Source organism: Streptomyces marinisediminis (assembly GCF_026262575.1).
GTDB lineage: Bacteria > Actinomycetota > Actinomycetes > Streptomycetales > Streptomycetaceae > Streptomyces > Streptomyces marinisediminis.
Window position 1 is genome coordinate 115,344 of the sequence record NZ_JAPKFL010000003.1, and the last position, 57,671, is coordinate 173,014.

A 57,671-nucleotide genomic window follows, 5' to 3' on the forward strand; every position below is an offset into this window, starting at 1 on the left:
AGACGTCTGACGACTTGCCTTCTATCCAGTCTTCTGCACGTGAGTGGTCCCGGCATCAAGGGGAGTGCCGTCGGCGCTGGTCGGCACGATCTCTGGCACAGGGGTGCCGTGCTCGTCGACCAAGGTGGAGTGCGCCTCGTCCGGAGCGAAGGCGTGGCGTTCCCCCCACTGCCGCAGGGTGAGGATGACGGAGAAGAGATCGCGGCCGGCGTCGGTGAGCACGTATTCCTGACGGCGGCCTGACCGCGCGGTGCGCTGGGCGAGGAGCCCGTACGCAGTGAGCTTGCGCAGGCGCTCGGTGAGGATGTTGCGAGCGATGCCGGTGCGTCGCTGGAACTCGGTGAACGAGCGCGCCCCGTCCATCGCGTCGCGGATGACGAGAAGACTCCATCTGTCGCCGACGAGGTCGAGCGTGCGGGCGACGGGGCAGTCGGGGTCGGTCCAGTCGGGCTTCGGGGCGCGGGTGGTAGGGCGCGGCATGACACCTCTCAATGAGTTGCGGATTGAAACCAGTATGCCCTACCGTCAAAACGCTTGCAAATTGCTACTGATTGGGGTTGGGGTGCGATGGACGTGTGGCGGCGGCTGCTCCTCGCGGCGGTGTGTGGCGTCGCTGTGGCCAGCATCTACGCTGCGCAGCCGGTTCTGGAGCCGATGGGCCGGGATCTCGGTGTGCCGGCAGCACACACGGGGTGGATCGTGGCGACCGGCCAGTTCGGTTACTTGGCAGGGCTGGTGCTGCTGGTGCCGTTCGGCGATGTGGTCGTCAGCAGGCGCCGGCTCATCGTCGTGCACCTGGCGATCACCGCGACAGGCATGGTCCTCACGGCCTTGGCGCCAGCCGCATGGATGGCGTTCGTGGGGCTCGCGGTGGCAGGGCTGTTCGCAGTCGTCGTACAAACCACGGTGGCCTACGCCGCATCGGCCTCGCCGCCTGCCGAGCGAGGCCGGAACATTGGTGTCGTGACCTCGGGCGTTGTGGTCGGCATCCTGGGCGCGCGGGTCGTCACCGGCACGCTCGCCGATGTGTGGGGTTGGCGCAGCATCTATGCCCTGCTGGCGTTGCTGTTGCTCGGGCTCGCCGGTCTCGTTCTCGTCGCCCTTCCGTCAGAGGAGCGTCCGAGCCGACCCGCGGGATACAGGCAGGCCGTCGTTGCACTCGGCGGCCTGTTCGGTGAGCGTCTCCTGCTGACGCGCGGGCTCATCGCATTCTTCTTGTTCGCCTCGTTCGGAACGCTGTGGAGCGGGCTGTCCCTGCCGCTTGCGGACGCGCCGTGGCATCTGAGCGAGAGCCAGATCGGATTGTTCGGCATCGCGGGACTCGCTGGTGCCCTCGGCGCTGCTCGCGCGGGACGGTGGGCAGATGCGGGGCGGACGGCTCAGGTCGCTGGCTTCGCGCTCACCCTGCTCGTCCTCTCGTGGGTAGCGATCGCACAGCTTCCGTGGATACTGGGGCTCCTCATCGTCGGAGTCGTGGCCCTTGACTTCGCGGTCCAGGCTGTACATGTGAGCAACCAGCACCTGCTCACCACCGCGCACCCGGAGCGCACCAGCAGCGTCATCGGCGGCTACATGGTCTTCTACTCCCTCGGCTCCGCTCTCGGAGCAGCCGCAACCACCGCTATCTTCACCGCTCACGGCTGGGCGGGCTCCAGTCTCCTCGGGGCCGGATTCGCGGTCTGCGCGCTGGCCGTCTGGGCGACGAGTTGGCGAGTTTCCCGCGATAGCGCAAACATCCATCGCCCTCGGGACCCAGCGAGCGCGTGCGAGCCGTGGGGTGAGAAGCAGGAGGCGGAGCCAGCCGGCCGGTGACGAATAGCTGCGAAGTTTCGTGGGCGTTCTGTGGCTTCTACAGTTCGAGGCTTGGGCTCAGGGCCTGGATGTCGGTCGGCTTGGGGCCGGAGCCGCCCGGGCCGACCGAAGTACAGGCGGTGGTGGCCGCAGTCCGAGGAAATGACACGCTCATGAGACTGCGGACGACCGACGCAACGTGAGACAGCGAGAGGAACCGCAGGTCACAGCACTGCCGCCTGACAGCGAGGCTGAGAACCTACAGCGCGTGGAGGGTCTCAGGTGCCGTGCCTCTTTCTCGTCGGTGGTCTCGGCCGCGTGACCGAGAGGACACGAAGGTGAGGAACGTACGCCTTGGTACGCCTCCTCGGCGCGCGCCGCTACCGTAAGTGAATGGCCCCGATCAGACAGTTCCAGGTCACCTTCGACTGTGCCGAACCCGAGCGCCTCGCTCTTTTCTGGTGCGAGGTGTTGGGGTATGTCGTCCCGCCGCCACCGCCGGGGTTCGCCACGTGGGGCGAGGTGGATCGCGCGCTGCCCCCTGAGGAGCGGGGTGCGCGCTTCGCGTGCGTCGACCCCACAGGGGCGGGACCGCGGCTGTTCTTCCAGCGCGTCCCCGAGGGCAAGGTCGTCAAGAACCGGCTGCACCTTGACGTGCGGGTCGGCACCGGGCTCGTGGGGGAAGAGCGCCTCGCCGCGCTCGAGGCAGAGTGCGCGCGCCTGGTACCGCTCGGGGCCGTACGCGTGCGACTTCTGCATGACGACAACCACTCGTGCATCGTCATGCAGGACATCGAGGGCAACGAGTTCTGCCTCGACTGAGTAACACCGACGTGGCCCCGGCCCGCCCGCACGGGGCCGGAACGCGGGAAGCGGCCCCGCCCTGGCAGGGCGCCGTGGCGCGGATCGCCGGGTCAGCCGCTCCGGGGTCGGCTCAGGCTGATCGGGGGACGGCGTCGTCGGTGGTCTCCGGTGTGGCGGCGGTCGCCAGGTCGTCCAGGGAGAGGCCGAGTGCCCCGGCGAGAGCGGCCACGGTGAAGAAGGCCGGCGTCGGGGCCCGGCCCGTCTCGATCTTGCGCAGGGTCTCCGGCGACACCCCGGCCGTCAGGGCGACCTCCACCATGCTGCGCTCGCCGCGCGCGTGCCGCAGCAGCACCCCGAGCCGTTCCCCGCGCTGGCGTTCCCATGGAGTCAACGGAGTTCTCACCATGCTCGTGATACTAATACCGGTATAAGTATTGGTCGAGGTAGACGGGGCCGAAACGCCCGAGGAGTGGCAGACCATGGTGGAGCTCAAGAACGCAGCCGCGCTGGACGCGATGCGCGAGGCGGGACGGGTCGTCGCCCAGGCCCTCGCCGCGGCCCGGGAGGCGGCCGACGTGGGCGTGTCCCTGCGGGAACTGGACGAGGCCGCCCGCACCGTGCTGGAGGAGAACCGGGCCCGCTCACCCTTCCTCGGCTACCGGCCCTCCTTCGCACCGTCGCCCTTTCCGGGCGTCATCTGCGCCTCGGTCAACGACGCCGTCGTGCACGGCATCCCCACCGGCTACCGCCTCCGCGACGGCGACCTGGTGAGCGTCGACTGCGGTGCCGAGCTCGACGGCTGGACGGGCGACGCCGCCATCACCTTCGCCGTCGGCACGCCCCGCCCCGCCGACCGGGCGCTGATGGACGCCGCCCAGCGGGCGCTCGACGCGGGGATCGCCGCCGCCCGGCCGGGGCAGCGCATCGGCGACATCTCCCATGCCGTCGGCACGGTCGCCCGGGAGGCGCGCTGCGGGATGCCCGCCGACTTCGGGGGCCACGGCATCGGTCGGCGCATGCACGAGGACCCGCACGTGCCCAACCGGGGCCGCCCCGGCCGGGGCCTCCTCCTGCGGCCCGGTCTGGTGCTCGCCATCGAACCCATGCTCATGGCCGGCGGCCGTGACGCCTACCGGGCCGACGCCGACGGCTGGACGCTGCGGACCGCTGACGGCAGCCGAGCGGCGCACGCCGAGCACACCGTGGCCGTGACGGAAGCCGGGCCGCGCGTCCTGACGCTGCCCTAAGACGCGGCCCGGAGCACGGCCCGGAGCACGGCCCGGGCACGGCCCGGAGCACGGCCCGGGCACGGCCCGGAGCACGGCCCGGGCACGGCCCGGGCACGGCCCGGGCACGGCCCGGGCACGCGGCCCCGGGGAGTGAGCGCCGAACCGGCTCGGCGTTCCGGGTAGGGCAGGATGAGGGTCATGAGGAGCGTGCGGGGTGAGCGGGTGGTGCGGCCTACCGAGGAGGACGAGGTCGCCGCGGCCGGAAGCGAGCTGATCGGCGGGCCGGTGGGGCGGCGCGCGCTCGTGGGCGGGCACCCCATGACCCCGGTGCGGATCGTCGTCCTCTGCGCGCTCGGGCTCTTCGCGCTCGGCATGGTGCAGAAGCTGCCCTGCTACGACGGCGGCTGGTTCTTCGGCGCCGGCGCCCAGTACACCCACGCCTGCTACTCCGACATCCCGCACCTCTACACCGGGCGAGGGTTCGCCGCGGGTCTGACGCCGTACTTCGACCGGATCTCCGAGGTGTCCGGTGGTATGGAGTTCCTGGAGTACCCCGTGCTCACCGGCCTGTTCATGCAGGTCGCCGCGTGGCTCACGCCCGGGTTCGCGGAGACGGTGGCCGAGCAGCAGGCGTACTGGCTGGTCAACGCCGGCATGCTGATGGCCTGCGCCGCGATCATGGTGGTGTGCGTGGCGCGCACGCACCGCCACCGGCCCTGGGACGCGCTGTTGGTCGCGCTCGCCCCGGCGTTCGCGCTGACCGCCACCATCAACTGGGACCTGCTCGCGGTAGCCCTCACCGCCGCCGCCGTCCTGGCGTGGTCGCGCGGCCGCCCGGTGGCGTTCGGCGTGCTGCTGGGGCTTGCCACGGCCGCCAAGCTGTACCCGGTGCTGCTGCTCATGCCCCTGTTCGTGCTGTGCCTGCGGGCAGGGCGCTGGCGCGCCTACCTGACCGCGGTGGCCGGTGCGGTGGGCGCCTGGCTGGCGGTGAACCTGCCGGTCATGCTCTTCGCCTTCGACGGGTGGTCGAAGTTTTACACCTTCTCGCAGGAGCGCGGGGTCGACTTCGGCTCGTTCTGGCTGATCATCTCGCAGCGCACCGACGGCCAGGTGGAAGCCAACCTCTTCGCCATCCTGCTGGTCCTGCTGGGCTGCACCGCCATCGGCGCCCTGGTGCTCTGCGCTCCGCGCCGCCCGCGCTTCGCGCAGGTGGCCTTCTTGATGGTCGCCCTGTTCATCCTGACCAACAAGGTCTACTCGCCGCAGTACGTGCTGTGGCTGATCCCCCTCGCCGCACTGGCGCGGCCCCGCTGGCGTGACGTCCTCATCTGGCAGGCCTGCGAGGTCGTCTACTTCTTCGGTATCTGGCTCTACCTCGCCTACACCACGGGTGACGAGCAGCAGGGCCTGCCCACCGAGGGCTACCAGGTGGCGATCGCGGTGCACCTGCTCGGCACGCTCTACCTCTGTGCCGTCGTGGTCCGCGACGCCCTGTACCCGGAGCGCGATCCGGTGCGCCGCGACGGTTCGGACGATCCTTCCGGCGGGGTGCTCGACGGTGCCCCGGACCGCCTCGTCCTCGGACGCCCACCGGCCGCTCCCTCCGAGCCGCCCGCGGGAGAGACCCGGCACGCCGTACGCTGGGGCACCACTTCTCGGTGAGAGGCGTCGCTTCCCGGTGGGAGACAACGCTTCCCCGCTGCATGGTGAAGCCGTGCATGTTTCACGTGAAACGGAGCGGGCCGAAGGAAAGGGAGAGGCCGGGAGCATGGCCGGGACCCAGGGGAGCCTGACTCACGACGGCCGCGTCCTGCTGCGTTTCGCCGGCTTCCGCAGGCTGCTCGCCGTGCGCCTGCTCTCGCAACTGGCCGACGGCGTGTACCAGGTCGCGCTCGCGGCCTATGTGGTCTTCTCCCCCGAAAGCGAGGCCTCGGCCGGCGCCATCGCCGCCGCCATGGCGGTGCTGCTCCTGCCGTACTCACTGCTCGGCCCCTTCGCCGGCGTCCTGCTGGACCGGTGGCGCCGCCGTCAGGTGCTGCTCTACGGCAATCTCCTGCGCGCCACGATGGCCCTCGGCACCGCTGCCCTGCTGCTGGCGACCGCGCCGACGTGGCTGTTCTACCTCTCCGCCCTGTCGGTCACCGCCGTCAACCGGTTCATCCTCGCCGGGCTCTCCGCCGCACTGCCGCGCGTGGTGGACGGTGAGCGGCTGGTCATGGGCAACTCGGTCTCCCCGACGGCAGGCACGCTGGCGGCCACCCTCGGCGGGGCGACCGCGCTCGGCCTGCGCCTGGTGGTGCCTGACGGTGCCTCCGCGGACGCCTGGGTCGTGACCTGGGCGGCGGCCCTGTACCTCGCGGCCGGCCTGTCGGCCCTGCGCCTGCGACGGGACGCCCTGGGCCCGGACGCCTCCCAGGTGCAGCCGCGGCTGCTGGCAGCCGTGATCAGCACGGCCCGGGGCCTCCTCGCGGGCCTGCGGCACCTGGAGGAACGCCGCGTCGCCGGCTCCGCGCTCCTCGCGATGGGTCTGCTGCGCTTCTGCTACGGCGCACTGTTCGTCATGGTGTTGATGTTGTGCCGGTACGCGTGGAGTGAGGACATCGACGAGGGCATGGCCCTGCTGGGGGTTGCCGTCGGCGTCTCGGGAGCCGGTTTCTTCCTGGCGGCGGTGCTCACCCCCTGGTGCGCGCGGCGGCTGGGACGGCTGGGCTGGATGGCCTGGTGTGCTGCTGCCGCCGGCGTACTGGTGCTGCCCCTGGGCCTGTCGTTCCGGCCGACCCCCATGCTGGCCGCGGCGTTCCTGGTGGGGCTGGCGTCCCAGGGAGCGAAGATCTCCACGGACACGGTCGTGCAGTCCGCGGTCGACGACCGCTTCCGGGGCCGCGTCTTCGCGCTCTACGACATGCTCTACAACGTTGCCTTCGTGGGTGCCGCGGGAGTGGCCGCCCTGATGCTGCCGCCCGATGGGCGTTCCGTCGCCCTCGTGCTCGTCGCCTCGGCGCTGTACGTGGCCACGTCCCTCGGAGTCTTCCGGCTCCGACGGCGCGTGGAGGCCGACGCGTAGGCGACGCCGGGCGCACCGCCGCGTGTGCCCTTCCGCCGGTACCGCGGCGCCCCCGCGCGCACCGGCACCGCGGTTCCCTGGCGCGGAGAGTGCTCTGGCGCGGAGAAGTGCGCCACCCCTGTCACAGCAGTGTCGTTCCTTATCGATAACTTACACAGGTCACTCGGCCCTTCAGGCAAGCGAAGGCCGTATCCGCACTTCAGGGGGAACCCACATGACGACTCCGCAGCAGCCAGGCACGCCCGAGGGGCAGCAGCCACCGGCGACACCGCCACACCCCCACGCCCAGCCGGTTCCCCCGCAGCCGAAGAAGAGCCCGCTGAAGAAGATCGCCGGCATCGTGGTTCCCGTGATCGCCCTGGGCACCCTCGGCTACAACCTCCTCCTCGGCGGTGACGACACCACCAAGCTGGAGGTCGGCGACTGCCTGCGGAACACCGGCTCGGAGTCCTCACCGGACGTCGAGAAGCTGGACTGCGGCGACCCGGAGGCCAAGTTCAAGGTCCTCGACAAGAAGGAGGACACGGTGGCGACCGGGTTTTCCTGCAGTGACGTGGAGGGGGCGACCACGATCCTCTCCCTCCAGGAGAGCAAGGGCTCCGCGAACTCCCTGGTGCTCTGCCTCGGCGACAACTGACTCCGGACCCTCACCTCGGTGAGAGTGTGGCGCGGGGCGGGTGTGTTTCACGTGAAACACACCCGCCCCGCGCCCCCTCCACCGTCGTTTACGGCTGTTCGGCCCGGGTGGCCCACCACTCCTTCAGCCGGGCCACCGCCGCCTCCCGCCCCAGGGGGCCGTTCTCCAGCCGCTGATCGAGAAGGAAGCGGTAGGCCTCACCGATCTCGGGGCCGGGCCGGAGCCCGAGGATCTCCATGATCTCGTTGCCGTTGAGGTCCGGCCGGATCGCATCGAGCTCCTCCTGCTCCTGCAGCCGCGCGATCCGCTCCTCCAGCCCGTCGTACGCGCGGGACAAGGCGTTCGCCTTGCGCTTGTTGCGCGTGGTGCAGTCGGAGCGGGTCAACTTGTGCAGGCGGTCGAGCAACGGTCCGGCATCGCGCACGTAGCGCCGCACGGCCGCGTCGGTCCACTCCCCGGTGCCGTACCCGTGGAAGCGCAGGTGCAGCTCGACGAGCCGGGAGACGTCCTTGACCATCTCCTTGGAGTACTTCAGCGCCGTCATCCGCTTGCGGGTCATCTTCGCGCCCACCACCTCGTGGTGGTGGAACGAGACCCGCCCGTCCTTCTCGAACCGACGTGTCCGGGGCTTGCCGATGTCGTGCAGCAGCGCGGCCAGCCGCAACGTCAGGTCCGGGCCCGTGTCCTCCAGGGCGATCGCCTGTTCCAGCACGGTGAGCGAGTGCTCGTAGACGTCCTTGTGCCGGTGGTGTTCGTCCCGCTCCAACCGCAGCGCCGGGAGCTCCGGCAGGAAGTGCTCGGCGAGCCCCGTCTCCACCAGGATCTCCAGCCCCCGTCGCGGGTGCTCGGAGAGCACCAGCTTGTTCAGTTCGTCGCGGACCCGCTCGGCGGAGACGATGTCGATGCGGTCGGCCATGTCGCGCATCGCCGCGAGGACGCCCGCGTCGACGGTGAAGCCGAGCTGCGCGGCGAACCGGGCCGCGCGCAGCATCCGCAGGGGATCGTCGGAGAAGCTGTCCTGGGGCGCTCCCGGGGTGCGCAGCACCTGGCGCGCCAGGTCCTCCAGCCCTCCGTGCGGGTCGATGAACTCCTTCTGCGGCAGGGCCACGGCCATGGCGTTGACCGCGAAGTCGCGCCGCACGAGGTCTTCCTCGATCGAGTCGCCGTAGGAGACCTCCGGCTTGCGGGAGGTGCGGTCGTAGATCTCGGAACGGTAGGTCGTGACCTCGATCTGGTACTCCTGACCGCCCTCGGCCGCGGCCGCGGACTTCAGGCAGCCGACCGTGCCGAAGGCGATCCCCACGTCCCAGACCGCGTCCGCCCACGGGCGCACGATTCTCAGCACGTCCTGCGGCCGCGCGTCCGTCGTGAAGTCCAGGTCGTTCCCGAGGCGGCCGAGCAGCGCATCCCGCACCGAACCGCCGACCAGGGCCAGGGAGAAACCGGCCTCCTGGAAGCGACGGGCCAGGTCGTCGGCTACGGGCGAGACCCGCAGCAGCTCACTCACCGCACGACGCTGCACCGTGCTGAGCTCGGGCGTCGGCGGCTGGGCAGGGCTGTCAGTCTTGGGATTCGGCACAACAGCACAGCGTACGTGTCCCCCGCCCGGCGCCGCTCACCCCTTCCCGCGCGCGGCCCTGCCCGGAGCTGACGGCGATGGCGCCGGTGCCGGGCGGGGCGGCCCCGGGCGCCGGTGTGTGCACGGTGTGTGTGCGACCCCGACCGCGGCACCCGTGGCCTGCGAAGCTCGTTAGCATCGGAGTGCGCAGACCACCCACCGGCGGCGGAAGACAGGACGGACAGCGCGTGGCCGAAGTGGCGAACGACCAGGGGACTCGTGGCGGCCCGGTGCCCAGACGGTGGCGCCATCGCGCGGCCGTCGCCCTGGTGCTGTCCCCCCTGCTCGCCGCAGCCCTGCCCGTCGGCACCGCGACCGCGGCCCACGGCACGGCCCCCGAGTCGGCGCCCGGCGCCGAACCCACCGGCTCCCGCTCCGCCGAGATCGCCCTGACCGGGGTGGGCCCGCTGGCGCCGGGCGAGGACGACACGCTCACGGTCAGCGGCACCGTCACCAACCGGTCCGGCTCCGCCATCACCGACGCCGAGGTCGGGCTGCGCACCGGGCCACGGCTGACCACCCGCAGCGCCATCAACGGCGTCACCGCCGACCAGCCGTACGCCGCGGGCTCCGACGGTGTTCCGGTCACCGGCGACGACGCCACGACACCCCTGGCCGACCTCGCTCCCGGCGCCACCCGCTCCTTCACGCTGGACGTGCCGGTGGCGGACCTGCGCCTGGGGGACAGCGGCGTCTACCAACTCGGCGTCACGCTCGCCGGCCGGCCGGCGGGCACGTCCTCCGAGCAGATTCTCGGCATCGAGCGGACCCCGGTGCCCTGGCAGAAGTCTCCGGCGGAGACCCGCACCAAGATCACCGCCTTGTGGCCACTGATCTCCTCACCGCACCTGACGGCCCGCACGGACTCCGACGAGCAGCAGACGCCCGTCTTCCGCAACGAGGACCTGGTCGACGAGATCTCACCCGGCGGCCGGCTCCACCAGCTCGTGGCCGCCGGGGCCGAGCTCCCGGTCACCTGGCTCGTCGACCCGGACCTGCTGGCCTCGGTACACGCCATGACGCAGCCGTACCAGGTGGAGACACCGGACGGGCCGGTCGCCGGCACCGGGCAGCAGGTCGCCAACCAGTGGCTGCACGACCTGCAGGACGCCGTCGAGGACGAGGAAGTCGTCGCGCTGCCCTTCGCCGACCCGGACGTCGCCTCGCTCGCCCACCAGGGCCGGGACGTGTCGGGGGCGCTCGGCCACCTCCAGCCCGCCACCGAGGTGTCCGCCTACACCGTCAAGTCCATCCTCCACACCACCCCGAGCACGGACTACGCCTGGCCGGTCGAGGGCGCCATCGACCCGGCCGTCGTCTCCGTCGCCACCTCCGCCGGAGCCCGGCACGTCATCACCCGCAGCGACAGCCTCCGCGAGACCCGCGGACTCACCTACACGCCCAACGCCGCCCGCCCCATCGGCGGCGGCATCACCGCCGTCTCCGCCGACGCCACGCTGTCCACGCTCTTCACCGGGGACATGACGCGGGCCGACACCGCCACCCGCGCCGTGCGGCAGTTCCTGGCCCACACCCTGTCCATCACGGAGCAGAACCCGACCGAGCAGCGCCACGTGCTGCTCGCCCCGCAGCGCATGCCGACCACCAGCCAGGCGCGGGCCATGGCCGAAGCGCTCACGGTGCTCACCGAGGGCGGCGGCTGGGCCGAGCTGAGCCCGCTGTCGGAGACGGCGAAGGCCGAGCCCGACCCCCGGGCGAACCGCCAGGTGCCCGGCGCCGACGCCTACCCGGACACGTTGCGGTCCCAGGAGCTGCCCACCGCCGCCTTCGAGGCGATGCGCTCGACACAGACGACGCTCAAGGACTTCGCCGTCATCCTCAGCCAGGAGGACCGCGTCGTGACGCCGTTCGGCAACGCGATCCGGCGCGAGATGTCCACCTCGTGGCGCGGGCGGACGGTGGAGGCCGCCGCCTACCGGGCGGCCGTGCAGCAGTACCTGGTGAGCCTCACCGACGAGGTTCGGCTCGTCGACAAGTCTCCGATGACGCTCTCCGGACGCAGCGCCACGATCCCCGTGACGGTCAAGAACGACCTGGTGCAGCAGGTCGACGGACTGGAGCTGCGGCTGACCTCCGGGCGCCGCATCGGCCTGGACATCGACGACGACACCAAGCGCGTGGTGGTCGAGGGCGGCCACAGCCAGTCGATCACCTTCGACACGACGGCGAAGGCCAATGGCCGCACCTACCTGACCGCGCAGCTCTACACCGAGGACGACAAGCCCTACGGTGAGCCGATGACGTTCCAGGTGGACGTCACCGAGATCACTTCCACCGTGCTCCTGGTCATCGCGGGCGGCGTCCTGCTGGTCGTGCTGGCCGGGGTGCGCATGTACACCCAGCGCAAGCGGCGCGGCCCGCAGCCCGACCCCGAGGCCCCCCTCGCCGCGCCGGACGCGCCCGGGGCGGGGGAGGCGCCGGAAGCGGAGGGGACCGCGGACGAGCGGGACGCCGGAGCAGCCCGGGAGGCGGACGCAGCCGGTGAGGCGGGTGAGTGCAGTGCCGCCGACGAGACCGGTCGGGCCGGAGAGGCCGACCAGGCCGGCCAGGCCGACGGGGACCGCGGCAAGCAGCCGCGCACAGGCGACGGCACCGGGAGCCGGCACGCCACCGCGGACGAGAGCGGCCCCGGCGCGGGCAGCACCCGTGCCGACGGCCCCCAGGCGGACGGCGCGGACGGCGCGGCCGACGGCCCGGAGGCCACACCGGGCGGACGGGCGGCCCCCGCGGAGGGCGGCGACGCCCGTGACACCCGGCCCGAAAGCAGGGAGAGCCCGGGACCGGGTGAGAAAGTGGACCGTTGAGCGAGGTGTCGGGCCGACCGCCGGCCGCGGACGATGAGGTGGGGTACCCAGTGAACGAGCCGTACGACCCCGAGCGCGGCGCGCCCGCGCCGGATGGCCCGGCCCAGCGTGCGCCCGGCCCGGAGGGCCGCCCCCAGGCCCCCCACGCCCGGGACGCGTACCACCAGGACGCGTACACGCAGGACACGTACACCCACGACGCGTACGCGGGCGACCCCTACCGGCGTCGGGACGTCACCGCCCAGGACCCGGTGCACGAGGTCCTGTACGACCAGGCCGAGCACCCGCCCCCGCCCCCGCCACCCGGGCCGGAGACGCTGTACCAGCAGCCGCCGGCCCGGCGGCACGCCCCCGACCCGCGCCGCTGGGCGTCGCCGCCCGCTCCGGAGCCCGACGGCCCCTCGCGCCGCCTGCCCTACGGGGACGAGCCCGCCCGGGTGCAGTACACCGGCGTGGACGAGCTCATCACCCGGGCGCCGGACGACGACGAGCGGCACGGCACCGTCCCCCGGCAGGAACCCGAGGACGCCTTCGCGCACCTCTTCCGCGACCAGCAGGTTCCGGCCCAGCCCCAGCCGCAGCCGCAGCCGCAGCCCCAGCCTCAGCACCCGCACGCCGCCTCCGCCCAGCCGCAGCCCGCGTACGGGGCGCCCCCGCACGGAGCCCCGGCACAGGCGGCCACGCCCCCGCACGCGCACCGACCCCCGCAGTCCCGGGCCCAGCAGTCGCAGCAGCCCCAGCAGCCCCAGCGACAGCAGCCGGCGGCGCACCAGCACGCGGCGCGGCGTCAGGAACCGACGCACCCGCCGGCGAACCAGCCGGAGCACTCATCGGGCGGTTCGCACCCGCCCGCGGGGCCGGGACAGCAGGTCCCCTACGCGGGCGAGGCGCCGCTGCCCCCGCCGCCCCCCGGCACCCAGCCCACCGAGGCATCCGCACCGCCGCAGGAGGCGCCAGCGGCACCGGACAAGCCGTCCGGGCGCGGTGGCGGGCTGCTGAAGTCCAGCGCGATCATGGCGGCCGGCACCCTGGTCTCCCGACTCACCGGTTTCCTGCGCACGCTGGTCATCACCGCCGCCCTGGGCGCCGTGACGCTCGGTGACAGCTACACGGTGGCCTACACCCTGCCGACGATGGTCTACATGCTGTCCATCGGCGGCGGCCTCAACTCCGTCTTCGTGCCCCAGCTCGTGCGGGCGATGAAGGACGACGAGGACGGCGGCGAGGCCTATGCCAACCGCCTCCTCACCCTCGTGATGGTCGTGCTCGCCGGGCTGGTCGCCGTGACCGTCCTGGCGGCGCCGCTCCTGGTGCGCATGCTGTCCCCGACGATCGCGGACAACCCGGACGCCAACAGCGTCGCCGTCACCTTCGCCCGCTACTGCCTGCCCACGATCTTCTTCATGGGCGTGCACGTGGTGATGGGGCAGATCCTCAACGCGCGCGGCCGGTTCGGCGCGATGATGTGGACCCCGGTCCTGAACAACCTCGTCATCATCTTCGCGTTCGGCTCGTTCATCTGGGTCTACGGCACCTTCAGCAGCTCCGACATGGCCGTCACCACGATCTCCGACGAGGGGGTCAGGCTGCTGGGCATGGGCACCCTGCTCGGCCTGGTGGTGCAGGCGCTGGCCATGCTGCCGTTCCTCAAGGCCGCGGGCTTCCGCTTCCGCCCGCGGTTCGACTGGAAGGGCCAGGGGCTCGGCAAGGCCATCCGGCTCGCCAAGTGGACGTTCTTCTTCGTGCTCGCCAACCAGGCCGGCCTCGTCGTCGTCACCCAGCTCGCCACGGCGGCCGGGTACGCGGCGGCCGCGCAGGACAACGAGGGCGCGGGCATCCTGGGCTACCAGAACGCACTGCTCATCTGGCAGATGCCGCAGGCCATCATCACCGTCTCGGTCATGGCCGCGCTGCTGCCCCGGCTGTCCCGCTCCGCGCGCGACGGCGACGTGAGCGCCGTCCGCGACGACCTCTCGCACGGGTTGCGCACCTCGGCGGTGGCCATCGTGCCGATCGCGTTCGCCTTCCTCGCGCTCGGCGTCCCGATGTGCCTGATGCTCTACGCCTCCGCCGGGACCGACGCGGCCACCTCCATGGGGCTGATCCTCATGGCCTTCGGGCTCGGCCTGATCCCGTTCTCGGTGCAGTACGTCGTCCTGCGCGCCTTCTACGCCTACGAGGACACCCGCACGCCCTTCTACAACACGGTGATCGTCGCCATCGGCAACGCGGCGGGCGCGGTGCTGTGCTACCTGCTGCTGCCGAGCCGCTACGCCGTGGCGGGCATGGCCGCCACCTACGGCCTGGCCTACGTGCTCGGCGTCGTCGTGGCCTGGCGCCGGCTGCGCCGCACGCTCGACGGCGACCTGGACGGCAGTCGCATCGCCCGGGCCTACGCGCGCCTGTGCATCGCCAGCATCCCGGCCGCCCTGCTGGCCGGGGGTACCGCGTACGGCGTCATCCAGTACCTGGGCAACGGGTTCACCGGCGGCCTGGCGGCCCTGGTGGCCGGCTCGCTGGTCATGGGCGTGGTGTTCCTGGTGGCGGCCAAGCGCATGCGCATCCAGGAGCTCACGGCCATGATCGGCATGGTGCGCGCCAAGCTCGGGCGCTGAGACGACCCCCGACTGCCACCGCGTGTCGTGCACGACGGCAGTCTGCGGGCACAATTGTCTGGGGCCGGTCCGGTGAGCCCGGCCCCGGGAGCCGGGCTCACCGGGCCTGCTCACGGACGCGATGGATGGGGAGGCAGGAGCGACGGTGGCAGATCGGAGCACGGCCGCCGTCGACGTGGCGTACTCGGACGGTGACGGCGACGGTGAGGACACCCCGCAGCCGACCGCGTCCGACGGGGCCGCGGCCGACGGTGCGAGGCGCGAGGACAGCACTCAGAACACCGTCGACGAGGCCGTGGACGATACCGGCGAGGACGCCGCCGCGGTCCCGGCCACCGATCCCGCGTCCCCCGGGAAGCCGGCGCCCGCCGCCGGAACGGGCGAGGACTCCGACTCCGCGGCCCCCTCCGCCGGGCCGGCCGGGGCCTCCGAGACCCCCGACACCCCTGACGCCCCCGAGGCCCCCGACACCTCCGAGGCCGAGCGCACCGCCGCGGCCGCCGACGACGAGACGGCCACCTCCCGGCCCCGGTCCGCCGCCCGGCCGTCCGCTCCCGCCCCCGAGGTCCCGGAGCCGCACAGCGGCGACAAGCTGGCCCGTCGGTACCGGCTGGAGGAGTGCGTCACCCGGCTGGACGGCTTCAGCAGTTGGCGCGCCGTCGACGAGAAGCTGCGCCGGGCGGTGGGCGTGCACCTGCTGCCCGCCCACCACGGCCAGGTGCGCTCCGTCCTGGCCGCCGCCCGCTCCGCCGCGCTGCTCGGTGACCCGCGCTTCGTGCAGGTCCTCGACGCGGTCGAGGACGGCCGGCTCGTCTACGTCGTGCACGAGTGGCTGCCCGACGCCACCCCGTTGACCGCCCTGCTCGCCGCCGGGCCCCTGCCGGCCCATGAGTGCTACGAGCTGGTCAGCCAGCTCGCGCAGGCCATGGCGGTGGCGCACCGGGAGGGCCTGGCCCACCTGCGCCTCACCCCCGGCGCCGTGCTGCGGACCGGCACGGGTCAGTACCGGGTACGCGGCCTCGCGGTCAACGCCGCGCTGCGCGGGATCGAGTCCGACGCCCCGCAGCGCACCGACACCGAGGCGATCGGCGCGCTCCTGTACGCCGCCCTCACGCAGCGCTGGCCCTACGAGGAGGGCGCGTACGGGCTCACCGGCGTCACGCAGCTCTCCGGCGGCACGCTCATCCCGCCCGACCAGGTGCGCGCGGGCGTACACCGGGGCCTGTCCGAGCTGGCGATGCGGGCCCTGGTCAACGACGGCGCCACGGCCTCCAGCGAGAACCCGCCGTGCACCACGCCGGAGGAGCTCGCCGCCGCCGTCGCCGAGCTCCCGCGCATCCGCCCGGAGGAGCCCGCCTTCCTCCAGCCCACACCGTATGAGCGCACCACCTACCAGCAGGGCGTCCTCGCTCCGGACCCGGTCCCCGTGCCGGGCGTACGCGTCGTCGGACCGGTGCCCGTCGCCGATGCGCCGCCCACGCTCCCCGGCCGCACCGGCAAGCTCCTGAAGTGGGGCGTGTCCGCCCTCCTCATCGCAGCGCTGGGGCTCGGTAGCTGGCAGGTCGCGGACGCGCTGCTGAAGGGTGACGCCGGTGCCAAGGCGGCCCCGCAGGAGTCGGACCCGCAGGAGGCGGGCGGCCAGCAGCCGTCCGGCCAGGGCGAGGGGACCACCGGGCGCCCGGTGAACATCGCCTCGGCCCGCATCCTCGACCCGGAGGGCACCGGGCGCGAGAGCGCGGAGAAGGCGGCCCTGGCCTTCGACGGCGACCCCGAGACGCACTGGCAGACCCTCTACTACCGCAGCGCGGCGTTCGGGAACCTCAAGCCGGGCGTCGGCCTGATCCTGGACCTCGGCAGCGTCAAGCAGATCAGCACGATGAAAGTGCGCTTCCTCGGTGAGACGTCGGTGGACTTCCTCGCCGCGCCCGCCGACGCTTCTTCCGAGCCCACCTCGCTGGGTGACTTCAGCAAGGTCGAGAGCGCCACGGGCACTGATGTGACGCTCAGCGCGGAGCAGCCGATCCGTACCCAGTACGTCTTGGTGTGGCTCACGCAACTACCGCTCACCGAGGACGACGAATACCGTGGCCGCATCACGGAGATCGGCATCACCGGCTGATCCGGACCACGGCGGAGGGAGGGCCGGGCGGTGGGCGACGACCCCCTGGGGCGCCCCGCGCGTTCCGCGGACGCGGCACGTCTGGACGACCACGCGCTGCTGGCCGCCCACGTGGCGGGCGATCCGGAGGCCTTCGGCGAGCTGGTCCGCCGCCACCGGGACCGGTTGTGGGCCGTGGCGTTGCGGACCCTCGGCGACCGCGAGGAGGCCGCCGACGCCGTCCAGGACGCCCTCGTCTCCGCCTACCGCCGGGCGCACACCTTCCGCGGCCGGTCGGCCGTCACGACCTGGCTGCACCGCATCACCGTCAACGCCTGCCTGGACCGGGCCCGCAAGGCGGCCACGCGCCGGACCGCGCTCACCGACGACACCGAGCGGCTCGACCGGCTGCTGGAGCCGGTGGAGTCCGCGGCCGCGCCCGCCGAGCGCGCCGACGTCCACCGGGAGCTGGTGGCCGCCCTCGCCGAGCTGCCTCCGGAGCAGCGGGCCGCCCTCGTCCTCGTCGACATGCAGGGGTACCCGGTCGCCGAGGCGGCCGAGGTCCTCCAGGTCGCCGTCGGCACGGTCAAGAGCCGCTGCGCCCGTGGCAGGGCGCGGTTGCTCCCGTTGCTCGGACACCTGCGGCCGACGTATGAGTCACCGCAGGCAGGGGGAAGGAACCGGACACGGGGGACGACCGTCCCACCGACGCGAGGAAACGACGGCACCGGAGCAGTGAGGGGCGGAGGTGGAGCAGCATGACCGCGCCTTTCGCGGGGTCCGGCCCCGACGGACACCCGGAGGTCGATGAGCTGTCCGCGCTGAGTGAGGGGCTGCTGCCCCCGCAGGACACGGTTGCGATCCGTCGGCACCTGGCGCTCTGCCCGCTGTGCGCGGACGTGCTCTCCTCGCTGGAGGAGATCCGCAGCGCCCTTGGCACGCTTCCCGGCCCGGTCCGCATGCCGGAGGACGTCGCGGGCCGCATCGATGCGGCTCTGGCCGCCGAGGCCTTCCTGGACGCTTCTCCGGTCCGGGAGGACGCCGCCGCACCGATCGGCGGGACGGACCGGCACACGCACGGCAGCCGCCGCGAGGAGGCGTCCGTGCTCGCCGCCCCCGCTCCTCACGTTTCACGTGAAACGACACGGCGCACCCCGGGCGGACCCTCCAGCACGTCGGGCCCGGGCCACGCCGGACCGGGCGCTACCGGGCCTGGCCGCGCCGCGCCCGGACGCCGCCGCAGCCGCTCCGGTCGGCGCCGCGCCGCCCTGTGGGGGGTCGCCGGAGCCCTGGCCGCCGCCGTGGCCGGTGGCGTCGTCGTACCGACGCTGTTCTCCTCCTCCGACCCGAACGGGCCGACGGAAGCCGCACGGCCGCACGCCTCGGGCACCGCCGAGCTGGAGAGCCGCGTGCACGAGTTGCTCGCCGACTCCCCGGCCGCGGCCCCGGGTCGGCCGGGCGGCGATCGGACGGCGTCGGGGGAGGCAGAGGGGCAGCAGGCGCCGAACGCTCCCTTCACCGCCGAGACGGCGCCCACCGAGAACGCCACGGTGCCGCCCTGTGTGCAGCAGGGCACCGGGCGCACCGAGTCCCCGCTCGCCGCCACGAAGGACACGTACGAGGGAACCGTGTCGTACCTGGTGCTCCTGCCCCACCCCGGCGACGAGACGAGAGTCGATGCCTACATGGTCGATGCCGCCTGCGCCACCGGGGCGTCGGAGGGCCCGGGGGAGCGGTTGGCCTTCCTGACCGTCGAACGCCGCTGACAGCCCGGCGCGGAACTTCGCGCCCCCTCACCCGACCGTGGCAGGCACAAGATCGGGAATGCGTGCCCCTTAGTATCCGTTGGGTGGGGTGAAAGCCTCGCCAGAGGAATCCGGTACGCCGTCGGCAGACAAGGAAGACACCCGTGAGTGACCTCCGCAACGTGATCATCATCGGCTCCGGGCCTGCGGGCTACACCGCCGCCCTCTACACCGCACGCGCGTCGCTCAAGCCTCTGGTCTTCGAGGGGTCGGTCACGGCCGGCGGAGCCTTGATGAACACCACCGAGGTGGAGAACTTCCCCGGCTTCCGTGACGGCATCATGGGTCCGGAGCTGATGGACCAGATGCGCGCACAGTCCGAGCGCTTCGGGGCCGAACTCATCCCCGACGACGTGACCGCCGTCGACCTCACCGGTGACATCAAGACGGTCACCGACTCCGTCGGCACCGTCCACCGCGCCCGCGCCGTGATCATCGCCACCGGCTCCCAGCACCGCAAGCTGGGGCTGCCGCGAGAGGACGAGCTCTCCGGCCGCGGCGTCTCCTACTGCGCCACCTGCGACGGGTTCTTCTTCCGGGACAAGGACATCGCCGTCGTCGGCGGCGGCGACACCGCCATGGAGGAGGCCACCTTCCTCTCCCGGTTCGCCAAGTCCGTCACCATCGTCCACCGCCGGGACACCCTGCGCGCCTCGAAGGCGATGCAGGAGCGCGCGTTCGCCGACCCGAAGATCACCTTCGCCTGGAACAGCGAGATCGCCGAGATCCACGAGAAGGACAGCAAGCTCGCCTACCTGACCCTGCGCGACACCGTCACCGGAGCCCGGCGCGAGCTTCCGGCGACCGGACTGTTCATCTCCATCGGCCACGACCCGCGCACCGAGCTGTTCAGCGACGTGCTCGAACTGGACGACGAGGGCTACCTGACGGTGGAGGCGCCCTCCACCCGCACCAACCTCCCCGGCGTCTTCGCCGCCGGTGACGTCGTGGACCACACCTACCGCCAGGCGATCACCGCCGCCGGCACCGGCTGCTCCGCCGCGCTGGACGCCGAGCGCTACCTCGCCGCCCTCAGCGACGGTGAGGCGGCCGAACCGGAGAAGGCCGAGGAAGCCGCCCAGGCCGCCGAGGCAGAGGCAGCGGCTGAGCAGGCCACCGCCTCCGTATGAGCAGACCCGACCGCCGGGCCAGCCATACCCGGCACCGCACCACCTATGATCAAGGAGATCTCCATGGCCACCGTGACCGCCACTGATGCCGACTTCGAGACGGTCGTACTCAAGAGCGACAAGCCCGTGCTCGTCGAATTCTGGGCGGCCTGGTGCGGCCCCTGCCGGCAGATCGCCCCGTCGCTGGAGGCCATCGCCAAGGAGCAGGCCGACAAGATCACCATCGTCAAGCTCAACATCGACGAGAACCCGGAGACGGCCGCGAAGTACGGGATCATGTCGATCCCGACGATGAACGTCTACCAGGGTGGCGAGGTCGTGAAGACCATCGTGGGCGCGAAGCCCAAGGGTGCCCTGGAGCGCGACCTGGCCGACTTCATCGCCTGAGCCTCGCCCTGTTTCACGTGAAACGGCCCGCCCCGAGGGGCGGGCCGTTTCACGTCTCCCGGCGAACGGCGCCCGCCGGCCGTACCCTCTCCCGCCACGACCGCGCTCCGGAGCTCACAGCGGGCGGAGCACCGGGTGGTCCTTCTGCACCGCTCCCAGAAGCTGATCAAGCGCCCGCTCCACGTCCGCCTTCCACGACAGCGTGCTCCGCAGCTCCAGCCGGAGCCTCGGGTAGCGGTGGTGTGACCGGACCGTCTTGAACCCCACCGCCTTCAGGTGCTCGGCGGGCAGCAGGCACCCCGGCCCAGCCCACCGTGCGTCCGCGATGGCCTCGATCGCCTTGACATTGCGCCGCAGCACGTCCTTGGCCACCGTCTGCACCATGACGCGCCCCAGGCCCTGGCCCTGGTACGCGGGCAGCAGGGAAGCCGTCATCAACTGGACCGCGTCGGGCGAGACCGGCCCGGTGGGGAACGCCGTGGAACGGGCCACGTACGCCGGAGGTGCGTAGAGCACGAAGCCCACCGGCCGGCCGTCGACGAAGACCACCCGCCCGCACGACCCCCAGTCCAGGAGGACAGCGGAGATCCAGGCCTCCTTCTCGGCCTCCGCCCGGCCACCGCGTTCGGCCCGCCCTCCGCTGACGGGGTCCAGTTCCCAGAACACGCAGCGCCGACAGGTCGGTGGCAGGCTCGACAGGTTGTCCAACGTGAGCGGAACAAGCTGACGCCCCATGGACCCATCGTATCCATGGGGCGTCCGCTCTCGGCGGGACCAGCGGCTAGTCGGCCTGCTGGCCCTCCTCGGCTGCCTCTGCGGACAGCCGCTGTTCGAGCACCCGACCCTCGCCGGGTGCCAACTGCGACAGGATGCGCTCCAGATCCTCTATCGAGGCGAACTCGACGACGATCTTGCCCTTCTTCTGTCCCAGGTCGACCTTCACCCGGGTCTCGAACCGATCGGACAGGCGGCCGGCCAAGTGGTCGAGAGCGGGGGAGACCCGCTTGCCCGCCCGGGGCCCCTTGCCCTTCGACGCTCGACCGGAGGCGTCGCCCATGAGCGTGACGATCTCCTCGACCGCCCGCACCGACAGGCCCTCGGCAACGATGCGGTGCGCCAGCCGGTCCTGCTCCTCCGCGTCCTCCACGGAGAGCAGCGCCCGGGCATGACCCGCGGAGAGCACCCCGGCGGCCACCCGACGCTGAACCGAGGGGGAGAGCCGCAGGAGGCGCAGCGTGTTGGACACCTGCGGTCGCGACCGTCCGATCCGGTCCGCGAGCTGGTCGTGCGTGCAGTCGAAGTCCTTCAGGAGCTGGTCGTAGGCCGCGGCCTCCTCCAGCGGGTTGAGTTGGGCCCGGTGGAGGTTCTCCAGCAGGGCGTCCAGCAGGAGCTTGTCGTCCTCGGTCGCCCGGACAATCGCCGGGATGCGGTCGAGGCCCGCATCGCGGCAGGCGCGCCAGCGCCGCTCGCCCATGATGAGCTCGTACCGCTCCGCGCCCACCTGCCGCACCACGACCGGCTGGAGCAGCCCCACCTCCTTGATGGAGGTGACCAGCTCCGCCAGCGCGTCCTCGTCGAAGACCTCACGCGGCTGCCGGGGATTGGGCGTGATGGCCTCCACCGGCACTTCCGCGAAGTGCGCCCCGGCCACCTCCTCCGCGGCGACCTCGGCCTCCTCCTGCCCGGCGCCCTGCCCGGCGTCCTGCGGCGGCACCGCATCGGCCCGCCCCGTCCGCCGCGCGCTGTCGGGCAGCGCCGTGACGGCCGCCGCGGCCACCCCGCGCTCGGAGGAGAAGACCGTCGGGACGGCGCTCGGTGACGTGGCACCGTTGCTGCCGATCGTGGGCGTGGGGCCGTCGTGCTCCTGTCCGGTGGGCGCTGCCGGGATCAGTGCACCGAGCCCGCGGCCCAGTCCTCTACGTCGTTCGCTCACTGATTCCCCTCCGACGTGCTGTGCTGGTGTACCCGCTGCGCATCGGTGTTGCGCAGCGCGATCTCCCGCGCGGCCTCCAGGTAGGAGAGCGCCCCGCTGGAGCCGGGATCGTAGGTGAGGACCGTCTGGCCGTAGCTCGGCGCCTCGGAGATGCGGACGGACCGCGGGATGTTGGTGCGCAGTACCTCGTTTCTGAAGTGGCCGCGCACCTCGTCGGCGACCTGGGAGGCCAGCCGGGTCCGCCCGTCGTACATCGTCAGCAGGATGGTGGAGACGTGCAGCGTCGGGTTCAGGTGGCCCTTCACCAACTCCACGTTCCGCAGGAGTTGCCCCAGCCCCTCCAGGGCGTAGTACTCGCACTGGATCGGGATCACGACCTCCGCGCCTGCCACGAGCGCGTTGACGGTCAGCAGTCCGAGCGAAGGCGGGCAGTCGATGAAGATGTAGTCCAACGGCTGCTCGTAGGCGCTCAGCGCCCGCTGCAGCCGGCTTTCCCGCGCCACCAGGGAGACGAGTTCGATCTCCGCTCCGGCCAGGTCGATCGTGGCCGGAGCGCAGAAAAGCCCCTCCACGTCATGCACCGGCTGCACCACTTCGGCGAGCGGTCTGCTGTCGACCAGAACATCGTAGATGGACGGCACTTCGGCATGGTGGTCGATGCCCAATGCGGTGGAGGCGTTGCCCTGCGGGTCGAGGTCGATGACGAGCACCCGGGCACCGTGCAGGGCGAGAGAGGCGGCGAGGTTCACCGTCGTCGTGGTCTTGCCCACGCCCCCCTTCTGGTTGGCGACCACCATGACGCGGGTCTGCTCGGGCCTGGGCAGCCCTTCGCCCGCGCGGCTCATCGTCTCGACGGCCTGCTGAGCGGCTCGACCGATGGGGGTGTCATCCATGGGAGGCAGCGTCTCACGCGTTTCACGTGAAACGTCCCCCAGTTCAGCGCGGGGGCCCGGGACCGGGTCGGCCATCGGTCCCGCCGGGTCAGCGTCGGACTGCAACGGTTCACTCTCCTCGAAAGGCACCTTCGCAGGGTCAAAGCCTGCCATGCCCTGGGACCTGTGAACCACTGAGCCCCGCTGAGCTGTGGACAACTCGCCGGTTGTGGATACGTCCTCGGCCCCGGAGGGACGCTTCGGACGGCCGTGCGGGTCAGCAGCCGCACGACCTCGACTGATAATTCCGTGCAGAAGGGAGCGGCGTTTCACGTGAAACACGATGCACGTGCCGCACGCACTGCCAGGGGAGACACTCCGCCCTGGACAGCTTTGCCGTTTTTATGCCCCCAGAACAGCCGAACGTCATCACCGAGCGTCAGCGGCGACGCCGCGCCGACCGCCCCGCGCGCGCGGCCTTGGCACGCTTCGCAGCGAACCGCACCCCTCCGGGGCTCTCCCCCACCTCCGCCCTCACCACCGTGGACGGCGGGTCCACCACGCCTTCGCCCACCTGCACCACGGAGGTGTGGACGACGCCGAGCTTCTGCAGCGCGGACCGGGCACCGATCAGCTCTTCCTCCGCGGTATCGCCCTTGAGCGCGAGCATCTCGCCGTACGGCCGCAGCAGGGGCACGCCCCAGCCGGCCAGCCGGTCCAGCGGGGCCACCGCGCGGGCCGTCACCACGTGCACCGGCGGGAAGGTCCCGAGCACCTCCTCGGCTCGCCCCCGGACGACGGTGACGTGGTCGAGCCCGAGCAGCTCGACCGCTTCCTGGAGGAACGTCGTGCGCCGCAGCAGGGGCTCCAGCAGCGTGATCCGCAGGTCGGGACGGACGAGCGCCAACGGAATTCCGGGCAGGCCGGCCCCCGAGCCGACGTCGCAGACCGTCACCCCGTCCGCGACGACCTCCGAGAGCACCGCGCAGTTCAGCAGATGTCGCCCCCACAGCCGGGGCACTTCGCGCGGGCCGATGAGCCCGCGCCGCACCCCGGCCTCCGCCAGCAGCTCGGCGTAGCGGATCGCGTCGGGCAGACGCTCGCCGAAGACCTCCTCAGCCGCCGGAGGCGGTTGCGGCAGTTCCTCCCGCACCTCCGGCTCCGGGCCCTGCCCGCGCCCGTTGTCGGTGCCGCCCACGGCCGTCACGGCAGGACGACCACGCAGCGCTGCGGTTCCTCGCCCTCGGACTCGCTGCGCAGCCCGGCCTCCTTGACGGCGTCGTGCACCACCTTGCGCTCGAAAGGCGTCATCGGCTTCAGCTTGACCGCCTCGCCGGCCTCACGCACCTTCTCCACCGCGTCGGCGGCCTGCCGGGTCAGCTCTTCCCGCTTGCGCGCGCGGAAGCCCGCGATGTCCAGCATCAGCCGGCTGCGCTCGCCGGTCTCGCGGTGCACGGCGAGCCTGGTCAGCTCCTGCAGGGCCTCCAGCACCTCACCGTCCCGCCCCACGATCTTCTGCAGGTCCCGGCTGCCGCCATCGCTGATGATGGAGACCGCCGCGCGGTCGCCCTCGACGTCCATGTCGATGTCACCGTCGAGGTCCGCGATGTCGAGCAGACCCTCCAGGTAGTCGGCCGCGATCTCCCCTTCCTGCTCCAAGCGGGTCAGGGTGTCGGTGCCCTCAGCGGCTTCGGTCGTGTCCGTCACTGATGGACTCCTTCTTACTTCTTCGACTTCGACTTCGCGGACTGCGGCTTCTTCTTCTGCGGGGGCCGGTTCGGCTTCCGCGGGGACTGCTTGGACTGCTTCTGGCCCTGGGGCTGCTGCGCCGTGCCCTGGCCGCCCGTGCCCTGCTTGCCGGTGGTCTCCGGCTGCCCGGCCCGCCCGGGCTGGCCGCCCTGACGCTGCGACTTCGACTGGCGCTTGGGCTGGCTGCGCGTGGCGCGAGCCTGCTCGACGGCCTCCTTGGCCGCCACCTCGGCCGGGTCCTCCTTCAGCTTGCCCTTGGCGCGGAGCCTGTCCTGGCGCTGCTTGTAGGCGAGCGAGCCCGGCGTCGGGTTGCGCTTGATGATGTACATCTGCTGCCCGAGCGTCCACACGTTGGTGGTGAGCCAGTAGACCAGGACACCGACGGGGAAGTTGATGCCGAAGACGGCGAACATGATCGGGAAGACGTACATGAGCAGCTTCTGCTGCTGCATGAACGGCGTCTTCACCGTGAGGTCGACGTTCTTCGTCATGAGCTGGCGCTGCGTGTAGAACTGCGACAGCGACATCAGCACGATCATCACGGCCGTGACGACCTGGACGTTGATGAGCGTGGCGTTGAGAGCCTCGATCTCGCTGGAGGAGTCCAGGAACTTGGCCGCGATCGGGGCGCCGAAGATGTGCGCGTTCCGCGCGCTCTCCACCAGGCCCTGGTCCAGTACACCGACCGTGTCGTTGTTGGAAATCTTGTTGAGGACCTGGAAGAGCGCCAGGAAGAACGGGGACTGCGCCAGGATGGGAAGGCAACTGGAGAGCGGGTTGGTGCCCGTCTCCTTGTACAGCTTCATCATCTCTTCGGACTGACGCTGCTTGTCGCTCTTGTAGCGCTCCTGGATCGCCTTCATCTTCGGCTGGAGCGCCTGCATGTTCCGCGTCGCCTTGATCTGCTTGACGAACAGCGGGATCAGGGCGATCCGGATCAGCACCACCAGGCACACGATGGACAGACCCCAGGCCCAACCGCTGTCCTCGTCGAAGACGAGGCTGAACAGCGCGTGGAACTGGACGATGATCCAGGAGACTACGGTATAGAGAGGACCGAGGATCGTGTCCACGAATCAGGCTCCTTGAGCGTTGGACTGGGTCCGATGCTGCCAGCGGCTCCGCAGCCGCTGATGCCAGACCGGGTGCTTCCGGGCGGGAACATGGTCGACGCCACCGGGCGACCATGGGTTGCAGCGCAGGATGCGCCACGCGGTCAGCGCCGTCCCCTTCACCGCGCCGTGCCTGCGGATGGCGGCGTAGCCATAGTGCGAGCACGAGGGGTAGTACCGGCACACCGGCCCGAGCATCGGGCTGATGGTCCACTGGTACAGCTTGATGAGCCAGAGCAGCGGGTACTTCACTTCGGCGGCCCTCCCAGCAGCCGCTGCAGTGCGGAGTCGAGGTCACGGGCCAGCGACCCGTGGTCCGCCTCGCCCGCTCCGGGCAGCGCCCGTACGACCACCAGGCTACCGGGGGGCAGCTCGGACAGGCGTTCGCGCACCAGGTGGCGTAGCCGACGCTTGACCGTGTTGCGGACGACGGCGTTGCCGACGGCCTTGCTCACGACGAAACCCGCACGCGCCGGGGGAAGGGCCTCCCCCGAGGCGTGCGGGTCCGTTCCGCTGCGTAGGTGGACGACGAGGTGCGGGCGTCCGGCTCGACGCCCTCGCCGTACCGCGGCCGCGAAGTCCTCTCGCCGCCTCAGCCGGTGCTCGGTGGGCAGCACGTCATGGACCTGCGGGCCAGCCGGCTCAGGCCGACAGGCGGCCGCGGCCCTTGCTGCGCCGGTTCGCGATGATGGCGCGACCGGCGCGGGTCCGCATGCGCAGCCGGAAGCCGTGGGTCTTCGCGCGGCGGCGGTTGTTCGGCTGGAAGGTGCGCTTGCTCACTCGGGGGCTCCAGTAAATGCTTGTGTCTCGTGTGAGACGGGTGTGGGGCGTCGACTGGCTGTCACCGTGCGCCCACGAGTAGCTCGCAACGCCCGAGTGCACCGCTTCGTCACCTGCGGACCGGTGTCCCGGACTGACAGGATCGTGCCCATCGGAGGCAGGCGGCAGCAGCCATCGACAACTCGACCTGGTTACGGTACGCGCGGGCGCGCCGTTCGGTCAAACCAGGGCCGCCCGGGGCGGCCAACCGCTTCGGCGGGGCGTCCGTACACGCCCGAGCGGCCACCGCTCGCCACGGCCCCGGAAGCGGGCGTCCCGGGGCCGTGGCGAGCGGTGGCCGTGACCCCGCCCGGCGCCGCGGGCCCGGAGGGAGGGCACGACCGGTACTCCGGGCGCGCCGCGCCGGACGACCGGCGACCCGCCCCACCCCGGCACTGCCTCCGACCGCTCGCCGGCACCGCGCCCGGCACCGCCTCCGACCGCTCGCCGCCGCCGGTCGCCCCGCGGCGACCGGCGGGTAACGGGGGCCGCCCGTGGCGTGGCACAGTTGTGCACACCCTGTGGACAACAACTTGAGCAGCGCCAGCAGGGCCGACTACCGTGGCCGGACTCCGAATTCCTCCCGGCCGTCCCGAGAGCCACACTTTCGCGGAAAGTGTCCCCAGCGAGTGAGAGAGCGTGCCCTGTGGCTGACGTACCTGCCGATCTTGCCGCAGTGTGGCCACGTGTTCTCGAACACCTCCTCGGCGACGGGCAGGGAATCGAGGCCAAGGACCAGCGCTGGCTGCGGGACTGCCAGCCGCTGGTGCTCGTCTCCGGCACCGCGCTGCTCGGCGTGCCGAACGAGTACGCCAAAGGAGTGCTGGAGGGCCGCCTCGCCCCCCTGATCAGCGACGCGCTCAGCCGCGAGTGCCAGCAGCCGATCCGGCTCGCGATCACCGTCACCGGCCCAGCGCCCGAGCCGGGCCCGGCCCCGGCCCCCGTACCCGAGCAGCGCTCCCCGCACCACCCCGGCCCGGGCGGCGGGCACCCGGGGCCGCCGCCCGCCGCTCCGCGGTACGACGAACCCGCGCGCTACGACGACCAGCAGCGCTACGAGGAGCCGCCGCGCTACGAGGAGCCCGCGCGGTACGACGAGAGCCCCCGCTACGAGGAGGCGCCGCGCTACGACGACGCCCCCCGGTACGACGAGACGGGACGATACGAGGAGCCGGCACCGGCGCGCTACGACGACCAGCGCGAGCTGCCCACCGCGCGCGCCGCCTACCCCTCCTACCCGCACGCCCCGCAGCCGCAGCACCAGCGCGGCGCCTGGCCCCGGGCGGAACCGGACGGCTGGGCGCCACCGCGCGAGCCCTACCCGCCGCAGCACCCGTACGGCGGGCGCCCGCAGCCCGGCTACGACCAGCAGCCGGGCGGGTACGACCAGCGGCAGCCCCCGCCTCCCCGGTTCGACGAGCCGCCCCAGCTCCCCGCCCCCAGCGGCGCCCCCGGCCCGCTCGCCGCGCAACCGGCGCCCGCGACCGGGCCCGGCGAGCCGACGGCCCGGCTGAACCCCAAGTACCTCTTCGACACCTTCGTCATCGGCGCCTCCAACCGCTTCGCCCACGCAGCGGCCGTCGCCGTCGCCGAGGCCCCGGCCAAGGCGTACAACCCGCTGTTCATCTACGGCGAGTCCGGGCTGGGCAAGACGCACCTGCTGCACGCCATCGGCCACTACGCCCGCAGCCTCTACCCGGGGACGCGGGTGCGCTACGTGAGCTCGGAGGAGTTCACCAACGAGTTCATCAACTCCATCCGCGACGGCAAGGCGGACGCGTTCCGCAAGCGCTACCGCGACATGGACATCCTGCTGGTGGACGACATCCAGTTTCTGGCGCAGAAGGAGTCCACGCAGGAGGAGTTCTTCCACACCTTCAACACGCTGCACAACGCGAACAAGCAGATCGTGCTGTCCAGCGACCGGCCGCCGAAGCAGCTCGTCACGCTGGAGGACCGGCTGCGCAACCGCTTCGAGTGGGGGCTGATCACCGACGTCCAGCCGCCCGAGCTGGAGACGCGCATCGCGATCCTGCGCAAGAAGGCCGTGCAGGAGCAGCTCAACGCGCCGCCGGAGGTCCTGGAGTTCATCGCCTCCCGCATCTCCCGCAACATCCGCGAGCTGGAGGGCGCGCTCATCCGGGTGACGGCCTTCGCCAGCCTCAACCGCCAGCCGGTGGACCTCGGGCTGACCGAGATCGTCCTCAAGGACCTCATTCCCGGGGGCGAGGACGCGGCGCCGGAGATCACCGCGGCCAACATCATGGCCTCGACGGCCGACTACTTCGGGCTGACCGTGGACGACCTGTGCGGCTCCTCCCGCAGCCGGGTCCTGGTCACCGCGCGCCAGATCGCGATGTACCTGTGCCGGGAGCTGACGGACCTGTCGCTGCCGAAGATCGGCGCGCAGTTCGGCGGCCGGGACCACACCACGGTGATGCACGCCGACCGCAAGATCCGCGCGCTCATGGCCGAGCGGCGCTCGATCTACAACCAGGTCACGGAGCTGACCAACCGCATCAAGAACGGCTGACGCCGGGCCGCGGCGATGGACAGCGGCGCGCTTGGTTTCCCGAACCGGGGCGTTCCGGTCCGAAAAACTTCCGGACAAGGCGGCACCGCATCGAGCCACTCCCGGAGCAGGGTGCTCCCTGCTCCGGGCCTCCGGGCCGCAGGGCTCCCCGCGGCGGAGGGCTCCCGGGTCTCCACCGGAACGGGAGCGCTCCGGGATCGAGGCGTACCCGGAACAGGCACTCCCGGGCCAGACCGCTCCCGCCCCGCGACTCCTCCGGGCCGAAGGGCTTCCGCGCCGGAGGACTCCCGGACCGAGGCGGTGCGTGCCGGTGCGCTCCCGGGGCAGGGCTCCCGCTCGGAGTGCTACCGCGCCGAGGTGCCCCTGGGCACAGGCACTCCTACGCCGAGGCGCCCCCGGACGGACGCCCCAGGGCGTCGGGCTCACCCCGGACCCCGGCCGACGGGGCACGCCCGGACCACGGCACACCCGGAGCACAGCACCTCCGGGCCGGAGGGCTCCCGGCCGAGATGTGCCTACGTCGAGGTGACCCGGGCAGAAGGCGCTGCTGCGGCGAGGTACTCCCGGCCGGGGCGCTACCGGGCCGGGCCTCCCGGTCGGTGTGGGAACCCCGGGACCGCGGGACTTCCGGGGCCGGGGCACTCCCGGAGCGGGGCTTGGGCGCAGAGCGTCGCACACCGGGCCACCGCCGGCCCGGTGTGCGACGTTCCGCTGGCCCGCCTCCGCCCTGCCGCCGCCGTCACCGCGCGGCCCGTGCACGCGGCGGGTGGCCGGGCCCGGGGAGTCGTCGCGGCCGCGAAGTGCCGACGTTCCGGTGGCCGCCCGGCGGCCGGGGCGTTCGAATCCGCTCCCGGAAGGCGCCTGTGTCCACAAGTCAGCGGTTCAACGAGCGTCCACACCCTGGGGACCGGGGAGTTGTCCCGACGGCGTCCACAGCGGCACCGCTCCAGGAGGACTCCGGGCAGGTCGGAGGGATGGGGAAATGTGTACGCGGGGACTCCACAGGCTGTGGACGACGGGGGGCTCGTCAACCGCCGTCCGCCGTTGTCCACGGGCCGCCCACAGGATGAGGCGGGTTGTCCCCAGCTTCTCCACACCCCTGTCCACTGTTCGACAACGCGACGCGCCCTCTCACCGGTCAGAGTGAAAGCGGTCACACGAAGCTGCTGGATTGGGCTGTTGAGAACCTGGGTAAAACTGGGGACGGAGCTGTGCAGAAGTACGCCTCGCCTGTGTACCGGCTGTGCACAGTCCTCCGGCGTCCACAGGACAGCCGTCTTCGTCCACCGCCGCGCCCACAGGCCCGGTGGACAAAATTCGCGCGCTGACCTGCGAGAACGCGGTTATCCCCGGAATCCACAGCACCTACTACTGAGACCACAGAGATAAGCCGGTGAACTGGTCTCGAAGTCGGTGCTGTGCACAACTCGGCTCCGAGCCGCTCCGGGCCGCCCGGTACGACTTGCGCCCGAGCCGCACCGGCTGTCAGCCGCGTGCGTCAGACTGGACCCCGGCAACCAGCAACAGCAGGAGGCGGCTGAAGGTGAAGATCCGGGTAGAGCGCGATGTCCTGGCGGAGGCGGTGGCGTGGGCGGCCAAGAGCCTTCCCGCCCGTCCGCCGGTGCCGGTCCTCGCCGGCCTGCTGCTGAAGGCGGAGGAAGGCGCGCTGAGCCTTTCCGGGTTCGACTACGAGGTCTCCGCCCGCGTCTCGGTCGAGGCCGACGTCGAGGAGGAGGGCACCGTTCTCGTCTCCGGCAAGCTGCTCGCCGACATCAGCCGCGCCCTGCCCAACCGCCCGGTGGAGATCTCCACAGAGGGTGTACGGGTGAGCGTCGTCTGCGGTTCCTCCCGCTTCACCCTGCACACCCTGCCGGTGGAGGAGTACCCGGCGCTGCCACAGATGCCCTCGGCCACCGGCACCGTGCCCGGCGAGGTGTTCGCCTCCGCCGTGTCCCAGGTGGCCATCGCCGCGGGCCGGGACGACACGCTGCCGGTGCTCACCGGCGTCCGCATCGAGATCGAGGGCGACACGGTCACGCTGGCCTCCACCGACCGCTACCGCTTCGCGGTGCGCGAGTTCCTGTGGAAGCCGGAGACGCCGGACGCTTCCTCGGTCGCCCTGGTGCCCGCCAAGACGCTCCTGGAGACGGCCAAGGCGCTCAGCAGCGGTGACCACGTCACGCTGGCGCTGTCCGGCTCGGGGGCGGGCGAGGGCCTGATCGGCTTCGAGGGCGCGGGCCGCCGTACGACGACGCGGCTGCTCGAGGGCGACCTGCCGAAGTACCGCACGCTCTTCCCCACCGAGTTCAACTCGGTGGCCACCATCGAGACGGCTCCGTTCGTGGAGGCCGTCAAGCGCGTGGCCCTCGTCGCGGAGCGCAACACGCCGGTGCGGCTCAGCTTCGAGCAGGGCGCGCTCACCCTGGAGGCCGGTTCCAGCGACGACGCACAGGCTGTGGAGCGGGTCGACTGCGCGCTGGAGGGCGACGACATCTCCATCGCCTTCAACCCCGGATTCCTGCTGGAAGGCCTGAGCGCGATCGACTCCGCCGTCGCCCAGCTCTCCTTCACCACCTCCACCAAGCCCTCGCTGCTGCGGGGCAAGCCGGCGGTGGACGCCGAGGCCAACGACGCCTACAAGTACCTGATCATGCCGGTGCGGCTGAGCGGCTGAGCGGCTGGGGCCCGGGCGGCCCCCGCCGGCGTCCGCGCGTCCCGGCGGGGCGCGCGGCGGTCGGGCGGCCCCCGGTCCCGGGGCGCGGTCGCGCACCCGCATGAGGCTCAGGCGAGCGCGCCGGGCCCACAGCCGTGCACCGCTCCCGCGGCGTAGGCTCGGAGACGGCCGGGCCGCCACGTCCGCCCGGCCGGCGTCCCGACGCACCGCACGGCACTGGAAACACGGCAAGGAGAGCCCACTGATGGAGCTCGGTCTCATCGGCCTCGGCAAGATGGGCGGCAACATGCGCGAGCGCATCCGCCGCGCCGGCCACACCGTCATCGGATACGACCGCAATCCCGACCTCGCCGACGTCCACAGCCTGCGCGAGCTGGTGGACCGGCTGCCGGGGCCGCGCGTGGTGTGGGTGATGGTGCCGGCCGGTGAGCCCACGCAGGCCACGGTCGACGAACTGGCCCGACTCCTGTCGCCCGGCGACGTCGTGGTGGACGGCGGCAACTCGCGCTGGACGGACGACGAGAAGCACGCCGCGGAGCTCGCGGAGCGCGGCATCGGCTTCGTGGACTGCGGCGTCTCCGGAGGCGTGTGGGGCCTGGAGAACGGCTACGCGCTCATGTACGGCGGCTCCGCGGACGACGTGGCGAAGGTGCAGCCGGTCTTCGACGCGCTGAAGCCGGACGGCGACTTCGGCGCGGTGCACGCGGGCAAGGTCGGCGCCGGACACTTCGCCAAGATGGTCCACAACGGCATCGAGTACGCCATGATGCAGGCCTTCGCCGAGGGGTGGGAGCTGCTGGAGGCGGTCGACTCGGTGACGGACGTGCGCGAGGTGTTCCGGTCCTGGCGCGAGGGCACCGTCATCCGGTCCTGGCTGCTCGACCTGGCGGTCAACGCGCTCGACCAGGACCAGCACCTGGGCAAGCTGCGCGGCTACGCACAGGACTCCGGCGAGGGCCGCTGGACGGTCGAGGCGGCCATCGACCACGCGGTGCCGCTGCCGGCGATCACCGCCTCGCTCTTCGCCCGCTTCGCCTCGCGGCAGGACGACTCGCCGCAGATGAAGATGATCGCCGCGCTGCGCAACCAGTTCGGCGGCCACGCGGTCACGGCCAAGAGCGACGACCTGGGCGCCGACGCGCCGGGCGCCGACGTTCCCCCGCCCGTCAACGGCTGATCCGGAGTACGAGGCTGCCGCTCCCCATGCATGTCGCGCACCTGTCGCTGGCCGACTTCCGCTCCTATCCCCGGGCCGAGGTGCCGCTCGCCCCGGGGGTGACGGCGTTCGTTGGCCCGAACGGCCAGGGGAAGACCAATCTGGTGGAGGCCGTCGGCTACCTGTCCACGCTCGGCAGCCACCGGGTGGCGTCGGACGCGCCGCTGGTGCGGATGGGAGCCGAGCGGGCCGTGGTGCGGGCGGCCGTGACCCAGGGCGAACGCCAGCAGTTGGTCGAGTTGGAGATCAACCCCGGGCGGGCCAACCGGGCGCGGATCAACCGCTCCTCGCAGGTGCGGCCGCGCGACGTGCTGGGCATCGTGCGGTCGGTGCTGTTCGCGCCGGAGGACTTGAGCCTGGTCAAAGGCGACCCGGGCGAACGGCGGCGCTTCCTGGACGAGCTGGTCACCGCGCGGGCCCCGCGCATGGCCGGGGTGCGGTCCGACTACGACCGGGTGCTCAAGCAGCGCAACTCCCTGCTGAAGTCGGCGGCGATGGCGCGGCGCCACGGCGGCCGGTCGCTGGACCTGTCGACGCTGGACGTGTGGGACCAGCACCTGGCCCGGGCGGGCGCCGAGCTGCTCGCGCAGCGGTACGCGCTCGTCGCGGACCTGGAGCCGTTGGCCGACAAGGCGTACGAGCAACTCGCGCCCGGTGGCGGGCCGTTGGCGCTGGAGTACCGCAGCCCGGCCACCGGCGGTTCGCGGGAGGAGCTGTGCGAGCGACTGCTCGCGGCGCTCGACGAGGCGCGGCGGCAGGAGATCGAGCGCGGCGTGACGCTGGTGGGCCCGCACCGTGACGACCTGGTGCTGCGGTTGGGCCGGATGCCGGCGAAGGGGTACGCGAGCCACGGGGAGTCCTGGTCCTACGCCCTGGCGCTGCGGCTGGCCTCCTACGAGCTGCTGCGGGCGGAGGGCAACGAGCCAGTGCTCCTGCTGGACGACGTCTTCGCCGAGTTGGACGCGCGACGCCGGGAACGGCTGGCGGAGTTGGTGGCTCCGGCCGAGCAGGTGCTGGTGACGGCCGCCGTCGCGGAGGACGTGCCCCAGGCGCTGTCCGGCACGCGGTTCACGGTGGCCGAGGGCGAGGTGACCCCGGCATGAGCGATTCCGGTGCACACCGCCCCGGCGCGGGCCGTCCCGCCGCCTCCGGTGCGGCCGGCCCTCCGGGCGAGTCCGGTGCGTCCGGTACGTCCGGTGCCGCCGGGGGCCCGGGAGCCGACGGCGGCACCGGAGGCGGGGGAGCCGACACCGGGCACGCCGCCGAGGCGATGCCGCCGCCGTCCGGTGTGGACCTGGCCCGGGTGGCGCTGCGGGCGGCCAAGGAGCAGGCCCGGGCGCGGGGCGAGGCCACTCGGCAGAAGCAGCAGGCTCGGCGCGGCGGGTTGCGCTCGGGCGCGCGCCGGGATGGCCGCGACCCCTTGCCGCTGGGGGCGGCCCTGGAGCGGCTCACGGTGGAGCGGGGCTGGGAGATGCCCATGGCCGTCGGCGGAGTGATGGGCCGGTGGGAGCACATCGTGGGGGAGAAGAACGCCGAACACTGCCGACCGGAGCGGTACGACGAGGACTCCCGGGTGCTGACGGTGCGCTGTGACTCCACGGCGTGGGCCGCGGAGCTGCGTCGACTCGCTCCGCAACTGGTGCGCCGACTTAACGACGATCTGGGTCAGGGCACGGTGACGCTGATCAAGGTGCTGGCCCCGGGTGGAGGTGGCCCCCGGTACGGGCCGCTACGCGTGCGCTGACGTTTCACGTGAAACCAGCGCGGGCCACACGCCTCGTGCGTCGTCGCGCCCCTTCGCCCGCCCCTCGGGGCGCCTCGGTCCTCATCCGCACGGTTGGCGACCCCAGTCGAACCCTACGAACGGACCACGGAGAGCACCCTTCGCCTGCGAAATGCGGGTCGCCGCGAGCGAGAACCGTCGGGCGTGCGGTGTCGGGTGCGTGGTGTCGGCAGTTTCAGGCAGGGCGGTGGTCGGCCGTTTCCCGTGGACCGACGGTCGTTTCACGTGAAACAGAGGGTGGGAAAGTGACCCCGGTCACGGTAGCGGAGCGTTGACACGGCGAAGCGCTGAGCGCCCCCGTGAGCCCTTTGACGCCCCGGGGCGCATATGGGGAGTCGGACGCGGTGCCCCCAGGGCGGCACATGGGGACTCAGGCACCGGCAAACCCCCATTCATGTCAGCGCTACCGGTAGACTGAGGGGAGCCGCCGTACCGCGGACCAAGTCGAACGACGCAGTCGCTCCTGCCCGAGCGGGAGACGGCTTGTGCTGTGCCAGAAAGGGCGCTTCGTGGCCGATTCCGGCAACCCCAACGAGAATTCCGCCTCTCCCACCGAGGATCCCGCGGCCGCCGCCTCCGTGCCTCCGGTCGAGGCATCCCTGGGCGCGGACGTCTCGGTCGACGCCGCCTTGGTCGAGACGGCGTACGACGCGAGCGCGATCACCGTCCTGGAGGGCCTGGACGCCGTACGGAAGCGTCCCGGCATGTACATCGGGTCCACCGGCGAGCGTGGCCTGCACCACCTGGTGTACGAGGTCGTCGACAACTCGGTCGACGAGGCGCTGGCGGGCCACGCCGACGCCATCGACGTGACCATCCTCGCCGACGGCGGGGTGCGCGTGGTGGACAACGGTCGTGGCATCCCCGTGGACATCGTGCCCTCGGAGAACAAGCCGGCCGTGGAGGTCGTGCTGACGGTGCTCCACGCCGGCGGCAAGTTCGGCGGCGGCGGGTACGCCGTCTCCGGCGGCCTGCACGGCGTCGGCGTCTCCGTCGTCAACGCGCTGTCGCAGCGGGTGGCCGTCGAGATCAAGAGGGACGGCTACCGCTGGACGCAGGAGTACAAGTTCGGTGCCCCCACCGCTCCGCTGGCCCGGCAGGAGGCCACCGAGGAGACCGGTACCACGGTCACGTTCTGGGCGGACGGCGGCATCTTCGAGACCACGGAATACGCCTTCGAAACGCTGTCGCGGCGCTTCCAGGAGATGGCCTTCCTCAACCGCGGTCTGACGATCTCGCTCACCGACGAGCGGGCCGCGGCCAAGCAGACGGCCGGGGCGGACACCACCGACTCCGCGGAGGACGACCAGGCCCGCTCGGTCACCTACCACTACGAGGGCGGCATCTCCGACTTCGTCCGCCACCTCAACTCCCGCAAGGGTGAGCCGGTGCATCCCACCGTCGTGTACTTCGAGACGGAGGACAAGGAGCGGATGCTCTCGGCGGAGATCGCCATGCAGTGGAACACCCAGTACACCGAGGGTGTCTACAGCTTCGCCAACACCATCCACACCCACGAGGGCGGCACCCACGAAGAAGGCTTCCGCGCGGCGCTCACCGGTCTGGTCAACCGGTATGCGCGCGAGCGGAAGCTGCTGCGGGAGAAGGACGACAACCTCACCGGTGAGGACATCCGCGAGGGCCTGACGGCGATCATCTCCGTCAAGCTCGGCGAGCCGCAGTTCGAGGGCCAGACGAAGACGAAGCTGGGCAACACCGAGGCCAAGACCTTCGTCCAGAAGATCGTCCACGAGCACGTCACCGACTGGTTCGACCGCAACCCGAACGAGGCGGCGGACATCATCCGCAAGGGCATCCAGGCCGCCACAGCGCGCGTCGCCGCCCGCAAGGCGCGCGACCTCACCCGCCGCAAGGGTCTGCTGGAGACGGCCTCCCTGCCGGGCAAGCTGTCGGACTGCCAGTCCAACGACGCCAGCAAGTGCGAGATCTTCATCGTGGAGGGCGACTCCGCCGGCGGCTCGGCCAAGTCCGGCCGGGACCCGCAGTACCAGGCGATCCTGCCCATTCGCGGCAAGATCCTCAACGTGGAGAAGGCGCGCATCGACAAGGTGCTGCAGAACGCCGAGGTGCAGGCGCTCATCTCCGCCTTCGGCACCGGCATCCACGAGGACTTCGACATCGACCGGCTCCGCTACCACAAGATCATCTTGATGGCGGACGCCGACGTCGACGGCCAGCACATCAACACCCTGCTGCTCACCCTGCTCTTCCGGTTCATGCGGCCCCTGGTGGAAGCCGGGCACGTCTACCTGTCCCAGCCGCCGCTCTACAAGATCAAGTGGGGCCGGGACGACCACGAGTACGCCTACTCCGACCGCGAGCGCGACCAGCTCATCGCGCTCGGCCGGGAACAGGGCAAGCGGATCAGGGACGACTCGGTGCAGCGGTTCAAGGGTCTGGGCGAGATGAACGCCGAGGAGCTGCGCGTCACCACGATGGACCTGGAGTCCCGCGTACTGCGCCAGGTCACCATCGACGACGCCGCGGCCGCCGACGACCTGTTCTCGATCCTCATGGGCGAGGACGTGGAGTCGCGGCGCAACTTCATCCAGCGCAACGCCAAGGACGTGCGTTTCCTCGACATCTGAGTCGGCCCGGACCGCCGCCGTCAGAAAGGGACTGTGAACAGCAATGGCCGACGAGATCACCCCGGAGAACCCGGGTCCGGACGCCCCCGGCGCCGCCGCGGAGACCGCCGAGCAGGCGGGCACGCTGCGCATCGAGCCGGTGACGCTCGAAACCGAGATGCAGCGCTCCTACCTGGACTACGCGATGAGCGTCATCGTCTCGCGCGCGCTGCCCGACGTCCGGGACGGCCTCAAGCCCGTGCACCGCCGCGTGCTGTACGCCATGTACGACGGCGGGTACCGCCCCGAGCGGGGCTTCTACAAGTGCGCGCGCGTCGTCGGCGACGTCATGGGCACCTACCACCCGCACGGTGACTCCTCCATCTACGACGCCCTGGTGCGGCTCGCCCAGACCTGGTCGATGCGCATGCCGCTGGTGGACTCCAACGGCAACTTCGGCTCCCCGGGCAACGACCCGGCCGCGGCCATGCGCTACACCGAGTGCAAGATGGCGCCGCTGGCCATGGAGATGCTCCGGGACATCGACGAGGAGACCGTCGACTTCCAGGACAACTACGACGGCCGGAACCAGGAGCCGACGGTCCTGCCGTCGCGCTTCCCGAACCTGCTGGTCAACGGCTCGGCCGGGATCGCGGTCGGCATGGCGACCAACATCCCGCCGCACAACCTGCGCGAAGTCGCCGCCGGCGCCCAGTGGTACCTGGACCATCCGGAGGCCTCCCCCGAGGAGCTCCTGGAGGCGCTGCTGGAGCGCATCAAGGGCCCGGACTTCCCCACCGGCGCCCTCGTCGTCGGCCGCAGCGGCATCGAGGACGCCTACCGCACCGGCCGGGGCTCGATCACCATGCGCGCCGTCGTCGAGGTGGAGGAGATCCAGGGCCGCCAGTGCCTGGTCGTCACCGAGCTGCCCTACCAGGTCAACCCGGACAACCTCGCCCTGAAGATCGCCGACTTGGTCAAGGACGGCCGCATCGGCGGCATCGCCGACGTCCGCGACGAGACCAGCTCGCGCACCGGGCAGCGCCTGGTGGTCGTGCTCAAGCGGGACGCCGTCGCCAAGGTCGTGCTGAACAACCTCTACAAGCACACCGACCTCCAGACGAACTTCGGCGCCAACATGCTGGCGCTGGTCGACGGGGTGCCGCGCACGCTGTCGCTGGACGCGTTCATCCGCAACTGGGTCACGCACCAGATCGACGTCATCGTGCGCCGCACCCAGTACCGGCTGCGCAAGGCCGAGGAGCGCGCCCACATCCTGCGCGGTCTGCTCAAGGCGCTGGACGCGATCGACGAGGTGATCGCGCTGATCCGGCGCAGCGACACCGTCGACGTCGCCCGCACCGGCCTGATGGGCCTGCTGGAGATCGACGAGATCCAGGCGAACGCCATCCTGGAGATGCAGCTCCGGCGCCTGGCGGCCCTGGAGCGGCAGAAGATCACCGCCGAGCACGACGACCTCCAGGCGAAGATCAGCGAGTACAACGCGATCCTGGCCTCGCCGGTCCGGCAGCGGGGCATCATCAGCGCGGAACTGACCGCGCTGGTGGAGAAGTTCGGCGACGACCGGCGCACCCAGCTCGTGCCCTTCGAAGGCGACATGTCCATCGAGGACCTGATCGCCGAGGAGGACATCGTCGTCACCATCACCCGCGGCGGCTACATCAAGCGCACCCGCACCGACGACTACCGGGCGCAGAAGCGCGGCGGCAAGGGCGTGCGCGGCACCAAGCTGCGCGAGGACGACATCGTCGACCACTTCTTCGTCTCCACCACGCACCACTGGCTGCTGTTCTTCACCAACAAGGGCCGCGTCTACCGGGCCAAGGCCTACGAGCTGCCGGACGCCGGCCGGGAGGCGCGCGGCCAGCACGTGGCCAACCTGCTGGCGTTCCAGCCGGACGAGCAGATCGCCGAGATCCTCGCCATCCGCGACTACGAGGCGGTGCCGTACCTGGTGCTGGCCACCAAGTCGGGCCTGGTGAAGAAGACGCCGCTGAAGGACTACGACTCCCCCCGCTCGGGCGGCGTCATCGCGATCAACCTCCGGCAGACGGACGACGGTCGCGACGACGAGCTGATCGGCGCGGAGCTGGTCTCCTCCGACGACGACCTGCTGCTCATCAGCAAGAAGGCGCAGTCGATCCGGTTCACCGCCGGGGACGAGACGCTGCGGCCCATGGGCCGGGCCACCTCCGGGGTGAAGGGGATGAGCTTCCGCGAGGGCGACGAGCTGCTCTCGATGAACGTCGTCCGGGCGGGTACCTTCGTGTTCACCGCCACCGACGGCGGTTACGCCAAGCGCACCAGCGTCGACGACTACCGCGTCCAGGGCCGCGGCGGCCTGGGGGTCAAGGCCGCCCGGATCGTGGAGGACCGCGGGGAGCTGGTCGGCGCGCTGGTCGTGGAGGACACGGACGAGATCCTGGCCATCACGCTGGGCGGTGGAGTGATCCGCACGCGGGTCAGCGAAGTGCGGGAAACCGGCCGTGACACCATGGGCGTCCAACTGATCAACCTGGGTAAGCGGGATGCCGTCGTCGGCATCGCGCGCAACGCCGAGGCGGGGCGCGAGGCGGAAGAGGTCGAGGCGGTCATCGCGGAAGCGACCGGCGAGGCGCCCGCCGAGCCGTCCGCCCCGGACGCACCGGCAGGCGGTGCCGGCGCGGCCGACGAGGCCGACGCGGCCACGGACAGCGAGGAGTAAGGCGTGAGCGGGACCTCGGGCGGTGCGGGCGGTGCGGGCCGCACGGAGCAGGGCTCGGCGCCCGGCGGCGGTGCGGACTCGGCGGGGCGGCCCGGCTACCAGGGCCGGCCCCGGACGAGCGGGACGGCGGTGACCTCGGGCGGGCAGCCGTCGGCCCAGCCGCACCATCCGCCGCAGGCGTACCCGGCGCCGGGCGGGTACGGCCCCGGGGCGCAGCGCTCCGGGGAGGACCCGGAGCAGGCGGGCGGCGCGTCCGCCCTGCGCAAGCCGCGCACGGGCGCGCGCACGGTCCCCCGCACCCGCAAGGCGCGGCTGCGGGTGGCCAAGGCCGACCCGTGGTCGGTGATGAAGGTCAGCTTCCTGCTCTCCATCGCCCTGGGCATCTGCACGATCGTGGCGGTGTCCGTGCTGTGGATGGTGATGGACGCCATGGGCGTCTTCACCACCATCGGCGACACCATCTCCGACGCGACCGCCTCCCCCGACGGCGGCGGCTTCGACCTGGAGACGGTGCTCTCCCTCCCGCGCGTGCTGCTGTTCACGTCGATCATCGCCGCGATCGACGTCGTCCTGGCCACCGCGCTGGCCACGCTGGGCGCGTTCATCTACAACCTGTCGGCCGGCTTCGTCGGCGGTGTGGAGCTGACGCTGGCGGAGGACGAGTAAGCCCAGGCCGCACGGGCGGGAACCGATTTTGGGCCTGCGCCGAAGTGCGCTAATCTTTCGGTGCGGCGCGGGGCTATAGCTCAGACGGTTAGAGCGCTTCCCTGATAAGGAAGAGGCCACAGGTTCAAGTCCTGTTAGCCCCACGTGAACGCCCCCGGTCGGTGACGACCGGGGGCGTCGTGCTGTGTGCCGCCGCTCCGCCCCGGCGCCGGGCGTACCCGGCCCGCCGGGCGTGGCCTCGCCGTCAGCTCGGCGTACGTCGGGGGTTACTTGGCGGTTGGGTATCATCGGGCCGCAGTAGGGTCTCGACGTCGTTGAAGGACGAGGTAACGCCGTGAAGAAGCTTTTCCTGTTCGCGCTTGCCGCCATCGGCGGACTCCTCGTGTACCGCCAGATCCAGGCGGACCGTGCCGAGCAGGACCTGTGGACGGAGGCCACCGACTCCGTGCCCGCCGGCCCGGCTGTGTGAGTCCGCAGCAACCCCGTACGCAGTTCGCGCGAGAGCCCCGGCCGCCCGGCCGGGGCTCTCGCGCGTCCCGGGACCGGGTGCCCGGAACGCGTGGGCGGCCGCCCAAGAGAGGGCGTCGTGCGCATCGAGGGGCGCGCGGCGGGGCGAGGGCCGTCGTCGCGCACCGCGGGCCGCCCGCGCGGGCGGCGTGGCCCCGGTGGCCGAGTGGGTGGAGTGGCGGCCGCCGGGCCCGACGGCCGCGCCGCGGTGTGCCGGGTGGCGTTGCCGCCGGAGGCGCCCGTTTCGCCACGGCGGCGTTGTTCCCGCCCGCGGTGGGGCGGCGCCCGCCTCGGGCTCCCAGGTGACGGCGCGCGGCGGGGCCGCCACCGGCGGGGCCGCCACGGCACGGAAGTGTGCGGGTGCGAAGTTGCGGAGCGCGGGTCCGGCGGTGGGGTGACGCACCGGACACACGCCGTGGCCATGGCCGGGGCCCGTGAGGGTTAGCGGGCGCGACGGCGACGGGCCCGGCGGCGACAGGAGCACGGCCCGGCGCGCAGCCCGGCGTGGACCGCTGCCCGAGGGCGGGCGGCGGCGGGTGCGGGGGACAGGGCAGGATGGTCCCCGTGGGCGGCGGCGAACGTGTCGCCGACGGCGCGCGTCGGCGGCACGGGGAAGCCGCGCGGCAGACGGCCGGAGCCCGCCGGGAACGGCACGAGGGACGGGACGAGGGGGCGGCGCATGGTGTGGCGGCGCACGACGGGGGCGGTGGCGCGGTTCGCCGCGGCGGTGGCGGCGTTCGGCGCGGTGCTGGCCGTCCCACAGGGGGCGGCGCGGGCGGCGGACGTGCCGGCGTACACCCCGGCCGAGGACGCCCGGGCGGTGCGGGGCGCGGCCAGCAGCTCCGACGGCCCGGTACTGGAGCCGGGCCTCTACACCGATCGCATCGGGCCCGGCGAGACCCTGTACTACAGCGTCGCGCTGGACGCCTCCTCGACGGCGTACCTGGGCGCGACGGCGGCCCCCGAACCCGGCGCGGACGTGGCGTCGTTCGGCGACGAGCTGACGCTGCGCCTGCAGACGACGGGCGGCGACGCGTGCGACACCGGTGACACCGGCGGGTTCGGCAGCCGCGGCTCGGGCTACCCCGTCGGCGCCTACGCCGTCCGGCGCGTGGGTGGCGGGGTCGAGGACTGTCAGGAGGCCGGCCCCTACCTGTTCTCGGTGACCCGCGAGAGTGCGGACGACGGGGACCCGGCCGACTGGCCGATCGAGATCGGCTACTTCTCGGAGCCGGGGCTCAAGGGCGCCGTCCCCGGACCACCGGCCGTCTCGGAGACGGCCGAGGAGCCGCCGACGCCGCCGTCCGGGGAGGCCGCGCCGGCCCGGGGCGGGACGAGCTTCAACGACGCCGGGTCCGTCGGCACGGGCGTGTGGAAGGACCGGCTGCTGCCCGGCGAGTCCCGCTTCTACCGGGTGCCGGTCGACTGGGGCCAGCGGCTGTTCGTCCGGCTGGAGGTGCCCAACGCCGACGACGCCGGGGACGACGCGCCCCGCTACCTCTCCGACGGCTTCGCGCTCCAGATGTACAACCCGGCCCGGGGCCGCGCCTTCAAGGCCGACTTCCCGTCCTACGACGGCGACCAGGCGTCCGTGGAGCTGCTCGGGGGCACCGTCGACTACGGTCGTCGGTTCGCCGACGAGGGCCGCGGCTTCAGCATGGCCGGGTGGTGGTACGTGCAGGTCACCCTGCACGACGACATGGCCGCCTACTTCCCCGGTGGCGCCCCGGTCACGCTGCGGACGGTCGTGGAGGGCACGGCCGAGGAGCCGCCCGCGTACGACGGAAACGCGGTGGCCGCGGGCTTCGGCGTCACCGACGGCGACCGGGAGGCCGCCGAGCAGGGACTGACGGCGGCCGAGGTGGCCGAGCGCGCCACCTGGCGACGCCTCGGGCTGGCCGGCGTCGGAACGGGCACGGTGCTCGTCGCGGGGCTGGCGGCGTGGTGGCTGCTCGCCCGGCTCCGCGCGCCCCGCACCGCCGCGCCCGAGCCCGCCGCGCCCGGCGGCTACGGCTTCCCGCACCCGGGCGGGGGCGCGCCGGGGCCGGGCCCGCAGGGGCAGCCCCCGGTGTTCGGGCCGCCCCCGGGCGGCTGGCCCCCGCCGGGAGACCCCCGGCGGGGGTGAGACGGACGCCGCCCCGGCCCGGGGCGGGGCGCTCGACTTCGGGAGAGCGCCCGGACGCCGAGGGCGGAGCACGCCGGGGCGGGGATCGGCACCGGCGCGAGGAAGGAGCGCGAGGAGGGCGGCCCTCGCAGGCGGTCCTGGCACCGACGGGCGGACGGACAGGCGGGCGCACCGTGCCCCACGGCCGCCCCGCGTCGGTCGCTTCCGGGCGCTGGTCGCTTCCGGGTCGGACTCCGCGCCCCGGGCCCGCAGCTCGATGGGCGCGTCGGACCGCGGTACGGCCTCCTCGCGCACGGTGCACCGAGCCCACCGGGAACGGTCGGGGTCGGTCGGGGTCGGTCCGCTCCGTGGTCCACGACGCCTGAGCGCGTATCCACCGCGACGCCAGGACGGGCGAGATGGTCCGGTAGGTCCCGAGCACGTACGGGCGGTGGCCGCTTCCGGGTGGTGGCCGTCTTCGGGTGGTGGCCGCTTCCGGGCGTCGGCCGACTGCGTGGGCGCGGGCCGGGTTGCGAGTGGGGCGCTCAGCTCTGGAGGAGGGCCCAGATGCCGAAGGCGAAGCAGGCCAGGGCGAGGACGAGCACCGGGACGGCGACCACTCCGGGTGGCCCCGGCACCGACGGGCGGACGGGCACACCGTGCTCTGCCGGCCCCGGCACGGGCACTCCGGCGCCGGGCGCCACGGCCGCGTGGGCCGCCGCTGCGGGGCCCACCACCGCGTGCGCCGACCCGGGCGCCCCGGGGACGTGCACCGCGCCACCAGGTGCTGCCGCAACCGGCACCGGCGCTCCGTACGCCGCTGCCTCGTACGCCGCTGCTTCGTAGGCCGCTGCGTCGGGCGTCGCTGCGTGGGGCACCGGTCCGGGCGCCCCCGATGCGTGCGCCGCCGCGCCCGGTGCCGCCGCCTGCGCCGCCGCTCCGGGCCCCGCCTCCGGCGCCGCCGTCCCGGGTGGGGCGGGGGGAGCGAGGTGGAAGCTGTCCGCGTCGTCGTGGGGGCCGCCGTCGGCCGGCGGCCGCGGTGCGGCGTGCCGGGAGCCGCGCGCTTCGCCCCCGGCGGTGCCGGCCCGCCCGTCGCGCCCGGCCCGCCCGTCGCGCCCGTCGGGACCGTCGGGGCCGTAGCCGGGCGGCAGCGGGCCGAGGTGGTCGAAGACCTCCACGGCGACCTCCGACGTGCCCGCCCGGTCGCCCGGGGGCGGTGTCGCGTCCGGAGCGAGCAGGTCCACCGCGCCGGTCAGCGCCTTGCGGGCGCCCGTCGCGGTGCGGAACCGGGCCCGGGGGTCCGGCCGCAGCAGCCCGGCGAGCACCTGCCACAGCGGTTCCGGCACGCCCTCCGGGGCGGGCGGCACGCCGTGCTCGTAGGACGTCACGAGGGCCTGGGCGTCCGGCTTCTCGCCCGTGAGCAGGTACAGGGCGACGAGCCCCACCGCGTACAGGTCGGCCGGGAAGTCGGGCTCCGCGCCGAGCAGTTGCTCCGGGGCGAAGTAGCCGGGCGTGCCGACGACGTAGGCGCTCTCGGTGAGCCGGGGCTCGTCCTTGCGCAGCGCGATGCCGAAGTCGGAGAGCCGCAGGTGGGGTCGGCCGGTGCCCGTGGCGTCGAGCAGGATGTTGGCGGGTTTGACGTCCCGGTGGACGACGTCCTCGGCGTGCACGGCCGCGAGCCCGGCCAGGAGCTGGTCGAGCAGCACGCACACCAGGCGCGGGGGCAGCGCGCCGTAGTCGCCGACGAGGTGGGCCAGCGAGCCGCCGTGCATCAGGTCCATGGTGAACAGGACCTGGTCGTCGTCGGCGGCCCAGCTCGTGGGTGCCAGCACGTGCGGGTGGTCGATGCGCAGGGCCTGTTCGCGCACGAAGCGCAGGAGGGTGTGGGCGTCGCTCTGCCGCAGCACCTTCGCGGCCACGTAGCGCTTCCTGCGGTGGTCCCAGGCACGCCACACCGCGCCCATCCCGCCCCGCCCCACCGGGTCGACCAGCTCGTACCGGCCCGCGAAGACCTCGCCCATCCCGCCGTGCCCGCCTTCTTCCGTTCCCGCCGTGCCCGGAACCGCACCCGGCCCGTGCCGTTCAGCCCTGGTGGGCCTCGTAGTGCTTCACCGCGTCCGCGGTCTTCCCGGCGCCGTAGACCCGGAGGAACTCGGCCAGCTCCGGGTGGTCGGCGGCGAGCGCCTGCGAGGCGTGCAGGATGTCCTGCGCGTCGGATATGGCCCGCAGCAGCGACTGGATCTCGCGCACCGCCCGCTTGACGGTCGTCTGCTGCCCCGACGGGCCGGACTGCACCGTGCCGCCCAGGACGCTCTGGCCCGCGGCGCGGCGGATCTCCTCCATGCGCCGGGTGGCGTCGGCGGCGCTCACGTGCCCCCCGGAGACCTCGCCGGCGAGTTCCTGCAGGGCCTGCACCCGCTGGACGACGGCCGGGTTGCCGATCTTGGCCCGCTGCCCGCTCATGAGCTGCGACAGCATGGGCGCCGACAGGCCGAGCACGGTCGCCAGGCGGGCCTGGTTGAGTCCCAGGTCGTCGATCAGGCGGCGGAAGAGCGTGCCGAGCGGCTCGCCGTACCACGCGCTCTGCAGCTCCCGGGCTTTGGCCGTCGGGTCCTGCTGTGCTGCGTCCATGTGTCTCCCCTGAGTCTCCCCTGTTCGCTTCGCGCCAGCGAACTTGCGGTGCATCCTACGGAGCCGTAGGGCCGGGGGCGATACCCGGTCGGATACGGATGCCCGAAGCGGGTACTCTTGGGGCCGACGGGGCCTTAGCTCAGTTGGTAGAGCGCTGTCTTTGCATGGCAGATGTCAGGGGTTCGACTCCCCTAGGCTCCACGGTGGGCGCCGTGGCGGCGCCGGCGTGACGGTACGGGCTCCCGGGTGCGGGGGCCCGTTTCGCGTGGGTCGGGTGGTGGGTCGCGGCGGGCGCGGCGACGCGCGTCAGGAGGCGCGGAGTTCCTCGGGCGGCGTGCGGTCGGCGTCGACGGGGACGGTGCGCTCCAGCTCGCCCCAGACGATGTAGCGGTAGGTCGAGGTGAAGACCGGCGTGCACGTGGTGAGGGTGATGTAGCGGCCCTCCTCCTCCTTGCCGGACTCGCGCGGCACGTCGGCCAGGACCTGCACGTTGTACTTGGACGTCTCCGGCAGGACGGCGTACACCGTGTAGACGTACCAGGTGTCCTTCGACTCGAAGACGATCGGGTCGCCCTTCTCGATCTCGTGGATGTCGTGGAACTTGGCCCCGTGCCCGTCCCGGTGGGCGGCCAGGGAGAAGTTGCCGGACTCGTCCCACGGCATCGCGGACTTCACGGGCTTCTCGTAGAACCCGGCGACGCCCTGGTTCAGCTCCTCCGGGTCCGTGCCGGGCATCACCAGGATGTCGTCGTCGCTCATCGCGGGCACGTGGAGGAAGCCGATGCCGTTCCTGACGTCGAGTTCGCCGGGGCCGGCGTCCGCGTCCGGGCCGCCGGAGTCCCGCTCGGCCGCCCACTGGTCGCGCAGCTCGGCGCTCTCCTGGCCCGCCGCGCGGTCGGCCAGCACGTTCGTCCACCACAGGGAGTAGGCGACGAAGAGGGCCATGACGAGCCCGGCGGTGATGAGCAGCTCGCCCAGCACGCTCACCGTGCTCGCTATCCGGCCGCGCGTGCGCCCCCCGCCGGCCCCGGACCGCTGCGGGCGCTCCTCGGTCTCCGCCCCGTCCCGCTCGGTCACTGCCACCTGATCCACCGTTCGCCGTTCCGTCCGCCGGCTACCCGACGAGGGCGTCCGGCTTGCCCTCGCTCCGGGGCCGTTCCTCCACCATCTTGCCCCAGACGATGAGACGGTACTTGGAGGTGAACTCGGGGGTGCAGGTGGTCAGGGTGACGTAGCGGCCCGGCTCGGTGAACCCCGACTCCGCGGGCACGGGGGCCACCACGCCCACGTTGGACGGCGAGGTCGACGGCAGCACGCTGGTCATCTCGTACACGTAGTAGGAGTCCCGGGTCTCGACGACGATCGGGTCGCCGGGCTCCAACCGGTTGATGTAGCGGAACGGTTCGCCGTGGGTGTTGCGGTGCCCGGCGACCGCGAAGTTGCCCTCCTCGTCCCACGGCATCGCCGTCTTCAGGCCGGACGCGGCGTCGTAGTGGCCGACGAGACCGCGGTCGAGGACGGTGTCCTTGTCGATGCCCTCGGCGACGGGCACGACCACGTCGAGCTTGGGGATGTACATCTTGGCGAAGCCCTCGCCCGGGTCGAAGGCGTCGGGGCGGCGGGCCGCCGCCTCCTCGGACGCCCACTTCTCCTCCAGCGCGCTGGCCTCCCGCCCGGCCTCCAGACCGGCCTGCACGTTCGTCCACCACAGTTGGTAGGCGACGAAGAGCAGCAGGAGCACACCGCAGGTGATGAACAGCTCGCCGACGCTGCGGCTGGCGATGACGGCGACGTTCTCCCTGCGGGCCCGGGCCGCCTTCGCCGCCGCCCTGCGCCGGGCGGCGCGGCCCTCGCCGGGCGGCTCGTCCGCGGCGTCCGCCCCCTGCGCGGCGTTTCGCTCCGTGAGCTGCCGCAGCGCGACGGTCTCGCGCCCGCGCTGGTCGCCGTGCTCGTCCCGGGGCTCGTTCCCGCGCTCCGGGCCGTGCCCGGCCGCCGGGCGCGGGGCGGGCGACGGGCCCGGCCCGGGCTCCGGGACGGCGCCGGGGCGCGGTGCGGGTGCGGGGGCCGGCGTGACCGTGAGTGGACGGGTCGCCGCCGCGTCGGGGGGCGGCGGCGTGCCGTCACCGCGCGGCGCGGACGGCACGGTGCCCTGCGCGGGCGCGGGTCGGCCGGGTGGCCGGAACCACGGCGAGCCCTGCCGCTCCTCCGGCCCCGCCTGCCCGGACACCGGCGACTGCGGTCCCGGCGCCGACGGGGCCTGCGGCGACGGTCCCGGCGCCGACGGGGCCTGCGGCACGGCCGCGCGGGGTGCCGCGGCCGCGGCACCCGCCCCGAACCCCGGTTCGCGTGCGCGCCGTTGTCCCGGCTCCGGCCGCCGGCCCGGCGTGGGGTCCGGTTCCGGTGTGTGCCGTCGCCCCGGCTCCGGCCACTGGCCCGGTGCGGGCCGCGGCCCGGACGCGTGCCGCCCGTCCGGCGCGCTCCCCTGCTGCGGTGCGGGCCCCGGCTGCGGTGCGCGGCCCGCTCCCGGTGTGTGCTCCGTGCCCGGGGGGTCCGTGGGAGGGGGCAGGGGGTCGGTGAGCGGGTCGTCGAGGCGGTCGACGGCCGCCATCAACGCCTCCGGGTCCGTGTACGGGTCCCGGGAGGCGGTCACCTCCCTACCACCGGGGCCAGGCCCCGCGAGCGGGCGACCGCGTCCGCGTCACCGCACTCGACGAGCCAGTTGGCCAGCATCTGGTGGCCCCACTCGGTGAGGACGGACTCGGGGTGGAACTGCACGCCCTCCACCGGCCGGCTGCGGTGCCGCAGCCCCATGATGACGCCCGACTCGGTGCGGGCGGTGACGTCGAACACGTCGGGCACCGCCGCGGGCTCGGCGGCCAGCGAGTGGTAGCGGGTGGCGGTGAACGGCGAGGGCAGCCCGGCGAAGACGCCGCGGCCCTCGTGCACCACCGCCGAGGTCTTGCCGTGCAGCAGCTCCGGAGCGCGGCCCACGACACCGCCGTAGGCGACGGCCATCGACTGCATGCCCAGGCACACCCCGAACACCGGCACGCCGGTGCCGGCGCAGTGCCGCACCATCTCCACGCAGACCCCCGCCCGCTCCGGTGTCCCGGGGCCCGGGGAGAGCAGCACGCCGTCGAAGCCGTCCTGGGCGTGCTCGGTGCCGACCTCGTCGTTGCGCAGCACCTCGCACTCGGCACCGAGCTGGTAGAGGTACTGCACGAGGTTGAAGACGAAGCTGTCGTAGTTGTCGACCACGAGAATGCGTGCGCTCATCGGTTCGCCCCAAGCCTTGCCGTCAGTTCTGGTCCACGGTGACGTCGCCGAACGGGAGCAGCGGCTCGGCCCACGGGAAGACGTACTGGAACAGCAGGAACACCACCGCCACGACCAGCACCAGGGAGATCAGGGCGCGCACGATGGCGTTGCCCGGCAGGTGCCGCCAGATCCAGCCGTACATCCCGTGGTGCCGTCCCTTCGCCGTGTCCCGGTCGGCCCCGGCCGTCGCCGGTCGCCCCCCGCTCGTCCCGCCGCACGCCGTGAACCCCCGCGTGCGCTCGTGCGCACTCCAGAGTACGCGGCGGGTCGGCGCGTCGGGGGGCGCTCCTCGGGAAGTCAGCCCAGGGGCTCGGCGTACTGGAGGTCGAGGGTGCCGGAGTAGCCGGGCAGCGTGGTCTCCTCGTGCTCCTCGACGTCCCAGCCCAGCCCGTAGGCCTCGACGTAACTCTGGTAGGTCTGCAGGGCCGGGGCCTCGTCCAGCGCCCGGCGCAGCGCGTCCGGCTCCCCGACGGCGGTGACCTCGTAGGGCGGGGAGTACAGCCGCCCCTGGAGGATGAGGGTGTTGCCGACACAGCGGACGGCGCTGGTGGAGATCAGCCGCTGGTCCATGATCTGGATGCCCTGGGCGCCGCCCGCCCACAGCGCGTTGACGACGGCCTGGAGGTCCTGCTGGTGGATGACCAGGTAGTCGGGCTCCGGCTCGGGCCAGCCGGGGATGCGGGCGGTCGCGTCCGGCGGGGCGTCGGTGAGGGTGACGGTCAGACCGGCGCCGGAGACCTCCTCGGCCTCGGCGGCGCGTTCCACCCGCCGCAGCCGCTCCCGCTCGGCGGGGGTGCGGCCGGTGTCGGCGTCGGCGAGGGCGGCGACCTCCTCGCGGAGCTCGGCGGTGGCCGACTCCAGGCGGCCGTTCTCCTGGCTGCGCTCGGAGATGAGGTCGGGCAGGCGGCGCATGGGGTCGTCACTGCGCAGGTCGATGCCCTGGGAGGTGTCGAAGCTGACCCAGAAGAGCAGCCCGGCCAGGGCGAAGACACCCGCGCTCGCCAGCCGCAGGGGACGCAGGCGGAACCGGCGCGAGCGGAATCCGGCGTCCGGGGGAGGCGTCGCGGAAGAGGTCACCGTACCCTTGTCTCCTTCCACCACCTGGAACCACTACGCTAACGGACCACAGCAGCATCCGTTCAGCGCGGTCAGCGCATCGACAGGAGACCCTCTCGTGCCGAAGTCCCGGATTCGCAAGAAGAAGGACACGTACACCCCGCCTGAGGGGCAGAAGTCGGGCAAGATCGACCTGCGCGGCGGGCGTAGCTGGGTCGCGCCCCTGATGCTGGCCATGTTCGCCCTCGGCCTGGTGTGGATCGTCCTGTACTACCTCACCTCGGGTTCGCTGCCGGTCGACGCGCTGGGTGACTGGAACATCGTCGTGGGCTTCGGCTTCATCGCCGTGGGGTTCGTCGTCTCCACGCAGTGGAAGTAGCGCTTCCAGCTTCCACCGACCGCCGCCCGGGTGCCGGGAGCGGGGCGGGGCACCGGCGTGCGGTGCCCCGGCCGGGTGGCGGGCGCCGTCGCCCTGCCGTGGCTGAGCGCGAACGCGGGCGCCCGGCCCACTCCCGGACGTCCTTGAGCGGACCGGACGCCGCTGCGCACCGTGAAGTCCTGGCGTGACGTGCCGCCGGGACGCCGGCCCGCCCTGCCAGGCTGCCTTGCCGCTGTCGCCCGATCCCCTCGCCCCCTGCCCGCCGCCCTGCGCCGCGGTGTCCGGCCGGCGGGGCGGGCTGACGCGGGGGCGACCGCGCGGCCCCGAACGTCCACCGAGTTATCCACAGGCTGTCCACAGGGGTGGGAAAAGTTCAGACGATCTGTGGATAACGCGCATCAGGTTGACGCCGGTCTGCCCATCCGGACATGCGCTTCTCGCGGTAGTCGCCAAGCACATACCGCATCTGTGTGCGAGTACCGTCCGCGTTGCGCGTCATGCACAAGATCCGCTACCGCCTGTGGATAACTTCTCGCCCCGCGTCCCACGAGGCCGCCCGAGCCCGGCTCGCGCGCGTCCGACCGGGGGCTCGCGCCTCAGCCGGGGGCTCGGCCCTACAGCAGCACCGCCGTGCGCACCACGCACGCGATGACGAGGGCCACGACGATCAGCGCCGCCGTCCCCCACTGCACCAGCGCCCGGCGCTCGCGCGGCGCGTGCACCAGGGCGAAGGCGAAAGCGCCGCCGGTGAACAGCCCGCCCAGGTGCGCCTGCCAGGCGATGTTGAAGCCGGGCAGGAAGGTGATCACCAGGTTGATCGCCAGCAGCACGGCGATCGGACGCATGTCGTAGCGCATGCGGCGCATCAGCACGGCCGTCGCGCCGAACAGCCCGAAGATCGCGCCGGAGGCGCCCAGCGAGAGCTGGTTCGGCGCCATCAGCAGGTACGTGAGCACGCTGCCGCCCAGCGCGGACAGCAGGTACAGCACAGTGAAGCGCAGCCGCCCGAGCGCGGCCTCCAGTGGGGGCCCGAGGAACCACAGCGCCATCATGTTGAGGCCGATGTGCCAGAGCTGCTCGTGCAGGAACGCCGAGGTCAGCAGCCGGTACCACTCGCCGTCGGCCACGCCGAGCAGCTCGAAGGTGCCGTCGCCGCCGAAGGCGTACGCGATCATGCCCAGCTCGGTGACGAGCTCGCCCCCGGTGGCCAGCACCGCGACGAACAGCGCCACGTTCAGGCCGAGCAGGATCTTGGTGACCAGCTTCGTGTCCCCGACGACCGCCCCGCCCGCGACCGTGCGCGGCCGCGCCGCGTCCCCGCGGCCGGTGCCCGCGCCGCGCACGCACTGGGGGCACTGGTAGCCGACCGAGGCCGGGATCATGCAGTCCGGACAGATCGGCCGCTCGCAGCGGGTGCAGCGGATGCCCGTCTCGCGCTCCGGGTGCCGGTAGCAGCCGGGCAGCGTGTGCCGCGGGCCGAGCCCGCCCTGCTGGTGCTCCATCGCTTCCCTTCCGCCGCCGGCCAGAACCCGCCCCACCTGTCATACGGACAGGTGGGGCGGACCGTTCCCACGGGCCGGACGGCGTGTCCGGCCACGCCCTCCGCCTGTCGGCGGCTCGGCGGGGTGACTCAGCGGCGCTCGATCTCCACGGACTCGATCACCACGTCCTGCACCGGGCGGTCCGTGCGCGGATTGGTCTTGGTGCCCGCGATGGCGTCGACGACCCGCTTGCCGGCGTCGCTCGTCACCTCGCCGAAGATGGTGTGCTTGCCGGTCAGCCAGGTGGTGGGCGCCACGGTGATGAAGAACTGCGAGCCGTTGGTGCCCGGGCCCGCGTTGGCCATCGCCAGCAGGTAGGGCTTGGTGAAGGCCAGGTCCGGGTGGATCTCGTCCTTGAACTCGTACCCCGGGCCGCCGGTGCCGTTGCCCAGCGGGTCACCGCCCTGGAGCATGAAGCCGCTGATGACCCGGTGGAAGACCGTGCCGTCGTACAGCTTCTTCGTCGACTTCTCACCGGTGCCCGGGTGCGTCCACTCCCGGGTGCCCTCGGCGAGCCCGACGAAGTTCCTCACCGTCTCCGGGGCGTGGTCCGGGAAGAGCTGGACCTCGATGTCGCCCTGGTTCGTCCTCAGGGTGGCGTAGAGCTGCTCGGCCACGATCTACCTTCCATAGTCCTTGCTGACGGTCCCCGATCCTCCCATGGACGCCGCCGCGCCCGGCCGCGAGGCTCGCACCGGAGTGGTGATCGGGCGAAGTCGGGCGGCGATACCGGACCAATCGACCCACTGTGCGGTGAATCGTGGCATGGTCGCGCACAGGCGCCCGTGCGCGCCCGGGACCCGGGTGTGGGAAGGGCTGCGAAGTGGGTACCCGTGCCCGAAACGTGACCCGAACGCCCGCCCGCGCATGCCGAACCCCGCTTCCCCAGGCATGATCTCGATTCGGGCGTAAAGGCGAAGAAGGACCGACGTCTTCCGGGGTACCGCGCTCCGGACCACGTGCCACCGAGGAGGAGGATCTCGTGACCCGCAAGGACAGCGTGTGCGCCACCGGCACCGCCAAGGAGAACGTGCGGCACGCCGTGGACGTGGTGGGGCCGAAGGCCGCCCTCGCCGCGCGCCAGGCGCAGCACACGGCCCGGGACCAGTACGAGAGCGTGCTGGCGCCGCGCCTCGCGCACGCCCGCAACGCGCTGCCGCAGGGCGTGGACGTGGCCGCGACGCGGGTGTCGAAGCAGACCCGGAAGGCCGCCGAGGAGGCGCGCAAGTACGCCGCGCCCCGCCTGGAGGCCGCCCGGGCGGCGGCGGGCCCGGCGCGGGAGGAGGCCGCCGACCGCTACGCCGCGGCGCTCGCGGGGCTGCGCGGCCAGGTCACGGCGGCCCAGGTGGCGAAGCTGCACAAGAAGCGGGTGCGGCGCGCGCGCACCGGCCGGGCGGTCAAGAAGCTCGCGGTGCTCGGCCTCGTCGGCGCCGCTGTGACGGCCGCCTGGAAGTGGTGGGACAAGCAGGCCAACCCGGACTGGCTGGTCGAGCCGCCCGCCCCCACGGACGTCTCCGAGCCCTCCATGACGGCGTCGGCCGCCGGGAGCGACCTGCTCGAAGACCCCGAGGTCGAGGCCAAGCGGGCCGAGGCGGAGTCCTCCGAGGACGACAACCGGTAGCGGCCGCACCCCACGCCGTGGCCGACGTGAGGGCCGGGCCCACCCCGCGGTGAGCCCGGCCCTCACGTCCGTCGTGACACCACCCCGGGCGGCCGCCCCGCGCGTGCCGCGCTCGCGGTACCCGGCCACCGGCAACAGGCCACCGCCCGTCAGCCCCGGCCCCGTAGCGGGGCAGAGCCGCCGGGCGCCGGGCGGTCAGCCAACCGGGGCGGACCGCCCGGCGGCCACAGGCCGCCAGACGGCGGCCGGCCCGTGGCGGACGGCGGTCAGCCGCCGGGGGCCGCACGCCGCACGCCGTCCGGTGGCGCCGCGCCACGGCCGTCAGCCGTCAGCCGTCAGCCGTCAGCCGTCAGTCGTCGTCGCGACCGTCGCGGCCGCCGGTGAAGAAGCCGCCGATCGGGTTGTCGTCCCCGCCGTCGCCGCCGTCCCCGCCGCCGTCGCCGTTTCCGCCACGGGGCACCGTGGTCAGCGTGACCAGGGAGCCCTTGTCCAGCGCCGTGCCGGGGGCCGGGTCCTGGGTGACCACCGTCGCGCGGCCGCCCTGCGCTCCCTGCACGCGCACCTGGAACTCGGCGTCCTCCAGGATCTTGCGGGCGTCCTTGAGCTCCCGGCCCTGGATGTCGGGCACCTGGACCTGCTCCACCTGCGGGGCCTTGGCGACCGTCAGGGTGACGGTGCTGTTCCGCTCGGCCTGGGCGCCGCCCTCCGGGGACTGGCCCAGCACCGTGCCGGGCGCCTTGCCGTCGGTCTCCTCCTCCTCGACGCTCACCTGGAAGCCCGCCTCCGTGAGCTGCTGGGTGGCCGCGTCGACGCTGCGGTCGATCACCGGCGGCACCGTGCGCGTCTCGGTGCGGACGACGGACAGGGTGATGCGGGTGCCCGGCTTGGCCTCCTGGCCGCCGGCCGGGTCCTGCTCGACCACGGTGCCCTCGGGCTCGCTGGAGGAGGCGACGTCCTTCTGCTCGACGGTGAAGCCCGCCTCCTGCAGCTCCGACTGCGCGGCCGCGATGTCGTCGCCGGTGACGTCCGGCACCGCCACCGGCTCCGGGCCGTCGGAGAGGATCAGCTCGATCGTGTCACCGCGCTGCACCTCGGTCTCGGCGGCCGGGTTCGTCTCGCAGACGGTGCCCTCCTCCTCGTCGCAGTGCTTGGAGGCACCCTCGGTGGTCCGCAGCCCCACGTTGTCGGCCCGCTGCGCGGCCTCCTCGACGGTGAGTCCGGACAGCGTCGGCACGGCGACCGCGTCGTCGCCGCCGCCGCTGAAGACCACCTTGCCGATGAAGATGGCGCCGATCAGGATCAGCACGCCCGCGATGACGAGCAGGATCGTGGAGAGCTGGCTGCCGCGCCGCTCCCGGCGCCGCCCGCGCGGTTCGTCGTAGCCGTAGCCCCCGTCGTCGTCGCGCATCGGGGGCAGCATCGTGGTGTGGCCGCCGTTCGCGGCGCGCAGCGCCTGGGTGGGCCGGTCCTCGGGGTGCCCCGGGTAGCCGACGCCGTAGCCCGCGGCGCCGAGCGCGGCGGTGGCGCCGACGGGCTGGCCGTCCAGGCTCGCCTCGATGTCGGCGCGCATCTCGTCGGCGCTCTGGTAGCGGTAGTCCGGGTCCTTGGCGAGCGCCTTGAGGACGATCGCGTCCTGCTCCGGCGTCACCTCCGGGTCGAAGGAGCTCGGCGGCTGCGGCTCCTCGCGCACGTGCTGGTAGGCCACGGCGACGGGCGAGTCGCCGACGAACGGCGGCCGCACCGTCAGCAGCTCGTACAGCAGGCAGCCGGTGGAGTACAGGTCGCTGCGCGCGTCGACGGTCTCGCCCTTGGCCTGCTCCGGGGAGAGGTACTGGGCGGTGCCGATGACGGCGGCGGTCTGCGTCATCGTCATGCCGGCGTCGCCCATCGCGCGGGCGATGCCGAAGTCCATCACCTTGACCTGGCCGTTGCGCGTCAGCATGACGTTGGCGGGCTTGATGTCGCGGTGGACGATGCCGTTGCGGTGGCTGTACTCCAGCGCCTGGAGGATGCCGACGCACATCTCCAGCGCCCGTTCGGGCAGCAGCTTGCGGCCCGAGTGCAGCAGCTCGCGGAGCGTGGAGCCGTCCACGTACTCCATGACGATGTAGGGGATCGAGATCCCGTCGACGTAGTCCTCGCCGGTGTCGTACACGGCGACGATCGCCGGGTGGTTCAGCGACGCGGCCGACTGCGCCTCGCGGCGGAAGCGGGCCTGGAACGTGGGGTCGCGAGCGAGGTCGGCCCGCAGGGTCTTGACGGCGACGGTCCGGCCCAGACGCGTGTCGTGGGCCAGGTAGACCTCGGCCATGCCGCCGCGGCCGAGCACCTGGCCCAGCTCGTACCGGCCGCCTAGGCGACGCGGCTCGTCCATATCTCCAGCCCTCTCCGTTCGTCCGGGCCACACCGGTGTGGGGCCCGGCGGCGTGCTGCTCGCCATACCGTACCTGCCGGGTGGGGGCGCTCCGGACGGTGTCCGGGCGCCCGGTCGCGGCCGCGCACGGTCAGCTCCGGCCGTCCAGGACGGCCCGCATGACGTCCTTCGCGATCGGCGCGGCCAGCCCGCCGCCCGAGATCTCGTCGCGCTGGGCGTTGCTGTCCTCGACCACCACCGCGACCGCGACGGGTGAGCCGCCGTCCGTCATGGCGTAGGAGATGAACCACGCGTAGGGGCTCTCGCTGTTGTCCACGCCACGCTGGGCGGTGCCGGTCTTGCCGCCCACGGTGACGCCGTCGAGCCGGCCGTTGGTTCCCGTGCCGTTCTCGACGACGTTCTCCATCATGTCCTGGAGCTTGCCGGCGTTGGTCGCGGACAGCGGCTGGCCGAGCTCCTCCGGCTCGGTCTGCTCCACGACGCTGCGCGGGCCCTCCAGGCGGTCCACCATGTAGGGCTTCATCAGCTTGCCGTCGTTGGCGATGGCGGCGGTGACCATGGCCATCTGGAGCGGCGTCGCCCGGTTGGAGGCCTGCCCGATGCCGGCCTGCGCGTTCTGCGGCTGGTTGTCCTCGGGGTAGACGCTCTCGGCGCTGCGGATCGGTACGAAGTGCTCGGTGTTGTAGCCGAACTTCTCGGCCACCTCGATCATCTTCTCGTTGCCCAGCTCGTGGCTGATCCCGGCGAAGGTGGCGTTGCAGGAGTACTGGAGCGCGACCTTCAGCGTCGCGTCGTCGCACGGCGGGCTGCCGTAGTTGCTCAGGGTGTCGGTGGACTGCGGGAGCTGGTACGGGTCCTCGATGCCGGAGGGCTTGTCGATGTCGTAGCGGCCGCTCTCCAGCGCCGCCGCCGCGGTGACCACCTTGAACGTCGAGCCCGGCGGGTAGGTCTCGCGCAGCGCCCGGTTCAGCATGGGCTTGTCCGGGTCGTCGTTGAGCGCGACCCACTTCTTCTCGTCCTCCTTGGAGTTGCCCGCGATGGCGGACGGGTCGTAGGAGGGGGTGCTGGCCAGGGCGAGGATGGCGCCGGTCTGCGGGTCGATCGCCGCGACGGCGCCCTTCTTGTCGCCGAGCCCCTCGAACGCCGCGCGCTGGGCCTCGGCGTTCAGGGTGGTGACGACGTTGCCGCCCTCCATCGGCTTGCCGGTGAGCATGTCGATGGTGCGGTTGAAGAACAGCCGGTCGTCGGTGCCGGTGAGGAACTCGTCGTAGACGCCCTCCAGCATCGAGGTGCCGAACGCCTGGGACGCGCGCCCGGTGACCGGCGCCCACACGGGGCCGTTCTTGTGGGTGCGCTTGTACTGGTAGTCGCTGCCGTCGGTCTCGGTGGAGCCGGTGACCGCCTTGCCCTCGACGATGATGTCGCCGCGCGGGTGCGCGTAGCGCTCGACGGCGACGCGCCGGTTGC

48 protein-coding genes and 2 tRNA genes (1 of these 50 only partly in view) are annotated in these 57,671 nt (G+C 72.6%); 27 read left to right on the plus strand and 23 right to left on the minus strand.

Annotated elements, in window-relative coordinates:
• Positions 1 to 21: 21 nt before the first annotated feature.
• On the minus strand, positions 22 to 480 hold the full coding sequence (locus tag OSB71_RS03500; protein WP_265944026.1) for a winged helix-turn-helix transcriptional regulator: 459 nt from the start codon (positions 478 to 480) through the stop codon (positions 22 to 24).
• An 87-nt stretch (positions 481 to 567) separates the two neighbouring features.
• On the opposite strand from OSB71_RS03500, the gene OSB71_RS03505 reads away from it, so the two are divergent.
• The gene (locus OSB71_RS03505) at positions 568 to 1,812 is read left to right on the plus strand and encodes an MFS transporter (RefSeq protein WP_265944028.1); all 1,245 of its coding nucleotides are present in this window, start codon (positions 568 to 570) and stop codon (positions 1,810 to 1,812) included.
• Positions 1,813 to 2,184: 372 nt separating this feature from the next.
• Complete coding sequence (locus OSB71_RS03510; protein WP_265944030.1) at positions 2,185 to 2,613, plus strand: VOC family protein; 429 nt, start codon at positions 2,185 to 2,187, stop codon at positions 2,611 to 2,613.
• 112 nt (positions 2,614 to 2,725) lie between these two features.
• On the opposite strand, the gene OSB71_RS03515 is transcribed toward OSB71_RS03510, so the two are convergent.
• Positions 2,726 to 3,001 carry a helix-turn-helix domain-containing protein gene (locus OSB71_RS03515; RefSeq protein ID WP_265944032.1) on the minus strand — a complete coding sequence of 92 codons (276 nt, stop codon included), beginning with the start codon at positions 2,999 to 3,001 and terminating at the stop codon, positions 2,726 to 2,728.
• A gap of 73 nt (positions 3,002 to 3,074) precedes the next feature.
• On the opposite strand from OSB71_RS03515, the gene map reads away from it, so the two are divergent.
• The 4 genes from map to OSB71_RS03535 all read left to right on the plus strand — a co-directional run bounded on the left by map (position 3,075) and on the right by OSB71_RS03535 (position 7,525).
• On the plus strand, positions 3,075 to 3,842 hold the full coding sequence (gene map / locus OSB71_RS03520; RefSeq protein ID WP_265944034.1) for a type I methionyl aminopeptidase: 768 nt from the start codon (positions 3,075 to 3,077) through the stop codon (positions 3,840 to 3,842).
• A gap of 180 nt (positions 3,843 to 4,022) precedes the next feature.
• Positions 4,023 to 5,486, plus strand: coding sequence for a glycosyltransferase family 87 protein (locus tag OSB71_RS03525; RefSeq protein ID WP_265944036.1), 1,464 nt, complete (start codon positions 4,023 to 4,025; stop codon positions 5,484 to 5,486).
• Positions 5,487 to 5,592: 106 nt separating this feature from the next.
• Entirely contained in the window at positions 5,593 to 6,888 is a 1,296-nt protein-coding gene (locus OSB71_RS03530; protein ID WP_265944038.1) for an MFS transporter, read from the plus strand.
• A 214-nt stretch (positions 6,889 to 7,102) separates the two neighbouring features.
• Complete coding sequence (locus OSB71_RS03535; RefSeq protein ID WP_265944040.1) at positions 7,103 to 7,525, plus strand: LppU/SCO3897 family protein; 423 nt, start codon at positions 7,103 to 7,105, stop codon at positions 7,523 to 7,525.
• 88 nt (positions 7,526 to 7,613) lie between these two features.
• Here OSB71_RS03535 and OSB71_RS03540 read toward each other — a convergent pair whose 3' ends face one another.
• Positions 7,614 to 9,104, minus strand: coding sequence for a CCA tRNA nucleotidyltransferase (locus tag OSB71_RS03540; RefSeq protein WP_265944042.1), 1,491 nt, complete (start codon positions 9,102 to 9,104; stop codon positions 7,614 to 7,616).
• A 227-nt stretch (positions 9,105 to 9,331) separates the two neighbouring features.
• Here OSB71_RS03540 and OSB71_RS03545 point away from each other — a divergent pair, with 227 nt between their 5' ends.
• The 7 genes from OSB71_RS03545 (at position 9,332) to trxA (ending at position 20,003) form a co-directional block, all read left to right on the plus strand.
• Positions 9,332 to 11,968: a DUF6049 family protein gene (locus OSB71_RS03545; RefSeq protein WP_265944043.1), complete on the plus strand. Its 2,637-nt coding sequence runs from the start codon at positions 9,332 to 9,334 to the stop codon at positions 11,966 to 11,968.
• 50 nt (positions 11,969 to 12,018) lie between these two features.
• The gene (murJ, locus tag OSB71_RS03550; RefSeq protein WP_265944044.1) at positions 12,019 to 14,583 is read left to right on the plus strand and encodes a murein biosynthesis integral membrane protein MurJ; all 2,565 of its coding nucleotides are present in this window, start codon (positions 12,019 to 12,021) and stop codon (positions 14,581 to 14,583) included.
• A 145-nt stretch (positions 14,584 to 14,728) separates the two neighbouring features.
• A complete protein-coding gene (locus OSB71_RS03555) occupies positions 14,729 to 16,702 on the plus strand; it encodes a protein kinase family protein (RefSeq protein ID WP_265944045.1) in 1,974 nt (657 codons plus the stop codon).
• Positions 16,703 to 16,732: 30 nt separating this feature from the next.
• The gene (gene sigM / locus OSB71_RS03560) at positions 16,733 to 17,443 is read left to right on the plus strand and encodes an RNA polymerase sigma factor SigM (protein WP_416237184.1); all 711 of its coding nucleotides are present in this window, start codon (positions 16,733 to 16,735) and stop codon (positions 17,441 to 17,443) included.
• Positions 17,440 to 18,447 (plus strand): anti-sigma factor family protein, encoded by a 1,008-nt coding sequence (locus OSB71_RS03565; RefSeq protein WP_265944046.1) that lies wholly within the window; start codon positions 17,440 to 17,442, stop codon positions 18,445 to 18,447. Before sigM ends, OSB71_RS03565 begins: the two co-directional genes overlap by 4 nt.
• 143 nt (positions 18,448 to 18,590) lie before the next feature.
• The gene (gene trxB / locus OSB71_RS03570) at positions 18,591 to 19,616 is read left to right on the plus strand and encodes a thioredoxin-disulfide reductase (RefSeq protein ID WP_265944048.1); all 1,026 of its coding nucleotides are present in this window, start codon (positions 18,591 to 18,593) and stop codon (positions 19,614 to 19,616) included.
• Positions 19,617 to 19,673: 57 nt separating this feature from the next.
• Entirely contained in the window at positions 19,674 to 20,003 is a 330-nt protein-coding gene (gene trxA / locus OSB71_RS03575; RefSeq protein WP_265944315.1) for a thioredoxin, read from the plus strand.
• Positions 20,004 to 20,117: 114 nt separating this feature from the next.
• On the opposite strand, the gene OSB71_RS03580 is transcribed toward trxA, so the two are convergent.
• The 9 genes from OSB71_RS03580 to rpmH all read right to left on the minus strand — a co-directional run bounded on the left by OSB71_RS03580 (position 20,118) and on the right by rpmH (position 26,449).
• The gene (locus OSB71_RS03580) at positions 20,118 to 20,738 is read right to left on the minus strand and encodes a GNAT family N-acetyltransferase (RefSeq protein ID WP_265944050.1); all 621 of its coding nucleotides are present in this window, start codon (positions 20,736 to 20,738) and stop codon (positions 20,118 to 20,120) included.
• Positions 20,739 to 20,784: 46 nt separating this feature from the next.
• Positions 20,785 to 21,936, minus strand: a complete 1,152-nt coding sequence (locus tag OSB71_RS03585) for a ParB/RepB/Spo0J family partition protein (RefSeq protein WP_265944051.1) — start codon at positions 21,934 to 21,936, stop codon at positions 20,785 to 20,787.
• Positions 21,933 to 22,982 carry a ParA family protein gene (locus tag OSB71_RS03590; RefSeq protein ID WP_323055244.1) on the minus strand — a complete coding sequence of 350 codons (1,050 nt, stop codon included), beginning with the start codon at positions 22,980 to 22,982 and terminating at the stop codon, positions 21,933 to 21,935. The genes OSB71_RS03585 and OSB71_RS03590 overlap by 4 nt, the downstream gene beginning before the upstream one ends.
• Before the next feature lie 265 nt (positions 22,983 to 23,247).
• Positions 23,248 to 23,961 (minus strand): 16S rRNA (guanine(527)-N(7))-methyltransferase RsmG, encoded by a 714-nt coding sequence (rsmG, locus tag OSB71_RS03595; RefSeq protein WP_265944319.1) that lies wholly within the window; start codon positions 23,959 to 23,961, stop codon positions 23,248 to 23,250.
• Positions 23,962 to 24,011: 50 nt separating this feature from the next.
• Positions 24,012 to 24,515, minus strand: coding sequence for a Jag family protein (locus OSB71_RS03600; RefSeq protein WP_265944053.1), 504 nt, complete (start codon positions 24,513 to 24,515; stop codon positions 24,012 to 24,014).
• Between the two features lie 14 nt (positions 24,516 to 24,529).
• Positions 24,530 to 25,630, minus strand: a complete 1,101-nt coding sequence (yidC, locus tag OSB71_RS03605; protein ID WP_265944055.1) for a membrane protein insertase YidC — start codon at positions 25,628 to 25,630, stop codon at positions 24,530 to 24,532.
• A 3-nt stretch (positions 25,631 to 25,633) separates the two neighbouring features.
• Positions 25,634 to 25,921 carry a membrane protein insertion efficiency factor YidD gene (gene yidD / locus OSB71_RS03610; protein WP_265944056.1) on the minus strand — a complete coding sequence of 96 codons (288 nt, stop codon included), beginning with the start codon at positions 25,919 to 25,921 and terminating at the stop codon, positions 25,634 to 25,636.
• Entirely contained in the window at positions 25,918 to 26,286 is a 369-nt protein-coding gene (rnpA, locus tag OSB71_RS03615; RefSeq protein ID WP_265944058.1) for a ribonuclease P protein component, read from the minus strand. Before rnpA ends, yidD begins: the two co-directional genes overlap by 4 nt.
• Positions 26,287 to 26,311: 25 nt before the next feature.
• Positions 26,312 to 26,449 (minus strand): 50S ribosomal protein L34, encoded by a 138-nt coding sequence (gene rpmH, locus OSB71_RS03620; protein WP_028438354.1) that lies wholly within the window; start codon positions 26,447 to 26,449, stop codon positions 26,312 to 26,314.
• Between the two features lie 685 nt (positions 26,450 to 27,134).
• On the opposite strand from rpmH, the gene dnaA reads away from it, so the two are divergent.
• The 11 genes from dnaA (at position 27,135) to OSB71_RS03675 (ending at position 43,305) form a co-directional block, all read left to right on the plus strand.
• Entirely contained in the window at positions 27,135 to 29,021 is a 1,887-nt protein-coding gene (gene dnaA / locus OSB71_RS03625) for a chromosomal replication initiator protein DnaA (RefSeq protein WP_265944062.1), read from the plus strand.
• A 1,543-nt stretch (positions 29,022 to 30,564) separates the two neighbouring features.
• On the plus strand, positions 30,565 to 31,695 hold the full coding sequence (gene dnaN / locus OSB71_RS03630; RefSeq protein ID WP_265944064.1) for a DNA polymerase III subunit beta: 1,131 nt from the start codon (positions 30,565 to 30,567) through the stop codon (positions 31,693 to 31,695).
• A 100-nt stretch (positions 31,696 to 31,795) separates the two neighbouring features.
• Positions 31,796 to 32,872 carry a phosphogluconate dehydrogenase (NAD(+)-dependent, decarboxylating) gene (gnd, locus tag OSB71_RS03635; protein WP_416237185.1) on the plus strand — a complete coding sequence of 359 codons (1,077 nt, stop codon included), beginning with the start codon at positions 31,796 to 31,798 and terminating at the stop codon, positions 32,870 to 32,872.
• Positions 32,873 to 32,898: 26 nt separating this feature from the next.
• Positions 32,899 to 34,014 (plus strand): DNA replication/repair protein RecF, encoded by a 1,116-nt coding sequence (recF, locus tag OSB71_RS03640; protein WP_265944066.1) that lies wholly within the window; start codon positions 32,899 to 32,901, stop codon positions 34,012 to 34,014.
• Between the two features lie 167 nt (positions 34,015 to 34,181).
• Positions 34,182 to 34,655, plus strand: coding sequence for a DciA family protein (locus OSB71_RS03645; protein ID WP_265944321.1), 474 nt, complete (start codon positions 34,182 to 34,184; stop codon positions 34,653 to 34,655).
• Positions 34,656 to 35,179: 524 nt separating this feature from the next.
• Complete coding sequence (gyrB, locus tag OSB71_RS03650) at positions 35,180 to 37,303, plus strand: DNA topoisomerase (ATP-hydrolyzing) subunit B (protein ID WP_323055245.1); 2,124 nt, start codon at positions 35,180 to 35,182, stop codon at positions 37,301 to 37,303.
• A 43-nt stretch (positions 37,304 to 37,346) separates the two neighbouring features.
• Positions 37,347 to 40,007, plus strand: coding sequence for a DNA gyrase subunit A (gyrA, locus tag OSB71_RS03655; RefSeq protein WP_265944068.1), 2,661 nt, complete (start codon positions 37,347 to 37,349; stop codon positions 40,005 to 40,007).
• Positions 40,008 to 40,136: 129 nt separating this feature from the next.
• A complete protein-coding gene (locus tag OSB71_RS03660; RefSeq protein WP_265944325.1) occupies positions 40,137 to 40,673 on the plus strand; it encodes a DUF3566 domain-containing protein in 537 nt (178 codons plus the stop codon).
• Positions 40,674 to 40,742: 69 nt separating this feature from the next.
• Positions 40,743 to 40,816: transfer RNA gene (locus tag OSB71_RS03665), tRNA-Ile, on the plus strand.
• A 191-nt stretch (positions 40,817 to 41,007) separates the two neighbouring features.
• Positions 41,008 to 41,142: a DLW-39 family protein gene (locus OSB71_RS03670; RefSeq protein WP_265944070.1), complete on the plus strand. Its 135-nt coding sequence runs from the start codon at positions 41,008 to 41,010 to the stop codon at positions 41,140 to 41,142.
• Positions 41,143 to 41,859: 717 nt separating this feature from the next.
• Positions 41,860 to 43,305 carry a hypothetical protein gene (locus OSB71_RS03675; RefSeq protein WP_265944072.1) on the plus strand — a complete coding sequence of 482 codons (1,446 nt, stop codon included), beginning with the start codon at positions 41,860 to 41,862 and terminating at the stop codon, positions 43,303 to 43,305.
• A 524-nt stretch (positions 43,306 to 43,829) separates the two neighbouring features.
• Here OSB71_RS03675 and OSB71_RS03680 read toward each other — a convergent pair.
• Both OSB71_RS03680 and OSB71_RS03685 read right to left on the minus strand, forming a co-directional pair.
• The gene (locus OSB71_RS03680) at positions 43,830 to 45,305 is read right to left on the minus strand and encodes a serine/threonine-protein kinase (RefSeq protein WP_265944074.1); all 1,476 of its coding nucleotides are present in this window, start codon (positions 45,303 to 45,305) and stop codon (positions 43,830 to 43,832) included.
• A 61-nt stretch (positions 45,306 to 45,366) separates the two neighbouring features.
• Positions 45,367 to 45,915: a helix-turn-helix domain-containing protein gene (locus OSB71_RS03685; RefSeq protein WP_265944076.1), complete on the minus strand. Its 549-nt coding sequence runs from the start codon at positions 45,913 to 45,915 to the stop codon at positions 45,367 to 45,369.
• Between the two features lie 128 nt (positions 45,916 to 46,043).
• On the opposite strand from OSB71_RS03685, the gene OSB71_RS03690 reads away from it, so the two are divergent.
• Positions 46,044 to 46,116: transfer RNA gene (locus tag OSB71_RS03690), tRNA-Ala, on the plus strand.
• Positions 46,117 to 46,221: 105 nt separating this feature from the next.
• On the opposite strand, the gene OSB71_RS03695 is transcribed toward OSB71_RS03690, so the two are convergent.
• The 5 genes from OSB71_RS03695 to OSB71_RS03715 all read right to left on the minus strand — a co-directional run bounded on the left by OSB71_RS03695 (position 46,222) and on the right by OSB71_RS03715 (position 50,310).
• Positions 46,222 to 46,998, minus strand: a complete 777-nt coding sequence (locus OSB71_RS03695; RefSeq protein ID WP_323055246.1) for a class E sortase — start codon at positions 46,996 to 46,998, stop codon at positions 46,222 to 46,224.
• Positions 46,999 to 47,029: 31 nt separating this feature from the next.
• On the minus strand, positions 47,030 to 48,142 hold the full coding sequence (locus OSB71_RS03700; RefSeq protein ID WP_265944078.1) for a class E sortase: 1,113 nt from the start codon (positions 48,140 to 48,142) through the stop codon (positions 47,030 to 47,032).
• A gap of 419 nt (positions 48,143 to 48,561) precedes the next feature.
• Positions 48,562 to 49,191 (minus strand): aminodeoxychorismate/anthranilate synthase component II, encoded by a 630-nt coding sequence (locus tag OSB71_RS03705; protein ID WP_265944081.1) that lies wholly within the window; start codon positions 49,189 to 49,191, stop codon positions 48,562 to 48,564.
• Between the two features lie 22 nt (positions 49,192 to 49,213).
• The gene (locus OSB71_RS03710; RefSeq protein WP_265944082.1) at positions 49,214 to 49,375 is read right to left on the minus strand and encodes a hypothetical protein; all 162 of its coding nucleotides are present in this window, start codon (positions 49,373 to 49,375) and stop codon (positions 49,214 to 49,216) included.
• 155 nt (positions 49,376 to 49,530) lie between these two features.
• On the minus strand, positions 49,531 to 50,310 hold the full coding sequence (locus OSB71_RS03715) for a DUF881 domain-containing protein (RefSeq protein ID WP_265944083.1): 780 nt from the start codon (positions 50,308 to 50,310) through the stop codon (positions 49,531 to 49,533).
• Between the two features lie 97 nt (positions 50,311 to 50,407).
• Here OSB71_RS03715 and crgA point away from each other — a divergent pair, with 97 nt between their 5' ends.
• Complete coding sequence (gene crgA, locus OSB71_RS03720) at positions 50,408 to 50,668, plus strand: cell division protein CrgA (protein ID WP_265944085.1); 261 nt, start codon at positions 50,408 to 50,410, stop codon at positions 50,666 to 50,668.
• Between the two features lie 614 nt (positions 50,669 to 51,282).
• Here crgA and OSB71_RS03725 read toward each other — a convergent pair.
• Both OSB71_RS03725 and OSB71_RS03730 read right to left on the minus strand, forming a co-directional pair.
• Positions 51,283 to 52,170, minus strand: coding sequence for a rhomboid family intramembrane serine protease (locus tag OSB71_RS03725; protein WP_265944087.1), 888 nt, complete (start codon positions 52,168 to 52,170; stop codon positions 51,283 to 51,285).
• A gap of 128 nt (positions 52,171 to 52,298) precedes the next feature.
• Positions 52,299 to 52,826 carry a peptidylprolyl isomerase gene (locus tag OSB71_RS03730; protein WP_265944089.1) on the minus strand — a complete coding sequence of 176 codons (528 nt, stop codon included), beginning with the start codon at positions 52,824 to 52,826 and terminating at the stop codon, positions 52,299 to 52,301.
• 365 nt (positions 52,827 to 53,191) lie between these two features.
• Here OSB71_RS03730 and OSB71_RS03735 point away from each other — a divergent pair, with 365 nt between their 5' ends.
• Entirely contained in the window at positions 53,192 to 53,830 is a 639-nt protein-coding gene (locus tag OSB71_RS03735) for a DUF5324 family protein (RefSeq protein ID WP_265944091.1), read from the plus strand.
• A 349-nt stretch (positions 53,831 to 54,179) separates the two neighbouring features.
• Here OSB71_RS03735 and pknB read toward each other — a convergent pair whose 3' ends face one another.
• Positions 54,180 to 56,204: a Stk1 family PASTA domain-containing Ser/Thr kinase gene (pknB, locus tag OSB71_RS03740; RefSeq protein ID WP_265944093.1), complete on the minus strand. Its 2,025-nt coding sequence runs from the start codon at positions 56,202 to 56,204 to the stop codon at positions 54,180 to 54,182.
• Between the two features lie 130 nt (positions 56,205 to 56,334).
• Positions 56,335 to 57,671: the 3' portion of a peptidoglycan D,D-transpeptidase FtsI family protein gene (locus OSB71_RS03745; protein WP_265944094.1), read on the minus strand. It continues 115 nt past the right edge of the window; the window shows 1,337 of its 1,452 coding nt (coding positions 116-1,452); the start codon falls outside the window, past its right edge; it ends in the stop codon at positions 56,335 to 56,337.

Coding starts and splice junctions, on each gene's coding strand:
- OSB71_RS03675 (WP_265944072.1), top strand. CDS start 41,860: ATGGTGTGGCGGCGCACGACGGGGGCGGTGGCGCGGTTCGCCGCGGCG.
- gyrA (WP_265944068.1), top strand. CDS start 37,347: ATGGCCGACGAGATCACCCCGGAGAACCCGGGTCCGGACGCCCCCGGC.
- recF (WP_265944066.1), top strand. CDS start 32,899: ATGCATGTCGCGCACCTGTCGCTGGCCGACTTCCGCTCCTATCCCCGG.
- pknB (WP_265944093.1), bottom strand. CDS start 56,204: ATGGACGAGCCGCGTCGCCTAGGCGGCCGGTACGAGCTGGGCCAGGTG.
- gnd (WP_416237185.1), top strand. CDS start 31,796: ATGAGGCTCAGGCGAGCGCGCCGGGCCCACAGCCGTGCACCGCTCCCG.
- OSB71_RS03705 (WP_265944081.1), bottom strand. CDS start 49,191: ATGAGCGCACGCATTCTCGTGGTCGACAACTACGACAGCTTCGTCTTC.
- OSB71_RS03590 (WP_323055244.1), bottom strand. CDS start 22,982: ATGGCAGGCTTTGACCCTGCGAAGGTGCCTTTCGAGGAGAGTGAACCG.
- OSB71_RS03510 (WP_265944030.1), top strand. CDS start 2,185: ATGGCCCCGATCAGACAGTTCCAGGTCACCTTCGACTGTGCCGAACCC.
- map (WP_265944034.1), top strand. CDS start 3,075: ATGGTGGAGCTCAAGAACGCAGCCGCGCTGGACGCGATGCGCGAGGCG.
- OSB71_RS03505 (WP_265944028.1), top strand. CDS start 568: ATGGACGTGTGGCGGCGGCTGCTCCTCGCGGCGGTGTGTGGCGTCGCT.
- OSB71_RS03500 (WP_265944026.1), bottom strand. CDS start 480: ATGCCGCGCCCTACCACCCGCGCCCCGAAGCCCGACTGGACCGACCCC.
- OSB71_RS03680 (WP_265944074.1), bottom strand. CDS start 45,305: ATGGGCGAGGTCTTCGCGGGCCGGTACGAGCTGGTCGACCCGGTGGGG.
- OSB71_RS03725 (WP_265944087.1), bottom strand. CDS start 52,170: ATGGAGCACCAGCAGGGCGGGCTCGGCCCGCGGCACACGCTGCCCGGC.
- OSB71_RS03530 (WP_265944038.1), top strand. CDS start 5,593: ATGGCCGGGACCCAGGGGAGCCTGACTCACGACGGCCGCGTCCTGCTG.
- OSB71_RS03525 (WP_265944036.1), top strand. CDS start 4,023: ATGAGGAGCGTGCGGGGTGAGCGGGTGGTGCGGCCTACCGAGGAGGAC.
- OSB71_RS03645 (WP_265944321.1), top strand. CDS start 34,182: ATGCCGCCGCCGTCCGGTGTGGACCTGGCCCGGGTGGCGCTGCGGGCG.
- OSB71_RS03565 (WP_265944046.1), top strand. CDS start 17,440: ATGACCGCGCCTTTCGCGGGGTCCGGCCCCGACGGACACCCGGAGGTC.
- OSB71_RS03710 (WP_265944082.1), bottom strand. CDS start 49,375: ATGTACGGCTGGATCTGGCGGCACCTGCCGGGCAACGCCATCGTGCGC.
- OSB71_RS03535 (WP_265944040.1), top strand. CDS start 7,103: ATGACGACTCCGCAGCAGCCAGGCACGCCCGAGGGGCAGCAGCCACCG.
- OSB71_RS03515 (WP_265944032.1), bottom strand. CDS start 3,001: ATGGTGAGAACTCCGTTGACTCCATGGGAACGCCAGCGCGGGGAACGG.
- OSB71_RS03580 (WP_265944050.1), bottom strand. CDS start 20,738: ATGGGGCGTCAGCTTGTTCCGCTCACGTTGGACAACCTGTCGAGCCTG.
- OSB71_RS03685 (WP_265944076.1), bottom strand. CDS start 45,915: ATGGACGCAGCACAGCAGGACCCGACGGCCAAAGCCCGGGAGCTGCAG.